The organism is Streptosporangium album (genome assembly GCF_014203795.1).
In the GTDB taxonomy this organism is placed as follows: Bacteria; Actinomycetota; Actinomycetes; order Streptosporangiales; family Streptosporangiaceae; genus Streptosporangium; species Streptosporangium album.
Map to the genome: position 1 here is coordinate 4544688 of NZ_JACHJU010000001.1, position 57671 is coordinate 4602358.

Sequence of the window (57671 nt, forward strand, 5' to 3'; positions counted from 1 at the left end):
GCAACATGCTGCCCGCCAGGTTGGACGCCACCTCGGTGGTCCGCGCCCACACCCAGAACGTGGTGGCAGAACGCCCGTGCAGGGCGCCCTGCCACAGGTCCGCCGCGACGTGGGCCGCCTCGACCTTCGAGTACGACGTGCTGCGGTCGGGGATCACGTGGTCCTCGGAGTCGAACACCGGAGTCCGGGCGATGCCGGCCTGGAGGTCGTAGAACGCGAACTTGCCCAGGAAGCCGTCGACGCCCTGTCCCGGATAGTTCGACGCGTCATTGCCCGACAGCTGGGAGAAGGTGGCCCACTGCTCGGGATCGGGTCCCCACAACAGATAGTTGCGGTCCTTCAGGGTGCTGCCGACCATCTTGGAATGCACCGGGATGTCGGGGGCAATGCTGTGGATCACCTCGGCCATCCACGCGTGCCACGACGCGAAGGCCCTGGTGTTGAAGGTGGTCCAGTCGTAGCACTGCACTGTCGGCTCGACCGCCCGTACGCCGGGGGCCGGCACCTCGTCGAAGGTTCGGTACGCGGTGCCGTACACCTTGTTGAGCTCGGCGATGTCGCGGTAATGCGCGGTGAGGTATTGCGCCCATCCGCGCTTGGTCGACGCGCTCGTCGTGTCGACGTAGCGGGGTTCGTTGCTGAGGATCAGGCTGTGCAGCGCCGGCGACTTCGCGATTTTGGGGATGATCGTGCGCAGGAACGCCTCGATCACTTCCCGCGCCAACGGGTGGTGGACGTCGTACCCGTTCTCGGCCAGCACGAGTTCGGGATGCTTCGCCGTCAAGAAGGCCGGGAAGTACTGCGGTGCCAGCAGCAGGCTCATGGCGATGTTCGCCTCGGCCGCCGCCTCGAGCCAGCGGACCGGGCCCCGGTCGATCGCGTACGTTGACACGGCGTACTCGCCGCTCGCGGCGACCGTCGCCGCATCGTCGAAGCCGGCGTTGCCGGCGATGTTCGCCGGATCCGCCCCATCGGCTCGCGTGATGGTCAGCTCGTCGATCCACAGTGCCCCGACCGGGCCCTCACCGATGATCGAGAAGCGGTAGGTCGACACGTTGCCGGGGGTGAGAGTGAACTCGACCTGCTGCCAGTCGTAGGTGCCTTCCGGCGGGTAGTACCGGGTGGCCCAGGTGGCGGTCGGGATCGACACCGCACGGGCGGTGACGTCCTGTCCCTTGATCCATGCCCGGACCCGGTAGGTGGCTCCGGGCTCGACCGTCAGCAACTGGAAGAACTGGCGGTAGCTGTTCGGCTTCTTCGGACCGGCGAACGACACTCGCAAGGCGGCGACGGAGTCGTGTGAGACCGACGCGTCGCGGGCGAATGTCACCGCCGCGTCCCCGACGCCCGTCGTGCCCCAACCCGGGATCGCGTCCGCCGGCACGATCGCGCCTTGCGGCCCCATTTCGAGGGCGCAGGTGTTGAAGCCGAGATCGGCCAGCTTGGGGATGTCGCTGATCACCTCGGCCCAGCCCATCGGGCCGCTGAACACGACCGGTTGGCCGCTTTGGGTGGTTTTGCCGTCGGAGACCGTGCCGGTGAACAGCCAGTCGTCGCGGCCGATCGGCCCGGTGACGTAGCGCGGCACTCGCATCCCCGTCGCCGTCCCGGCGACCAAGGATCGCAACCGGGTCAGGAGTCGTTCGGCCATGCCGGTCATGGCGACTGTGTTGTACGTGGCCCGCCACCTCTGGCCGGCTGTGACGTCGTCGCGGGTGTAGCCGACGAACTTCTCCAGGGTGGTTGCGTCGACGCGTTCGTAGTGGGTCGGGATCGCTCGGTCTTCGCACCGGGCCAACAGGTCTCGAGCCGTTTCGACCGATGCGGCGACCTTGGCGATCTCCTGCGCGATCGCCTCGGCGGACATTGTCACCCGGCCGGTCGCCGCCAGGTCGATGGTGGTGCCACCGGTCAGGTCCTTCACCGAGGCGGTGATCTCGAGCTCACCGGCCGTCGTCGCGGTGATCGGGATCGTGAGCTGGAGAGTGGTGTGAGCCGGGATGGTCGCGGGGGTGGTGTTGCCGTCGGGGCCGATCACCTCGACCCGGCGGTCGGCATCGTCCCAGTTCAGTACTAAGATCGCCGCCTTGACCTGGGCCCCCACCTCGACCTGGTCCTCGTCGAGGGTGATCCAGGCCTGGCACGCACCCGACTCGGGCAGCGCCGCGAGCCGGACGAACTCCTGCGCCGACTTGCCGGTGGCGATGCCGGGGCGCCACTGGATCCAGCCCCGCCGGTTCGCGCCGTCGTTGTCGTTGACGATCGCGTTGAACAGCACCGAGCCGCCGGGACCGGGAGCGCCGACGCCGGTCGAAGCCCACGGGAACGCTGCCAGGTAATGGGTCTGGGTGCCGTCGCGCCGAGCGGTCAGGGTGACGTCGCTGACCGGCGAGGTGACCGAACCGTCGCTGAAGCGGTAGACCTCGGGACCACTGTCGAGCAACGCGAGGCCGTACTCCGGACCGTACCCGCCGGTGCTGTCCCCGAAGGCGATCTGGAACCCGTCACCCTGCCACTGGTTGGTGCCGCCGATCGGCCGGTGGACGTTGTCGGTCACCGTCGCCGCGACGTACAGCCGTTCCGCGTCATAGCCGAGCGCGAGGTCGGCCGACAGGTCGTCCTCGCCGGCCCACCCGGTGATCGAAACCTGGTTGTCGCGGCTCGGCAGATGGGCGCCGAACGCGTCGGCGAGGGCTCCGGATCCGCTATCGACGGGCGTTGTGGTGAGTTTGGTGAGCGGGAGGTGCGCGCCCCGTCCGAGTAATGCCGTGAGCTGTTCGCGGGTCAGGAGGGTTGTCTGCGGATCGGCGGCGGCCCACTGGGCGGTGACCACCGGAAGCATGGCGGCGGTGGCGGAGATGCCGACGCCACGGAGGAAGGTACGGCGGGAGATTGTCACAGAGAGACCTCGAGATAGCAGGTGCGGATGGTTGATGCGGCGTTGTACGAAGCGGCGACCGACCCGGGCTCGTCGGCCAACGCGACGGTGACCGCATTGCCGGCGAGGGCCAGCGGCGTGCGCTGACCGGTCAGGTCCACCCGGTCCGCGCCGGCCGTGGGCGGCAGCGTCGCCAGGGTGACGGTGACGTTCGTGCCGGCCCAGCTGGCCGGGGTGTGGATGGCGATGATGATCTTGATGCCGCCGACCAGGAACCCTTCGATAGAACCGGAAGCCCAGTCCCGGGCCGTCGTCAGTCCGGCGTCGTTGGTGTGGTCGTCGTAGGTTTCGGGCACCACGCCGCCGAAGAGATCCGCGATGGTGCTGAGGCAGACGCCGTGGGAGGTGAGCGAACCGTCGGCCTTGCGGAGGTATCGACCGGCGTCGGTCGCCGGCGCCGAAGCGGGCGCCTGCCACGCGTACCAGAGAAGTTTGAACCCGTCGGGCAGCTGCGCGAGGCCGCGCGTGATCGCCCAGTGCAGGAGTCCGGGGTACACCAGGGCGGCCGCCGCCGGGCTGGTCGAGTAGCCGATCTCGGTCTGCCAGATCGGTAGCGACGACCCCAGCGCGGCGACGCACGCGACGCGCAGCGACTCCAGGTCGGACGGCTTGTAGTAGTGCACGTCGAGCACGTCGACGCTGGACCACGCGTTCGTCTCGTTCAGGAGCGCGGTGAACCGCGCGATCGCCGCCGGCGAGGGCCAGCCGCCGTAGACGACCTTGCCACCATGGTTGCGGATCGCCGTTGACGCCGGCTTGTGTATCTGGTCGATGTACTCGTACGGGCTGCCGTACCAGAACCCCGCCGACCAGTAGGCCTCGTTCCACACCTGGAAGTACTCGACGCCGTAGGTGCTGCGGAGGATCGTCACCACGTGGTCGACGAACGCGAGCCATCTCGCCGGATCCGCCGGCGGCGTCTTGTCCTTGGGCAGCACCAGGTCCTCGTCCTGGAGGACCTCGCCGGTGCTGATCCGGGTTCGGGTCACCCGGCGCGACCAACCCGATCCGGCGTCGGCCTGGGCCGCACCGACCGCGTACTGCACGTCCCAATGCGACCATCCGTACGCGGTCGTCCGCGCGGCCCACGGAGCGGAGTAGGCCAGCACCGGGAGCAGGGTTACGCCGTTCGCCGCGGCGGCGGCGAACCGGGTGCCGAATGCGTGGATGGCGCTGTCGTCGTACGTCCCCCGGGTCGATTCGACCGCGGCCCAGAGTATGTCGCTGCGATCCCATGACATCCCCGCCAGCGCGCCGATGCTGGGGCCGGCGGCGGCGTGGTTGGTCCCGAGCAGTGTCCCCAGCGGCATCGGTGTCACGGCCGCGCTCGCGGGTCGCGCCGGTCCGGGGAGCCCGAGTACGGCGGTGGCCATCCCGAGACCTGCGCCCGCGAGGACGGCACGCCGGGGCACGGCGTGAGGAACGTTCGAGTGGGGGGCTGCGGTCACGGGTTCTCCTTCGAACGGCGGCGACGTAGACACGATCAAGTCACGGGTAACTAACTCCATCTTCCGGATTAAGCGGAGATTAGAGATCTGAACCGCCTCTCGTCAACGGACGCCGCGCGGCTCGCTTCGCTCCGCAACCGTTGGCCGGCGCCTCGGCTGGCGGGCGGCAGAGCACGGCTGGGAAATACTCTCTCGAAGCTGTCGAAAAGCTCCGGGCCGTACGAAGCGAGGGTGAAAGGTCGCCAAACCAGTGGGTGCGGCGACGTTAGGCGGGGCTGCTTTGGCGGTAATGCGCGCGGAGGTCTGTTCGCCGAGTAGCACGTAGCGGCCGAGGCCGGCCAGATGCTGGTGGCGGCTCTTGGCCCGCCGTCTTCATTTCTCGGCCGCTACGCTAGTAGTACTTCGTTAGATTGTCGATCACCTAGCGTGATCATTTTGAGAAGTCACTTCGGGATCATGTTGTCGTGACACCTGACGAGATGGCGCCGGTGCGCCCGCGGCTTGAGAAGTTTGCAGATCAGATGCTGCGGAGGGTGCTTCGTCGCCGTGATCAACTCGCCACCGGCGAGTTGTATCTGCGGGGGCTGATGCTGGACGGGCGGCGCAAGTCGATGGATCCGATGGCGGAGCGTCTGGGAGTTGACACCCAGCGGTTACAGCAATTCATGGCCGACTCGACCTGGGACTACGAACCGGTCCGGGAAAACCTCACACATTGGGCGCTGGAACGGATCGGTCCGCAGGCGGTCGTCATCGACGATGTCGGCTTCCCCAAGGACGGCCCGAATTCTCCGGGAGTGGCCCGGATGTATTCCGGGACGCTGGGCAAGACCGGAAACTGCCAGATCGGCGTCAGCGCACATCTGGTCACCGATCATGCCTCGTCCGCGGTCAATTGGCGGCTGTTCATCCCCGAGTCGTGGGACCCGGCCAAGATCGAGGATCCGGTTCAGGCGGAAACGGTCCACAAGCGCCGCGACCGGTGCAAGATCCCTCAGGACGTCGGTCACCAGGAGAAGTGGCGACTGGCGTTAAACATGATCGACCAGATGTACGACGAGTGGGGAGTCGGCACCGATCTTCCGGTGGTCTTTGACTCCGGTTATGGCGATTGCACCGCTTTCCGGCTGGGACTGGAGGACCGCGGCCTGTCTTACGTGGCGGCCGTCTCCGATGATCTGTCGGCCTACCCCGGAGATGCGGTGCCTGAACTGCCGGAATACAGCGGCAAGGGGCGCCCGCCGAGACCACGCTATCCAGGCAAGCCATCGAATCTGCGCAATCTCGCATTGGCGGCAGGGCGGGCGAATCTGCGGCGGGTGACCTGGCGGCAAGGCACAAGGAAGACCAGCGGTAATCCAGGCGCGAAAATGCGATCACGCTTCATGGCTCTACCGGTTCTCTTGGCCAACAAAGACATCCCCCGCAACCCCGACGGCAGCCTGCCTGCGCGTTTGCTGCTGGTGGAATGGCCGGCAGGCGAATCCGAACCCACCGATTACTGGATCACCAATCTCCCCGCCGAGACTCCGCTGCGCGAACTCGTCCGGCTCGCCAAGATCCGCTGGCGGATCGAGCATGACTACCGGGAGCTCAATACCGGTCTTGGCCTCAAGCATTTTGAGGGGCGGAGCTTCTTCGGCTGGCACCGCCACGTCACCCTGGCCGCATTAGCGCAGGCATTCTGTACCGAACTACGGCTAGACCCAAAAGTCCCTGCGCCGGCCTGACCTTGTATGAGGTTCTCGGCGAACTCCAGGCTTTACTCGCCACCTGGACCGGCGCTTGCCACGTATGCCATCAAATGTACGCGCCCCATAACACTTCGTAACTTAACGAAGTACTACTAGTGACCAGGTCAAACTCGTACACCACCCATGACCTCGCTCGTACCGTTCGGCTGGGGCGACGGCGGCGGGCCGCGACGAGCACCTGCTGCGCGAGGCCGAGCTGTGGGCCGCTTCAGAGCAGCTGGTCGATGAACTCCAGGAGGGTGGTCAGGTCGGCGGATGCCTGACCACCCGCCGTCGTGCGGCCGACGAAGAGCTTCGGCGCGGAGTCGCCCGCCGTGTCCGGCGAGATCAGGTGCTGTGCCGCCGCGTTGCCGAGCGCGGGCAGGTTGGGGTCGATGCTCGTGAGGAACCCTGATCGGCGTTCCGGCGGGTCCATGGAGAAGTGGTCGTGGCCCACGAGCGCCACGTCCTCGGGGATCCGCATGCCGTGGGCGCGCAGGCCGACGTAGGCGCCGTAGGCGATGAAGTCGTTGGCGCAGAAGATCGCGTCGAACTCGGTGCCCGCCTCGATCAGCTGGTTGACCGCCTGGAGACCCCAGGCCTTGGACCAGTCGCCGTAGAGCGGCTCCACCGGCTGCCCCGCGGCGGCGAGGGTCTCCACGAAACCACGCGTGCGCAGCTCGGCGCCCCGCTCGCTGCCCTCCGCGATGTGCGCGATCTTCGTCCTGCCGAGCGACAGCAGGTGCTCGGCGGCGAGCCGCCCGGCACCGTGGTCGTCGGGCAGGAACGACGCGTCGGCGGGATTGTCGGACTCGCAGAAGGCGTAGGCGACGGGGCAGGACAACCTGTCAGAGATGGACGGGTAGAGACCCGACGGCCCGGAGCCGATGACCAGCACGGCGTCGACGTGGCGCGCTTCGAGCGCGCGGACGAACTGCGATCGCCGCTGGTCGCTCTCGGCGGCGTCGCACACGAGCGTGGCCAGGCCGCCCGCGGCCAGCCTGCGCTCCGCGCCGCGCAGCACCATGCTGCTGAAGATCTCCGAGGCGTCCTCGATGATGATCCCGACCAGCTCGCTCCGCCCTCGGGCGAAGGACTTGGCCAGCGCGTTGGGCTGGAAGTCGAGCCGCTCCACGGCGTCGAGGATGCGCCTGCGGGTCTCCTCGGAGGCGCGTCCGGTGTTGCTGAGCACCTTCGACACCAGCGACACCGAGACCCCGGCGGCTGCGGCGACATCCGCGAGAGTAGCGGCCTTGCGCGCCATGAGTTCCTTTCCATCTCGGTGATAACAGGTTAAATCAACGTTTCTCCGGATACTTGACAAAGTAGCAGGATCGGCAAGACCATGACGATGGTCAAACGGTTGACCACCGCCACGAAACTCGCCGGCACGCCACTGCTGACCGCGTGAGCGCCGCGGTCACGACACCGCCCGAGCGTGACCGCCGTTTGCCGCACCATGCCCGCAAAAAGGGGTTCGTCATGCTGCATCACAAAAATCGGCGATTCGCCGGTATCGCGATGGCCGGAATCATAGCTCTCACCGCCGGCGCGTGTTCGTCCGGCCAGCCTGACACCGAGGCAGACCCGAACGCCAAGGTGACGATCCACGTCGGCAACATGCCCACCAAGGACAACCCCGACAACCTCGCCCTGTTCAACAAGCAGGTCGCGGCCTTCCAGAAGCTCCATCCGAACGTCACCGTGGTCGGCGAGGAGACCAAGTTCGACCCGCAGACATTCGCCGCCCTCGTCGCCGGCGGCTCGATGCCGACCACGATGCAGGTGCCGTACACCAACATCCAGCAGCTCGCCCTCAACGGCCAGGTGCGCGACATCACCGACCTCGTCAAGGGCGACGTGATGCTCTCGAAGCTCAACCCGGCCGTCGCCAAGCAGACGCAGAACGCCGAAGGCCGCACCTTCGGCGTCGTCTCCGCCGCCTACACGATGGCCTTCATCTACAACAGGGCGCTGTACAAGAAGGCCGGCCTCGACCCCGATGCCCCGCCGAAGACCTGGGACGAGGTGCGCGAGAACGCCAAGGCGATCAGCAGGGCGAGCGACGCGGCAGGCTTCATGATCGCGACGACGACCAACTCCGGCGGCTGGATCCTCACCACGATGGCCTACGCCAACGGCAGCACCATCCAGAAGCGCGAAGGCGACACCGTCAAAGCCACGATCGACGCCGGCGGCGTGAAAGACGCGCTGACGTTCCTGCACGACGTGCGGTGGACCGACCAGGCCGCAGGCAAGAACTTCCTGATGAGCCAGGACGACATGCGCAACGCGATCGCCGCCGGGCGGATCGGGCAGACCGTGCTCGGCGCCGACCTCTACCGCGACCTCGTCGGCAACCGCGACATGCCCGGCGCCGACCTGGGCATCGCGCCGCTGCCGCAGTCGGCCGCCGGCATCGGCACCCTGGGCGGCGGCGACATCGCCGTCGCCAGCCCCAAGGCCAGCGCCGGTGAGGCGGCCGCCGCGATGGAGTGGGTGAAGTTCCGCTACCTGGGCCGCTTCCTCGACAAGCAGGCGGCGGTTGAGTGGGCCGAGACCTCCAAGGCGGGTGGCCTGCCCGTGGGCGCTCCCGAGGTGCCGCTGTTCTCGCCGGAGATCTACGACCGCTATCTGTCCTGGGTCTCCGGCTACGTCAACGTCGACCGGGCCAACTACAAGGCGTACTTCGCCAGCCTCGGCACGCTGCCGATTCTCGGCGAGCCGCCCGTGGCGGCGCAGGAGACCTACGCGCTCCTCGACGCCGTGACCCAGCAGGTGCTCACCAAGCAGGACGCCGACATCCCCGCGGCGCTCACCCAGCTCCAGACGGACGCGCAGGCGCTGATCGATGCCACGCAGTGACACCCTCCAGGGCGCGATGACCAGGTGGGTACGGCACGGTGGCGCGGGAAAGCTGTTGTTCACCGCCCCGCTGCTGATCGTGTTCGGTCTCTTCGCCTGGTGGCCGATCCTGCGGAGTCTGGTCCTCAGCTTCCAGCGCACCAACCTGGTCGCCGATCCCGCCTGGGTCGGGCTGCGCAACTTCAGCCGGGTGCTCGCCGACCCGCTGCTCGTCACCGCGGCCTGGAACACCGCGTGGTTCACGCTGCTGGCCCTGGTCATCGGCTTCCCCGTGCCGGTGCTGCTCGCCGTGTTCGTCGGGGAGCTCCGCCGTACCAGGACCATCGCCAGCGTGCTCGTCTACATCCCGATCATCATCCCCCCGGTGGTGGCGGTGCTGCTGTGGAAGCAGCTGTACGACCCGAGCGAGCACGGCCTGCTCAACACCGTGGCCGGCTGGGCCGGGCTGGGACCCTTTCCCTGGCTGCAGGGCGCCGAGACGGCGATGCCCAGCATCGTCGTCCAGGCGACCTGGGCGGGCTTCGGCACGACGACGATCATCTACGTCGCCGCGCTGATGTCGGTGCCGCCCGAGCTCTACGAGGCGGCCGAGCTCGACGGCGCCGGTGTGCTGCGGCGGGTCTGGCACATCACGCTGCCGCAGTTGCGCTCCGTCATCCTGCTCATGCTGATCCTCCAGGTGATCGGCACCTTCCAGGTGTTCACCGAGCCCTACGTCATGACCGGCGGCGGGCCGGACAACAGCACGATCACGCTGCTCATGCTGATCTTCAAATACGCGTTCGTCGTCGGCGACTTCGGCAAGGCGACGGCGCTGAGCCTGATGCTCGCCGTCTTCCTCACCGCCCTGTCCGCGGTGTACCTGCGGGCGACGAGGGGGTGGAAACGCTCATGAACGAGCGTGGCATCCTGTCCACCAGCGAGCGCCGCCGGCCGGTGACCCGCGTGGTGTTCACGGGGCTGATCGCCGCCGTGCTCGCCTGCCTCGCGATCGTCGCGGCAGGGCCGATCCTCTGGCTGGCCAAGTCGGCGGTGTCGACCTCGCAGGACATCCTGCGCGACCCGTTCGGCTGGTGGCCCAGCGGGATCCGGTGGGGCAACCTCGCCGAGGCCTGGAACGGCATGGACATCGGGCGCGCCCTGGCCAACACCGTCTACATCGCGGCGGGCAACTGGTTCTTCGGCCTTCTCGTCGCGTTGACCGGCGGTTACTCGCTGGCGATCCTGCGGCCGAGGTACGCCAAGGTGGTCTCGGCCGCGGTGATGGCGACCCTGTTCATCCCGGGTGTCGTCTCGCTCGTGTCGCTGTATCTGACCGTGATCGACGTGCCGGGCCTCGGGGCCAACCTGATCAACAGCTACTGGGCCGTGTGGCTGCCCGCCGCCGCGCACGCCTTCAACGTGCTGCTGGTGAAGAACTTCTTCGCCGAGTTGCCGAAGGAGGTCTTCGAGGCGGCCAAGGTCGACGGGGCCAACTCCTTCGACGTGTTCTGGCGCATCGTGCTGCCGATGTCGCGGCCGATCATCGCCGTCGTCTCCCTGCTCACGCTGGTATCGGCCTGGAAGGAGTTCCTCTGGCCGCTCCTCGTGCTGCCCTCACCCGATCTGCAACCGCTGTCCGTCGTGCTCTACAAGATCTCGGCCACCGCGGAGACCAGCACGCTCATCGCCGCCATGTTCATCGCGGTGATCCTTCCGCTGGTCTTCTTCCTCCTGTTCCGGAAGCAGTTCCTACGCAGCGCCGGTCGGGCCGGCGCCGTAAAGGGGTGACCCGATGAACCCACAGTTAACCCGTCGCGTGCTCGCTGCCCTGATCTCCGTGGTGCTGGTCTGGAGCGGCACCGCCGCTCTCGCCGACACTCGGCTCCCGTACTCCAACACCTTCGACGCGTGGAGCATCAGCAGGAACGGCTCCGCCGAGGTCGCCTTCACCGCCACCCCCCAGGGGCACACCGGCTCGGCGCTGCGGATCGTGAACCAGACGCCGAGCAGCCCGGACACCTTCGGGCAGATCGCCCAGACGGTGCCGGTCAAGCCGGGCACCCTCTACCGGTTCACCGCCTGGATCGCCTCGGAGGGCCTGTCGAAGACGGCCGCACTACAGGCGGTGCTCAGCCCCGACACCACCCAGCGCTACAACTTCCCGATGGGCGTCTACGACTGGCGCCAGGTCTCGTGGACCTACACGACCCTGGCCACGCAGACCAGCTTCGCGCTCCGCCTCGTGTCGCAGGACGTGACGCCTGGCGTGCGCCTGGACGACTTGACCATGACCGAGGACGGCAGCGGGCAGAACCTGCCGGCCAACGCCGGGTTCGAGCAGCACTCCACCTACTTCGGGGTCATGAACGACTCCCTGCTCTTCGATCCCGGAACGGCCTCGCTCGAGCTGTTCACCGACGCCCAGAACCCCGCTCCCGCAGGCTGGGCCGTACGGGATGTGCGCGGGACTCAGGTGGCGAGCGGGACGGCCACCTTCACCGGCGGGCGCGGCGTCGTGAACCTCGCCTCGCTGCCCAACGGCTACTACACGTTCGTGTCGGGCACGCTGAGCGCTAGCTTCGGCATCGTGCCGCCGATGCCCGCCGCCGCGGCCGGCTCGCCGTTCGGGGTCGGGCTGCACGGCTACGAGCAGGAGCTCATCGACGGCATCGCGCGCATCGGCTACACCCATTCGCGCAACGACGTGGCCTGGTCGGTCGTCGAGAAGCAGGCAGGCATCTACACCTTCGACCGGTACGCCAACGGGTTCGCCGCGTTGCACGCCGCCGGGATCGAGCCGCTGCCGATCTCCAGCTACCGCAACCCGCTCTACGACGGCAACCGCACGCCGAGCTCGCCCGAGGGCCTGGCCGCCTACGGACGCTTCACGGCCGCCGTCAACCAGCACTTCAAGGGCTACACCCAGGCGACCGAGGTCTACAACGAGTTCAACATCAACTTCAACGACGGCCTCTGCGGACGCACGCCCGCCTGCTACGCCCAGCTCCTCCAGGCCGCCGCCGACAAGGTGGATTCGCAGAACCCGCAGGCCCGGCTCGTGGGTCCGGCGATTTCCGGCGCCTCGGCCGACTATGTGCGCCAAGTGCTCGAACTGGGCGGCGCCGCCGTACTGGACGCCGTGTCCGTCCACCCGTACCGCCACCCCAGCCCGCCGGAGGGGATGGACGCCCAGATGGCGTCGCTGAGCCAGACCATCGACGAAGCGGCCGGCCGCTCGCTCCCGCTGTGGCTCACCGAGTACGGCTGGCCGACCCACACCGCGGGCGGCACGACCGACGCCATGCAGGCCGACTATCTGGTGCGCTCGGCGGTGCTCTCCCTGGCGGGCGGCGCCGACCGGCTCTACTGGTACGACGCCCGCGACGACGGCACCGACCCGAACAACCAGGAGCACAACTTCGGCGTGTTCGAGGTACGGCGCGCCACGGCCCGCTACGCCGCCGAGCCCAAGCCCGCCGCGGTCGCGCAGGCGGTGATGGCGGCCGAACTCGCCGGACGCACGCTCACCAAGCGCGACACGCTGGACGCGACGACCTACTCCTTCCGCTTCAAGAACGCCGCGAACGACCTCAACCGCGTCATGTGGGCGTCGAACGGCCCCAAGACCGTGACGCTCCGCACCAGCCAGGCGCTCACGCTCACCGACCAGTACGGCGTGCGGACCACGCTGACCCCGCACGCGGGCGCCGTCGAGGTGACGCTGACCGAGCACCCGATCTACGTCCGCGGCCAGGTGGACGCCGTCACGGTCGACCCCGCTCCCGCGATCACGCTGAAGACCTCGGCGACCGTCGCCGACGGTGAGAGCATCGAGGTCCGTGCGGTCGTCGACCGCACCGGCGAGAACTGCCGCGCGGTCCCCGCCAAGGTGGCGATCACGCTGGAAGGGCAGCGCCGCGACGTCAGGGTCAGGGGTTGCGGCACCGGCGAGGCCGTCTTCGACATCCCCACCCCCGCGGGCGGCAAGGCGAGCTGGCTCACCGGCTGGGCCTTCGCCGGGACCGAGACGGTGGCGCGCCTGGCGACGCCGACGATCCGGATCACCACCCCGGTCGTCGCCACCATCCGGGTCAACCTCGTCCGCGACGGCGGTTACCGAGCCGAGGGGGTCGTCTCCCTGTCGAACACCTCGCGCAAGACCCCGGTGACCCTCGACGGCCTGTCCTGGGTCCTCGGCAAGGAGTCGGGCACGATCGCCGACACCACCACGCTGCAGCCGGGCAAGAAGGCCGAGCACACCATCCCGCTCCCGTCATTGCGCGTGTGGGAGCAGGGCTACCTCGACGTGTCGATCGGCCTGCGGGGCCGTACCGGCCTGAAACTGCGGCAGTCCGTGGGCGCAGGTCCCATCGAGCCGGACGACGCCACCACGGTCGCGCCGATCGACCTGGCCACCGACGCGAAGTGGTTCCGCTACACCGCCGACTGGGGCGGAGCCGCCGACCTCAGCGGTCCCGTGAAGATCACCGAGACCGCGACGGGGCTGAGAGTCCAGGCCGCGGTCCAGGACGACGTGTTCACCCAGAAGAACCCGGCGGGCAACCTGTACAACGGCGACTCCATCCAGCTCTCGCTCTCGCCCGCGCTGCCCGGCGCCTCGACGGAACGGACCGAGATCGGCCTGGCGCTGACGCCGGGCGGTCCCGCCGCCTACACCTTCGCCGCCTTCGGCATCGCGATCACCGGCCCGACCCCCACGGAACGGCTCACGGTGACCAGGACGGGCACGACCACCGCCTACGACGTCGTCCTGCCCTGGCAGAGCCTGGGACTCAACGGGCCCCCGGCCGACGTGTTCGCCCTGTCCCTGCTGGTGAACGACGACGACGGCCCCGGCCGGAAGGGCTACCTGGAGTGGTCGTCCGGCATCGGCCACAGCAAGGACACCGGGCAGCACTTCCCCGTCCGGCTCACCAGCGGGCTCTGAAGGGTGACGATCATGAAGGCTTCTGTCGCCGCCCTGGCCGCCGTGGTGCTGGCCTGGGGTGGATTCACGGGTACGGCGTCCGCCGACACGGGCGATTCGCACACCTTCGCGTCGTGGACGCAGTACGCGACCGGAGGTACCGACATCACGGTCACGGCTGACACGCAGGCCCCGCACGGCGGCGCGGCCGCGGTGAAGGTGGTCAACGCCACGCCGAAGGCCTCGAACGCCTACGGCGGCATCCTGCAGACCGTCACCGTCGCACCGTCGACGACCTACCAGTTCAGCGCCTGGATGAAGGCGGGCGGCCTGCCTTCCGGCTCGGCCGCCCAGTTCGTGCTGAGCCCGGACTGGAGCGTGCGGCAGTGGTTCCCGGCAGGCAGCTACGACTGGACCCGGTTCACCTGGAGCTACACCACGACGGCCACGCAGAGCAGCCTCGCCCTGCGCCTGCTGCTCCAGGACGCGGGCTCCCTCTGGCTGGACGACCTGACGATCACCGCGCCGGGCTCGCCGGCCAACCTGGCCGCCAATCCCGGCTTCGAGCAGTACGCGACCACGCCGCCGGTCATCCCCGCCCAGCTCGGCATCGCCAACCCGGACCTTGTCTTCACCACCGGCCCCGCGTCGATCACCATGACGAGCAACCGGCCCAGCGTCGACTGGAAGGTGACCGACGCGGCCGGGCAGGCCGTGCGCGACGGCACCCTGGCGATCAGCGGGGGAGCGGGCACCCTGAACCTCCCCGATCTCGGCCACGGCTACTACGGCCTCGAACTGACGACCTCCGGGCTCACCAGGAAGACGTCGTTCGCCGTCCTCCCGCCGCAAAACGACAACGCGCAGAACGCCGGTAGCCCCTTCGGCATCGCCTGGCACGCCGCGGCGCTCAACCTGGACCAGTTGCCGACCATGGACGAACTCGGCGCCTCCTACGTGCGCTTCGACGTCTCGTGGAGCTCGGTGGAGAAGGCCAAGGGGATCTACGCGATTCCCTCGCTCATCCGTGAGAGGTTCGACAAGATCGTGTCGATGGGCCTACGGCCGCTGGTCATCCTCAACTACCGAAACACCTTCTACGACGGGGGCAAGACTCCCAGCACTCCGGAGGGCATCGCGGCCTTCGCCGCGTACGCGCGATTCATCGCCCAGCAGTTCGGCACCGCCGCGGACTACGAGGTGTACAACGAGTACAACGGCACCGGCTTCAACGACGGCGCCTGCGGTACGACGGCCGACTGCTACCTGCAACTGCTCAAGCCCACCTCCGCGGCGATCCACGCCGCGGTACCGGGCGCCGTGGTCGCCGGTCCCGTGCTCGCCGGGGTCGACCTCGCATGGCTGAAGCGGCTGTTTGAGCTCGGCGGCCTCGACCACGTCGACGCCGTCAGCGTCCACACCTACGCGCGCAACGCGGCGCCGGAGGGCGTCACCGCACCCCAGCTGGCCTCGCTGCACACGCTGATCCGGCAGTACAACAACGGGCAGGACAAGCCCCTGTGGCTCAGCGAGACCGGGTGGAACACCGCGAACCCGGGGGTGAGCGAGCAGCAGCAGGCCGACTACCTGGTCAGGGACCTGGCTCTCAACCTCCAGACGGGCGTCACCCGCGAGTACTGGTATGACTTCCTCGACGACTGCGCGAACGCCGACGACAAGGAATGCAGGTACGGCCTGCTGCGCGACATCAACAGCGGCCAGTCCGTCGCGGCGCCCAAACCGGCCTACGTGACCTACGCCGTGCTCACCCGCCAGCTCGCCGGATACCGGCCGACCAGGCTGGAGACCCTCGCCTCCGGCGCGTACTCCGCGCTCTTCACGAACTCCTCCGGCGCGACGATCCGGGTGCTCTGGGCGACCAAACCGCAGGCGGTGAACGTGACCGCGGCCGGTGCCGTGACCGTGACCGATCGCTGGGGGGTGTCGAACACCACGAACGGCTCCGTGGAGCTCGCTCTCACGGAGCACCCGGTCTACCTCTCCGGCGCCGTCACGGCCGTCACCAGCCCCGGCGTGCCCACCGGCGGGCAGGACCCGCCGCCGGTCCGGGCGAAGCCGTGCGGGCCTGCCCCTGCCGTCTATCGTGCAGGCTACCCCGCAGTGGCGGCCGCGGGAGAGTCCGTCGACGTCACGGTCAAGGTCGACTGCCGCCCGCAGCGCAACGCCGAGCCCGTGACCGTCACGTTCGCCACCCCCGACCGCGCCCACAGGGTGCTCGTTCCGTCCGTGTCGCGGAAGCTGAGCACAGCGACGCTGAGCATCCCGGCGCCGGACACGACAGGAAGCTCACCGTACACCATCGACGTGCTGGTCAACGGCGATGTGGTCGCTCGACTCACAGGCGACGTGCCGGTGGTGGACAATCGTGTGTCCGTCGAGGTGCGACCCACCTTCACAGCAGGTGCCCCGGGGGCGCAGGTCGTCATCGGTAACGCGAGCACGTCGACGACACTCACCGCGACACGCGTCACCGCGCGCATCGGAGAACGCGCGGTCGCCTCCAGCAAGCGCCTGGACATCGCGCCGGGCCGGTCCGCCACGGTTCCGCTCGACGTGACCGGCCTGCCCGAGTGGACGAGGCTGCCGATGAGTGCCGAGGTCAGGTTCGGCGACGGCATCACCCGGACGGTGAACGGGAACACCGCCCTGGCTCCCGCACTGCCCGACGAAACCGCGGACCCACCCGTCGCGGACCTGGCCACGTCGGGAACCATCGTCAACGTGGCAGGCGACGGCATCTCCGGCGCAGCCGACCTCTCCGGCCGGATGTGGGCGAGCCACACAGACGACACCATCACCATCCACGCGATCGTCACCGACGACGCGCACACCACGACCGCCGATGTGGCGAGTCTCTGGACCACGGACTCGATCCAGTTCGCCTTCGCCACGAAAGAACGGTTCGAGTTCGGCGCCGCCCGGCTGACAGATGGCACGGCCGCCGTGTACGGCTACGCCGGTCGAAGCGGAAGGATCACGGACGCCACGGCCGTGATCACCCGGGATGAGGCGGCGAAGAAGACGGCCTACGCGGTCACCCTGCCCAAGGAACTGATCGGCGTGTCCGCCACGGACACCGTCGTCGACTTCTCCTTCCTGGTCAACGACAACGACGGGCACGGCCGGACGGGCTACATCGAGTGGGCTTCAGGCATCGGAAAGTCCAAGGACGTCGGACAGTACCTCCCAGTCGTCCTGGCCGAGTAGCGGCGCCACCAAAAGTCCCACTATGTCCAGATGTGTCGCGCGATAGCGTGCGGACATGCTCGATCCTGAGGCCCCTACCAGGTGGGTGGCTACTGGCTCGAGGCTCGGCCGTGAGAGAAACGATCGAGGAACACAGGCCCTCGCTTAGCGCGGAGGCCCGGGTAGATCTGCGCTGTGCCCCGAGCAGGGCACGGCGTACATCTACACCTTCTCTACCTGCGGTTTCTCGTGGAACGTTGACACTCGCAGTACACCCTTCAGGTAGGGATTACCCTTGCCGGTCTTGCCGCCCCGGCTCCTGGGCCCCGATTGGATGGTGCGGGGACACAGCTTGGCCGCGGATCTTGTTCTTCTTGCCGTCCTCGACGTGACCCTTGTCGATGACGGCCTCGTGCCGGGTGGCGTCCCAGAACAGTCCGTCCACCTTGGAGAAGTCGTCCCACCAGTCTGGGGCCCTGACCGTTCTGTTGTGCTCGGCCAACCAGGACCCCGCGGTCTTTCTGGCGTCGGCGACGGTGAGCAGCACTTTTCGCACGATGCCGGATTCCTTCGCTTGATTGCGACAAATGATGGCCAAAATGACCGTATCGGACATCCGATTCGGAAGATGGCGCTTCCGATGACTCCCGTCACGCCGGCCACGTCCCGCGAGTCCCCCCGCGGCCGGTGGCCGCCGGGGGGGGACGTCAGCTTCCGGACCTGAGGGGCCGGAAGAAGGCGCGCAGCTCGTTGGCGACCTGTTCGGGTTCCTCATGAGCCATGAAGTGTCCTCCGCGTTCCGGGGTGCTCCAGTGGCGCAGGTCGGTGCAGATGCGTTCGGTGAGGCTCCTGGGGATGTTCGCGTAGGCCGGTTCGTTGCTCAGCGTCACCGCGCTGGGCACCGTGATGTTCGGGACCGGTCTGTTCTGGGGGTAGTCGTAGTACTGCCGGAAGGATGAGCCGATGGTGCCGGTGGCCCAGTAGAGGGTCGCGACCGTCAGCAGGGTGTCCTTGTCCCAGCGGGTCTCCAGGTCGCCGCCGCAGTCGCTCCAGTCGCGATACTTGTCGATGATCCATGCGACGAGTCCCGCCGGGGAGTCCGCCAGGGCGGCGGCGATCGTGTCCGGCCGGGTGCACATGATCTCGCTGTAGCCCCGGTCCGTGGCGTCGTACGCGCTGAGGGCTTCGAGGTACGCCTCCTCCTCGGCGGTCGGCGGCTGCTCCCGGAAGTCGGTCGTGATCACCGCGGAGGTGACGTGGACGCCGGCGACCTCGCCCGGGTAGAGGGCGCCGAGCCACTGCGTCACCCCGCCCCCGATGTCACCGCCGAAGGCCCCGAAGCGCCGGTAGCCGAGGGTCCGGGTCATGAGCGTGTGCCAGGTCTCGGCGACGCCCCTGCGGGTGAACGGCCCCTGCGGCAGCTCGGAGTACAGGAAACCGGGCAGCGAGGGAATGACCACGTCGAACGCGTCGGCGGGGTCACCGCCGTGGCCGGCCGGGTCGGCCAGCCGCTCGGCGACTCGCAGCATCTCCACGAAGCTGCTCGGCCAGCCGTGGGTCAGGATCAGCGGCAACGGCGCGGGCGCGCCTTCGGCGCGTCTGCCGCGTAGGTGCACGAAGTGCACCTGCCGTCCGGCGATCTCGGCGATGTGATGCGGGTAGGCGTTGAGCGCCGTCTCGGCCGCGCGCCAGTCGAATCCGTCCGCCCAGTAGGTGACGAGCTCGCGCAGGTAGCCGGGATCGGCCCCGGCGGCCCAGGAGGTGGTGTCGGACGCCGCCGTGAAGAGGGTGCGGGCGAGGCGCGTACGCAGGTCGTTCAGGACATCATCGGATACGGAGATCTGAAAAGGCTTGGCTGTCATTGTTCCTTCGTTCAGGAGCGCTCGACGGGCGGGCGCTCCTGAGTGCCGGTCAGACAGACGCGGCGGCCAGGAGTGCCCGGACAGGGTGGTTCGTGGTCATCGGGCTCACCTCCTCGCGTTACGTGACTTGGAAGACTATATCCCTATCGATTTCACAGATCATGACTTTACGGCCGTTCCGGGGTGGCCTGCGGCCTCATCTCGGCGAATCCCCCTGCTCGGCAGGCCGTCGTCTCGAGGAAATTCGAGTGCGCGCGCCGTACGCCGGACGTTTCCATGGAGATCAACGCTACGGCCGGAAGGGGAGGGCGACGCTGGTCCTCATCGACCGGCCGCACCTGGATCCCAACCCGTTCGACGCCGACCCGGCCGACCCGCCGGACTGGGGGACGGCATGTACGAGGGCATGTCCTATGTCTATCTGGACCCGTCCGGCGCGCCGCGGTGCTGGGGAGACGGTGAGGTGCAGGTCTTCTGCGACTACCGGCAGAGAGCCGCGACCGCCCGGATCTCCCGGCACGAGGTCCTGGCCGGTCTCACCGCCGTTCCGGCCCCCGCCGACCTCAACCCCCTCGTCTGGCGGCGGAATGGACAGAAGAGACGCACACGGTCAGAAGGACGGCAGGCCGATGGGTGAGCCGGCCCCGCTTCCGCGGGCGTTCAGAGCTCCGGGAGGGGGCGGTCGGCCTTGGTCAGCTCGCTGAACAGGTTCTCCCACAGCGGCGTGACGGTGGCGGGGGCGTAGTCCCGCGCGGTGCGCACCGCGGCGGTGCCCAGGCGCAGGCGCAGTTCACGGTCGGCGATGAGCCGCATCAGCGACCCGGCCAGCGCGTCGACGTCCTGGGGCGGGACGAGCAGGCCGTCGACCTCGTCGGTGATGACGTCGCGCGGGCCGGTCGGGCAGTCGAAGGCGACGACCGGCAGGGCGTGGGACATCGCCTCGATCATGACCATCGGCAGTCCCTCGAACCGGGAGCTGAGCACGTACACCGACGCCTGGGCCAGTTCCTCGTCCAGCCGGTCGGTCCGTCCCATCAGCGTGATGTTGTCACCCATCCTGCGTTCCTTGACGAGCGCCCGCAGGTGCGCCTTCTTCGGGCCGGTGCCGTAGATCCGCAGCCGCCAGTCCGGATAGCGGCGCACGACCTGCTCGAACGCGGGGATGAGCAGGTCGAACCCCTTCTGCGAGACCAGCCGCCCGGCGGCGATCACCAGCCTGTTCTCCTGGCGCGAGGGGGTCTGGTCGAGGGTGTGGATCGCGTTGGGGATCCGCACGACCGGGGTGCCGGGCAGCAGGGCCTGATAGTCCCGGCGGTCGGTCCCGGTGAGCACCGCGACCGCGTCCAGCCGGCCGTAGTGGCGGGCGATCTCCCGGCGGACGGTGTCGGGGTGGGTGGTCAGGTTCATGTGCTCCTGCGCGATCCGCACCACGCTCACCGGAGTACGGCGGGCGGAGATGAGGTTCAGCGCGGGACGGGTGGTGACCAGGACGCCGTCCCGCACCCCGGAGACGTAGTCGATGACGGCCTTCTCCACGCGCTCGGTGAAGTAGGACGCCGCGAACTCGCCCTGCGGCACGATCTGCCCGCGGACCTTCCGCCAGACCCGGCGTCCCACCGAGTCGGGCCGGGCGCCGTCGCGCTGGTCGACGAGCGGGACGATCTCGACACGCGGGTCGATGGGGAACTGGGGTGTGTCGCGGCGCCGTACCACGCTGGTGATCTCGACGTCGTATCCCGCGGAGACCATCGCGTTGGCCTGGTTGACCACCGTGCGGATCGTCCCGCCCATGCCGTAGGCGTGCAGGAGCATGTAGCGGATCCTCACGGGCGCCGGTCCGCAGGCTCGGGCAGGTAGCCCCAGGTCCGGCAGATCGGCCGCAGCACCTCCGGTATCTCCTCCGGGGCGGGGAGGGCGCGCCCCCGCTGCACGGTGCCCGACTGGATCTTGTCCTTCCAGTCGCCGAGCCCTTTCCGCAGGACGGCCTGCTCACCGTAGGAGAGCATCCCCGGCTCCCAGGGGATGTTCAGGAAGTCGCAGATGCGGCGCGTCTGGTCCTCGGGAGACTCGGTCAGGTCCTCGTAGCGCAGGGTCAGGCCGCCCAGCGCGCGTCGTGCCCTCTGGGTCGCCTTCATGTAGCGCAGGGCGTCCAGCGCGGCCTCCTCGGCGTTCCTTCTGTCCGGGTCGGCCTCGTGCCACGACTTCGCGATGGAGGCCGGGTGGCGCAGGAGGAAGACGAACCGGGCGTCGGGCCAGCAGGCGGCGATCCGCTGGAAGGCGAAGGCGTTGGCCGGGGTCTTGTCCACGACGTGCTTCTTGCCGCTGCGCACCAGCTCCCGATGCAGCACCCGATCCCACAGCAGATGCTCCAGGTCGGCCTGGTTGTGTCCGAGGGCGTCCATCGCCTTCTCCGCGAGCGGGGTGCCGAATCCCACGGCCAGCCGCCGTACGTGCAGCTCATGGGGGGCGTGCAACATCGAATGGGCGTTGAGCACCGCCCGCAGCAGGGTGGAGCCCGACCTGACAGGGGACAGGACGAAGACCGGAGCGACCAACAGCCGATCAGCGCCCGGATCGGCGGGAGGCCGGACCAGATCGTCGGGCGCGACGGAGGGCGCGGCCGATGTGTGTCCCGCTTTTCCTACCCGCTTGACCTGAAATCCGGCGAACTCGCTGAGAGCTTCGTTGACCCTGTACTTCCAGTTCATGCCCCATGACGCTATCCAGCTTTCCTGGCATTTTCCTGAGCGTGATCTCCCTGGTGGGGGCTCCCTGCCGGTCCGGCGGCTCTCCGGGCGACCCGGTGACTCCGCAGGTGGAGCCGCTTCTCCGGCCGATGGCCGGGCCCGGCGGCCGAGGCGGCCACCGGACCGTTCACGGTGCCGCCGACCTGCGCAACGCCGTCCTGGTGGTGTCCTCGGGGTAGGGCGACAGCCGTACGGCCTCCCGGACGCTCATCCGGCCCGCGGCCACCTCCTCGCAGAGCCCGGCGACGGTGGCGATCTCGTCGCGCTGGGCGACGACGGACCCGCGGTCCATCGGGTCCCCGTGCCCGGGGACGACGACGGCGCCCTCACCGGCGAGCCCCAGCACCCCGTCGACGGCGGCCGGCCATTCGAGCGGGTAGGCGTCGCCGTAGGCCGGTGGCGCACCGTTCTCCACCAGGTCCCCGGCGAACACCACGCCCGCGTCCGGCACATGGATCACCAGGTCGTTGCCGGAGTGACCGCGGCCGAAGTAGGTCATGACGACGCGCCGCCCGCCGACGGCCGGCTCCGCCCGGTCGGCCACGAGGTGGTCCGGCAGCACGATCTCCGTACTGGCGATGTCGTCGGCGATGTCCGCGCGCCCCTCCTCCCGGTAGCGCCGCGCCCAGGCGTCGCGCGTCCCGGCCCCGTCCTCGACCAGGTCGGACCGGCAGCCCTCATGAGCCCAGACGGGGCACTCCAGGAACGGTCGCGTGCCGAAGCTGTGATCGAAGTGCGAGTGGGTGATCGCCACCGTCCACGGATCCCGGGTGATCCGCCGCACCTCCGCGGCGAGCTCCGCCCCCTGCCGTTCGTCCCCGCGCGTGTCGACCACCAGGCAGCCACCGTCGCCGAGGACCAGCCCCACCGACAGGTCAAGCTCGGCGTATCGCCGGACCAGCACCCGATCGGCCACTTCCACCCATCGACCTTCCATGGACGGCATTCTCCACGGGTCGCCGGCGTGCCGTCGAACGGCAGGCCGGTGGGTTCCCGCTCATGACCGGCCGCAGTGCCGGCAGCGGCCGTGTCTGCGCAGGTGGTAGGCGAGGGCGGCGGCGGCCAGGGGAAGCCGGATCCGCCGAGCGCCCAGTGCAGGCCGAGCAGACCGTAGAGCACCGACCACAGTGCCGCGGCATAGCCGGCCCAGGCGGGCAGACGGGACCTCATCGAGGGTTTGGGGTCAGCAGGACGGCCACGCTGGACCGGGTCACGACGGGCACCGGAAGCGCCGTGCTCTACCCCCGCAGGTACGTCACGACCGCGAGGACGCGGCGGTGATCGTCCTCGGCCGGGGGCAGGTCGAGCTTGGTGAAGATGCTGCCGATGTGCTTGCCCACGGCGGCTTCGGACACCACCAGGCTTCTGGCGACGGCCGCGTTGGACCGGCCCTCGGCCATCAGCGCGAGGACCTCCCGTTCGCGGGGGGAGAGCCGTTCCAGCGGGTCACGGCGGCGGCGCAGTAACTGCCTGACCACCTCGGGGTCCACGACCGTCCCGCCGCCGGCGACGTTGAGCAGCGCGTCGACGAACTCCTCCACGTCGCCCACCCGGTCCTTGAGCAGGTAGCCCACTCCGGTGCCGTCACCGGAGTCCAGGAGTTCGCTCGCGTAGGTCTGCTCGACGTACTGGCTCAGCACGAGGACCGGCAGGCGCGGGTCCGCCGAGCGGAGCGCCACCGCGGCCCGCAGCCCCTCGTCGGTGAAGCCGGGCGGCATCCGCACGTCGGTGACCACGATGTCCGGGGCATGCGCGCCCACCGCCTCGACGAGCCCTCCGGCGTCGCCCACAGCCGCCACCACCCGGTGCCCGAACCGGTTGAGCAGCCCGGCCAGCCCCTCGCGGAGCAGCACGCCGTCCTCGGCGATGACTATTTCGAGGGGTCGATCGACGTGCAAGGGATCTCCATGCGTAGCAGGGTCGGCCCGCCATGCGGGCTGGAAAGCATCAGTCTGCCGTTCACCACCGAGACCCGGTCGGCCAGCCCCGCCAGGCCGGTGCCCTCCGACACGTCCGCGCCGCCCGCGCCGTCGTCGCGGATCTCCACGACCAGCCGGGCACCGTCCAGGCGCCCGGTGACCCAGGCCCGGCGGGCGTCGCTGTGCTTGGCCACGTTCGTCAGTGCCTCGGAGACGACGAAGTAGGCGACGGACTCCACCACCTCGGGCAGCCGTACGGGAAGTTCGACGGAGACCTCCACGGGCACAGGCGAGCGGTCGGCGAGGTCGGCGACGGCCGCCGACAGTCCCCGGTCGGTGAGGATCTGCGGGTGGATCCCCCTGATGAGGTCGCGGATCTCGGCCAGCGCGAGCTTCGCCTGTCCGTGCGCCTTGTCGACGAGTTCGGCCATCTCCGACCCTTCCGTCAGCTTGGCCAGGCCGAGTGTCATGGCCAGCGCGACCAGCCGCTGCTGGGCGCCGTCGTGCAGGTCCCGCTCGATCCGACGCCGTTCGACCTCGAAGGCCTCCACCAGCCGGGTCCTGGACCGGGTGAGCTCGTCGAGCCGCTGCCCCATCTCGGTCTCCCGGGGGGCGAGGAGCAGCCGGGCCAGCATGCCGTGGGCCGTGGCGAGCAGCGTCAGCGGGTAGAGGGCCAGGGCAAGCCAGATCAGCCCGACCGCGAGCGCCACGAAGGCCTCCAACTCCGTGTTGACCAGCCAGAACTTCAGCACTCTGAACTCACCCGCCTGGGCCCGCAGGACCGGTGTCAGGATCATCGACGACGGCATGCCGAGGCCGAAGACCACCGCCAGCAACTCGATCGGCCAGAGCACGGTGACCAGCAGGACCACATAGGCCAGCTCCCGCCAGGTGGCCTGCTCCTGCAGGCGGAGGCTGATCCACTCGCGCAGCCCCGGCAGGTCGGGCATGCGGTGCGGGGTGGCGGCCGGCTCCGGGTCGATGATCCGCAGCCGCCGGCGTTCCAGCGCGGCCACCGGTATCCCGCTGAACCCCAGCGCCAGCAGCAGCGGGATGCCCACCAGCAGCACCGCGAGGATGGTGCTCGTGAACAGGGCCAGGAGGAACACCACCAGGACGACCTCACCGAGGAGCACGCCGGTGACCAGATAGGCCAGCGAGCGCCACGGCCAGGAGGTCAGCAGCAGGTCCCGCCGGGTGAGGGCCCGCCAGGCCGCCGATGACTGCATCCCCCGACGGTACGGCCTACACCGGCATGCTCCCCAACGGGCTGGGACTACTCCTGGAGTATGGCCAGGCATACCCGGAAGACTAGGTTCCGGGGTCCTGCGCGCGGCACCCGTGCGACGATCTCATTGAGGCCATGAACGAGACAGTGGTGGCCCCGGACCTGCGGGCATTCATGTCGGTGGCGCTGCGCAAGCAGGGCGTGGTGGGTGCGGTCGCGCCGAGCTCCCCCGCCCTGGCGAGGGCCCTCACGGCGGTGGTGCCGACGCGCGGCACGCCGGTGGTGGTCGAGCTCGGCCCGGGGACCGGCTCGATCAGCGAGGTCATCCGGGAGCGGCTGCCCCCGGGTTCCCGGCACCTCGCCGTCGAGATCGAGCCGGTCCTGGCCGCTCACCTGCGCCGGACCAAACCCTGGATGGAGACCATCCAGGGCGACGCCGCCGACCTCGGCGCGCTCCTGGCCGGTGCCGGGGTGGAGCGGGCGGACGCGGTGGTCAGCACATTGCCGTGGTCGCTGTTCCCCGGAGGGCAGCAGGAACGGATCCTCGGCGAGATCGGCCGGATCCTCGACCCCGCCGGTGCCTTCACCACCGTGACCTATCTGCACGCCGTACCGCTCGCCGGAGCCAGGGCCCTGCGGCGGCGGCTGCGGGCGACCTTCGACGAGGTGCTGACCACCGGGCCGGTCTGGCGGAACCTGCCACCGGGGATGACGTATGTGTGCCGGAGGCCAGTAGCCCGTGTCTGACCTGCTCGGACAGCTCTCTCCGCCGCTGCTGCTGGCCGTCGCCGGGCTGCTGATCGGTGTCGTCCTGGTCATCATCTGGGTGACCCGCGTCAGGCCGAAGGCCGGCGGCGGGGCTCAGTCGAGGACGCGGCCGACCATCCGGGCGTACATCCGGCCGGGGCTGGGCGTCGACGGCGGGTTGAGGAAGCCCGGGAGCATCGGGAGGTCCACGGCGAAGGGCTGCAGGCGCTCGTAGAGGGTGTCGGCGCCGGTGGGACGCCGGTCGGGGTCCTTCTCCAGGAGATCCTCGATCAGGCGGTTCAGCTCCGGCGGGACATCGGGGACGGCGGGCGGTCGCTCCTTCACCTGGCGTTCGAAGACGGCGTACTCGGTGGGTCCGGTGAAGAGCTGCCTGCCCGTCAGCATCTCGTGGATCACACAGCCGAGGGCGTAGAGGTCGCTGCGGGGGCCGGAGAGGCCGCGCTGGATCTGCTCGGGAGCCATGTAGGCCGGGGTGCCGAGGATCTGCCCGACCCGGGTGAACCGGGTCGAGTCCGCCTCGCGGAGCATGGCCAGGCCGAAGTCCAGGACCTTGACGCTGCCGTCGGGGCAGAGCATCAGATTGGTCGGTTTGAGGTCGCGGTGGTAGATGGAGAGCGCGTGGGCGGCCGACAGCACGGCACACGCCTGAGCGGCGATCGCGGCCGCCCAGGGGACCGGGAGCGGGCCGTGCTCGCTGACCAGGTCGGCCACGGTGACGCCTTCGATGAACTGCATCACCTGGAAGAGCCGCTGGTCGAAGGTGCCGAAGTCGTAGAGGACCGGCGCTCCGGGGTGCTCCAGCTTCGCCAGGATGCGGGCCTCGCGCAGGAAACGCCGGTTCAGCTCCTCGTCCGGCCCGCTGAGCAGGCGCAGGAACTTGACGGCCACCTTGCGGTCGAGGTGCTTGTCGTGGCCGCCGTAGACAGCGCCCATGCCGCCCTGGGCGAGGGGGAGGTCGTCGAGCACGTATCGGTCACCGATGACCATCCGGCCCTCCCCTGGACGTGTAGCGAATCACACCCCTTGGTCGCACGGCCGGAGGTGGCCGTCAACCAGTCCGTCAAAGCCTAGCCGGATCAGCGTTTCCCCCAGTGCCGTCGTCTCTCGCACCCGGTCCTCCAGTGCGAACAGCTCACGGAAGGCCACGCCGTACCGTCGCTGGTCGGCGAGGGGGAGCATCGGCACCCGGGCCCGCCGCACGTCCAGGCGGCTGGAACTGGGGTGGACGCGGGCCGCGTCGGCGGAGCGGAGGAAGCCGGCCAGGAAGTCGGCGTCGAGCCGGTGCGGGTCGACGCGGTAGAGGGTGAGCTGCGGGCCGAGCGCCGCGCCGCTCCGCGTGATCACCCGGACCGTGCCCAGGGCGGTGGTCACGACGTCGCCGGGCCTGATCATGACCAGTGCGGGGTCGAGGGTGGTCCTTCCGGAGGGGGGCGTGCCCAGGGCGGTGTCGTCGGCGGTCAGGACCGGGAGCGGTCCCTCGTCGGCCGACATCTTGGGCGGGGCCTGCAGGATGGTGATCAGGCCCGCCTTGGCCAGCTCACCGACGGTGGTGGTCGGCAGGTCCTGCCGCTCGTTGAGCAGCTCAAGCGCCGGAGGGGCTTCCGGCAGCATGGCCGAGGTGTCACGGAAACGGTCCAGCGCGTCGGCGAAGTCGCGCAGGAAGTCCGGGCCGCCCAGCTGCGGGCGGTGCCGGGCGGGGGTGAGGTCCACCTCGTCGTCGAGCAGGTCGATGATCCGCACGGTCCGGCTGTCGCCCGACAGCTCGACCTCCGGATTTCGGGCGTAGGCGTGCCAGGCGGGTTCCACGGCCGACAGGTCCTCGCTCGCGTCCACCATCAGGAGCTGGGACGCGGGGCGCCCTCCGTCGGGGCGGCGCAGGATCCACAGGTCGGGACCGCCCAGGCCCAGCGTGACCACGGCCCGGAGCGCCCCGCTGCGCAGCAGGTTGCCCCGGATGCGCTTGCCCGGCCGGCGGCCGGCGGCCGCCGCCGGCATCAGGATCACCACCAGGCCGCCCGGTCTCACGTGGGCCAGGCAGTGCTGGACCCAGGCCAGCTCGGACTCTCCGCGTGGCGGCAGGCCGTACTCCCATCGGGGGTCGCCGGTCAGCTCCTCGTAGCCCCAGGCCCGCTCGTTGAACGGCGGGTCGCAGACGACGGCGTCGGCGAGCTCGCCGGTCAGGCCGTCCTCACGCAGCGAGTCGCCGGCCACGATCCGCGCCTTGGCCCCGCGCAGCAGCAGCCGGACCGCCGCGAGCAGCGCGTTCGTCTCGTTGCTCTCCTGGCCGAGCGAGGCGCCGGCGTGCAGGAGGAGGGTTCCGACGCCGCAGGCGGGGTCGAGGACCATCCCGGTGCCCTGACCGGCCAGCCGGGACATGAGGGCGGCGACGTCGTCCCGGGTCACCGAGAGCTGGCGGGAGTGGGCCTCGACGTAGCGCTCGCAGAGGAACTCGAAGGTGTCCAGCGGGCCCCGTTCGGCGGCCAGTTCGGCCACCAGCCTGACGAGCGCGAGGTCGTCCAGCCGCAGGTCGGGGGAGCCGGGAAGATCCGTCGTCGCGGCGGTCAGGCCGGTGAGAGACTGTGTGCCGTGTTTCCGCCACACCTCCGGCTCCCTGTGCAGGAACAACAGGAACGCGCCGACCCTGCCCACCAGGTCGCCCAGGCGCAGGTCGTCGACCGAGGTCCGCAGCCGCTGCCAGACCAGGTCGCCGAGGGAGACCTCGAACGACTTGCCGTTGCGGCGCAACCACGCGGCGATCTCGGGCAGGGAGAACAGCGGGCTGGAGGCCGTGCCCCCCACGGGCTGGGGAAAGTCATCGTGGCGGCGGCGCCAGTTGCTCACCGCGGCCCGGCCGACGGAGGCGAGCCGGGCGATGTCGCCCGCGTTCACCGTGATGTCCTGGCTCTCCTCCATACTTGGCCACAGTAGTTCACTGTGCCTTAACGGTCTACAACACCTTTGCTTGTGAAGTGCTTCAACCAATGCTTTACTGCCTTCATGGCACTGAACGAAGGATTGGCCCTGCGCTACGCGGCCCGCTCCGACGTAGGAGTCCGCCGCGAGGCGAACGAGGACTCGGGCTACGCGAGCGCTCGCCTGCTCGCCATAGCCGACGGCATGGGCGGTCATGCGGGCGGGGAGGTCGCCAGCTCACTTGCCGTCACCGCCATGGCGTCCCTGGACGCCGGTCTTCCGGACAGCGGTGTCGACCTGGTCGCCGCCCTGAAGGGCGCGGCCACGGACGTCAACCACACGCTGCACGACATGAGCGAGCAGGACCCCACGTTACGGGGGATGGGCACCACCCTGACCGCCATGTTGTGGGACGGCGCCACCTTCGCCCTCGCCCACGTCGGAGACTCCCGCGCCTACATGCTGCGCGGCGGCGCCCTCTACCAGATCACCCATGACCACACCCTGGTCCAGTCGCTGGTGGACGAGGGCCGCATCACCCTGGAGCAGGCCGCCGAGCATCCGCGCCGGTCCATGGTGCTGCGGGTCCTTGAGGGCACCGGTGACGGCGAGCTGGACCTCTCCCTGCGCGAGGCCCAGCCGGGCGACCGCTACCTCCTGTGCTCCGACGGCCTGACCGGCGTGGTCGGCCCGGAGACCCTGTTCAACACGCTGACCGAGATCGCCGACCCCGGCGAGGCCGCCCGGTGGCTCATCGACCTGGCCAACCGGGGCGGTGGCCCCGACAACATCACCTGCATCGTGGCCGACTTCGGAGCCCACCCCGTCTCCGCCGAGCGGATCGTCGTGGGCGCCGCGGCCGAGAGGAAGCTGACGCCCTGAGGCCGCCTCGCCGAGCGGGAGGCGGCGTGATCACCAGGTCATGCCGGTGATCCGCTCGTACGCCTCGATGTAGCGGGCCTGGGTGACCGCCACGACCTCGGCGGGCACCTCCGGGGCGGGCTCCTTCTTGTCCCAGCCCGTGCCGGTCGCCCAGTCGCGGACATACTGTTTGTCGAACGAGAACTGCGCGTGACCGGGCTCCCACCGGTCGGCGGGCCAGAACCGCGAGGAGTCGGAGGTCAGCACCTCGTCGCCGAGCACGAGCGTGCCGTCGCCGGCCCGGCCCAGCTCGATCTTGGTGTCGGCGATGATCACACCCCGCTCCGCGGCGAGCTCGGATCCCCGCCGGTAGACCTCCAACGTGATCCGCCTCAGCTCCTCGGCGACCTCCGGGCCCTCCAGGGAGACCACGTCGTCGAAGGCGATGGGTTCGTCGTGCTGCCCGAGCGGCGCCTTGGTACTCGGGGTGAAGATCGGCTCGGGGAGCCTGGACCCGTCCACCAGACCGGGTGGCAGCGGCACGCCCGAGACCGCCCCCTGCGCGCGGTAGTCCTTCAGCCCGCTGCCGGTCAGGTAGCCGCGCGCGACGCACTCGACCTGCACCATCTCCAGTTTCCGGCACCGTACGGCGCGGCCCTCGAACTCGGCGGGCACATCGGTGGCGGAGATGACGTGGTTGGGCACGATGTCGGCGAGCTGGTCGAACCACCACAGGGACAGCTGGGTGAGGATCTTCCCCTTGTCGGGGATGGGTGTGGGCAGGATGACGTCGTAGACCGACACGCGGTCGGAGGCCACGAGGATGATGTCCCCCCGGTCCTCGTATACGTCGCGGACCTTCCCGGAGTGGAGAAGCTTCACCGTGCTCCCTGCTCTTGCGCGATCTCGTCGGCCGTGGGAGGCCGTTGATCGCTGATCAAAACGTACGTGCCGCACGCGGAGGCCATCCCGGCAGGTGCGGACCGGTTGTGCGTAGACGAGGGAAAGTATAAGGAGGTGAGGATCGTCTCCACAGGCGCGGGGCCACTTCCTCGATCCCACCCGGGAGGCCACCGGGTCGCCTTCGGATCGCGGGGGACGCGGTTCGGCCGCCGGCTCGGCTCCGTCTCGCCGCGGTAGGTCCACGCCGTCTTCGGGCTCACCCGGATCCCGGAGACGGGGCGGTCGCCTGTTCGAGGTGCGTGGTGGACTTCAACGCGTGAGAGCAAGGGAGCGGATCTGGTCGAGTATGGACGGCCAGAGGGCTCTGGGCAGGTCGTGACCCATGCCGGGATAGGTGACCAGCTGTGCGCCGGGGATGGCGGCCGCCGTGGCCTGGCCGGCCTTGAGCCGGATGACCGGGTCGTCCTCACCGTGCAGGACGAGGGTGGGGATCCGCACCTTGGCCAGTGCCCTGCGCCGGTCCCCGGAGACGATGACCGCGGCGCGCTGGCGCGCGTCGCCCTCGGGGGTGCCGGGGTTGCGCTCATAGGATCGGCGGCCGATGTCGCTCACCTCCTGCTCGTCAAAGGGGCAACGCGGAGAGCCGATGAGCTTCTTCATCGCCACCGCCTCTTGCGCCGCCTGGTCTGGGCTGGTCACCGGCATGCTCGAGATTTTCATGATCGCTTTTAAGGTGGCCATCTTGGGTATGGTGCCGATCCGGGCCCCCGGGGTGGACATGATCGAGGTGAGGGTGCGCGCCCGGGAGGGGTGCCGGATGGCGATGATCTGAGCGATCATCCCGCCCAGCGAGGTGCCGACCAGGTGCGCGGACTCCCACCCCAGCGCGTCCAGCACCGCGACGGCATCCTCGGCCATGTCCTCCAACCGGTACGGCGCCGAAGACGGGCGGGTCATGCATCACCACCGAGGCGGGACGGTCCGCCGGCTCGTTCTACAAGCACTTCGCGAGCAAGCAGGAAGTGCTCCAGGCGCTGCTGGCCGACTGGCTCGCTCAGGCGGGCCGGGGACTGTCAGTCCATGAGGCGGGCGACGACCTGTCACAGCAGCCCGCCCTGCGCGCCCGGGTGGCCACGTACTGGCACACCTACCGGGCGCACCTCCCCGAGATCCAGGCGCTGGGCCAGATCGCCGGTGGCGGCGAACCCATCGGCCGGACCCTCGGGGACGACGAGGCGATCGACACCCTCACCGGGCTGCTCCGGCACGGCCTCACCGGTCCCCGGTCGTAACGGCTCACGGCGCCGCCCGCGACGGCGTGACCCGGCCGGTCGCGCCGCCCTCGAAGCGTCGCGTCATGTCCCGGCGGGTCAACCGCTCCGGCACCTCCGCTACGGCTCCGGCGACAGGCGGTCGGCGGCCTGCTCGATGGCCGTGCTCACCCGGTCGGCCAGCAGGCCGACCGCGCCGACCGCCCTGGTCACCGGGTCGTCCTCAGCGCCGCCGAGTGCCTTCTGACGCAGGTAGGCCGTCTTCACCTCGGCCCACCGCCCGGCCTGCCCGGCTGTCATGGTGCCCCGCAGCTCGGCCAGCTTGAGCAGGTTGGCCTCGGCGCCGGAGGTGAGGGTCCGGGCCTCGCCGAGATAGTGATCGTCGATCACCGCCTCCAGTTCGGCCTCGTTCATGACCGGGACGATCCTGGCGGCGAGCTTGTTCATGTTCCGGTAGGAGCCCTGGAGCTGGAACGGAGGTTCGGTCCTGGACGCGTCGGACTGGGCGGCCGAGGCGATGTAGGCCCGGTTGCCGGCCAGCACCACCCGCTGGACGCGGAGCAGGTGGCGCAGGACCGGGAGGATCTCGTCGAGCTCCGCGGCGGAGTACGGGTGGGAGAGCCGGTCGGCCCGGGCGGTGGGATCGCCCTGCGCCAGCCGTACCAGGAGACGGACGTCACCGCGGTCCCGCGTGGACAGCGGGGCGAGGAACGGGTTGGAGGTGAGCGCGTTCTCGACGTAGCTCAGCGCGAACAGCTCCTCCTTGCCGGACAGCACCTCGCCGAGATTCCACACGTCGGCACGGTTGGCCAGCATGTCGGGGATGCGGAACCGCGTGCCGGACTCGGTGTACGGGTTGCCCGCCATGCAGACCGCGAAGCGCTTGCCGCGCAGGTCGTAGGTGCGGGTCTCACCCTCCCAGACACCCTCCATCCGCCGCTGGCCGTCGCACAGCGAGATGAACTTCTGCAGCAGCTCGGGGGAGGTGTGCTGGATGTCGTCGAGGTAGAGCAGCACGTTGTTGCCCATCTCCAGGGCGAACGAGATCTTCTCGACCTCCTGACGTGCCGTCGCGTCGGGTGCCCGCGCCGGGTCCACCGAGGTGACCAGATGCCCCAGGGCGGGGCCGCTGACCTTCACGAACATCAGGCCGAGCCGGCTGGCGACATACTCCATGAGAGTGGTCTTGCCGTAGCCGGGCGGCGAGACGAGCAGCAGCATGCCCATCTGGTCGGTCCGCTTGGCGTCACCGGCCGCGCCGATCTGCTTGGCCAGGTTGTCGCCGATGAGCGGGAGATAGACCTCGTCGAGGAGCTCGTTGCGCACGAAGGCGCTCAGCACCTTCGGCCGATACTCCTCCAGACGCAGGCGTGCCCGCTCGGCGGCGACCAGGTCGTTGCGCCGCCGCTGGTAGGCGCGGTAGGCGGGGACACGGTGCTCACGGAAGTGCCGGGTCCGGCCGAGGAACTCGTCCAGGCGCAGCTCCAGCGCGCGCCCGGTGATCCGCGGGTGCGTGCCGAGCAGCCCCTCGACCGTGGTGGTCAGGGCCGCGGGGGAGTCGTACCGGGCCACCTCGCACAGCCGTACGGCCACCGCCTCCGGCAGCTCGGCCGGTGACTCGAACGCCCCCAGCCACGCCTCGGCCAGCCGGTGACGCCCGGCGAGGTCGTCCCCGAGCGCACGCAGGTCGTCGTCGAACTCCTGGCCTGACGCCCCCAGCGCCCGGTCGAACCGCTCCAGCAGCGACCGTGCCCCCGCGCTCGTCACGAACCCCGGCGGCTCACCGGCCAGCTCCTCGAAGAGGTACTCCCCGGCGAGCGCGGGGACGTCCTCGCCGCCCTGCCCGCCCGCGCTCTGGGAGGCGCCGGGCGCCGGGGCCGCCCGGCCGTCCCCGGCGGCCACGCCTCCCGCCGTGTCGCCCGCGGCGCCGCCGAGACCGGCCATGAAGGTCGCGATGGCCGAGCCGAGCGCGCGGCGCGTCTCCTCCACAGCGCCGACCCGGCCGAACAGGGAGCGTGCCCGCGCCAGCGAGACCGCCCGGGTGCTCCAGGTCACCCGGGAGGGCTCGTCCACGCCGAAGGCCCAGAAGAGCTGGGCCGCCGCCCTCGCCGCAGGGGGGTAGCGCAGCAGGCCGGCGTCCGTGTGCAGCCGCAGCAGGGCCGCCAGGATCGCGGTCGCGTCGTGGTCGTGCACGCCTCGCTCGTAGCCCTCGTCGTAACGGGCCTGCGCCACCGTGCGGACGATCTCCAGCAGGCCGCCGCCGGCGTCCGCCGCCGCGCGCAGCGTGTCGAGCGTGACGGCCGACTCGCCCGCGCTCAGCGTGCCGGACTCGGCGCCGGCCAGGATGGCGGCGGCCAGGTGCTCGCCCCGGTAGACCTCGGCCGTCTCGGAGACCAGCGACTGGTTCCAGAACGGAAGGGTCTCGGCGAACGTCTCGTCGCGCACCGGCGAGCGGTAGTCGGTGCCGGTTATGGCGAACGCCGGCCGGCCCTCGTGCGGCACCAGCGTGAGCTCGGTGGCCTGGGTGTTGACGGCGAACCGGTGCGGTCCCAGGCGGATCGTCTCGCCGCCGTCGGCGTACAGGTCGAGCCGGTCGCGCAGGGCGCGGCCCGCCTCCTGGCGGGCGGACTTGATCCGGCCTTCGAGCTCCTCGGCCCGGACCGCCTCGCCCAGCGCGCGCAGCTCCCCGGTCACGCCGTGCAGCTTGACGATCATCGGATCGGAGCCGAAGTAGGTGTTGACCTCGTCGAGCGATCCGAGCCCGGCCGCCCGGCGGCGCACACCGGCCAGGATCCGGGTGGCGGATTCGGCCAGCCGGTCGGCCTTGCGGGCGCGCTCGTCCAGCAGCGCCTGCCGCCGCGCGGAGAACACCTCGTAGACGTCCTCCCGCTTGGCCGCCAGCCGGGCCAGGAAGTCGTCGAACTCGGCGAAGCGCGACTCCAGGCCCTCCAACTGGAGCATCAGCCGGCCGAGCTGCTCGTCGCAGCGCTCGGGGGTGCCGGCCATCGCCAGCGCCCCGGTGATCGCCTGTCCCAGCAGCGCGAACTCGGCCGCGAACGCCGCCCGGCCCTCGCTCGACAGCAGCTCCCCGCGGCGGGCGTCCAGCGCGGCGCGGGCCCGGTTGATCCCGCCGAGCACCTCGCCGACCCGTTCCAGGATCGCGGTCCGCACGGTCGCGTCGGCGATGTCGAGCGTGCCGACCACCTCGACCACGACCTCCAGGCCCTGCGACTGCCCGGTCAGCCGCTCACCGATCGGCCCGGCCTCGGCCACCGTCGTGATGGCCCCGGCGTCGGAGACCAGCCGCTCGACCTCCGCGTGGTAGCCGGCGAAGGCGTCCTCGCCCCGCAGGAAGCCGGCCGCGCGCTGCGCGGTGGCGTCGAGTTCGGTGTCGAGTTCCGCGCGCAGCCCGTCGATCCGGCCGGTGTCCACGTAGCGCAGCTCGCGCAGGGTCACCAGACGTCCCTGGGCCCGCCGCAGCTCGGCGAGGTGGGTGATCCACTCCTGCGCGGAGCGGGGCTCCTGCGCGTGTGCCCGCCGTACCAGGGAGAGGATCTCACCGGCGGTGGTCTCCAGCGCGGTCGCGGCCTGCTCGGTGAGCGACTGGACCTTCTCGAACTCCTCCAGCACCTGCTCGGCGGAGGCCCGCACGTCGGCGAGCGGACCTCGCAGGCCGTGCTCGCCCAGCCAGTGGTAGTGGTCGAAGGCCCGGGCGCAGGCAGCGATCAGCGCCTCGAAGACGGGGACCGACGGCGCCATCTCCTCGATCATCCGGGCCACCGAGAGGCAGTCGGAGATCCCGCGCACCAGTTCGGCGTTGCCGATCCGTTCCAGCGGCCCGGTACCCGCCGGCTGGGCGGCGGCGTGCAGGTCCGACACGTATGGCGTCTGCCAGACCTGCATCGGGTGGACCCGGGTGGGCTCGTCCGAGATCGCCTTGAAGACGATCAGCGTGCCGTCGTCGAACAGCGAGTAGCCGTGGCAGGACAGGGGGGTGGAGACCTCCTTGCGGATCACGTTGTACGGCAGCAGCAGCGACCGGCCCTCGGCGTGGGCGTGGAAGACGTAGAGCACGTCCTCGCCGTTGCCGGAGCGGATGACCCGCTCGAACTCCAGGTCGGAGACGTCGGTGTCGAAGGTCTTGCTGACCCCGGTGGACAGGTGGTAGCCGCCGGGGAAGATGATCCCCTGGTCCTCGGGGAGACGCTGGCAGGCCTGGCCGATGCCGTCGAGGCGGACCACGCCCTTGGTCTGGGTGTTGAAGACCAGGTGACGCCACTCGGTCTCGTTGTAGGGACGGACGCGCAGCAGGATCAGCGGGCCGACCCTGGCGTGGCAGACGTCGGCGTCGGCGAGGCTCTGCAGCGGTTCGGCGACCGGCTCACGGTAGACGCCCTCACCGGTCTCGGTGTTGTTCTCGATCTTGATGGTGAGGTCGCCGCCGACGGTCTCGACGAACACCTCACCCTGGATCGAGATGTGCGGGTGGCGGCCGAGCACGTGGTCGTCGCGGGTGGCCGGGATCCACTCGAAGTCATGCGAGGGTGGGAAGACGTGGTCGCGTTCGCCCCGGTCGTCGATGTAGGTGAGGGCGCCGTCCACCCCCACCTGCCAGCGCAGCACGCGGATGTCCTGCGGTCCCGTCTGGAAGACGGCCAGCATCCTGCCCTCGATCCGGCGGAGCTGGAGCAGCCGTGTCTCCCGGTAGTAGCGGTAGAGCTCGGCGAAGTCCCGTTCGAACTGCGGATGCCGGAACAGCGGTGCGGGATCGAACCGGAAGGCGTCACCGTCCAGGCCGCCCCCGGCGCCCGCCGTTCCCCGCACGAAGGTGTGCATGGAGAAGACGTCCCCGACGGTCGTCTCGGGCTTCAACCCCATGAACACGTTGTAGCCGAACAGGATGAGCCCCTGCCGGTGGTCGTGTCCGTCTCCCGCCCCCTCGCGCGGGCCGGCCGTCCCGCCGAGCGCCACGATGTCACGGGGGACACAGTTGTTCTCGGTGCGGATCCGCTCGGTGCCGATCAGGCGGAGCTCGGTCCCGCCGAAGACCTCAAGGCGCCGGGCGTTGAGGGTCTCGGACTGCCGGGCCAGCTCGGCCGCCCGCTCGGCGAGCCGGGCGCGGAGCACCTCGTAGGTGCCCGCGTCCAGCCCTGAGTGGCCGCCCGGAGCGTCGACGACCTCTGTCACGGGCGTCACTGCTTGCCGGAGCCGAGAGCGGCGGCCGGAGCCTCGGCGGGTTCAGGCGTGCCGCCCAGCAGGTCACGCAGCCTGTCGGCGTCGGCGCCGCCCGAATTGATCAGTTTCACCAGCAGCGCGGAGAGGGAGAGGTTGCGCACGTCGGCGGTGTCGAGCGAGCCGGCCATCCTGCCCAGGTCGGCCGGCAGGCTCTGCGAACCGTCCAGGTACGGCCCGGCCAGCACCTGGGCGACGTCGGAGTGCTGCACGAAGCCGTCCACGACCTTGCCCATGCCGATGGAGCCCACCACCCGGTCGAGGAACACGCTGTCGCCGCCGACGATGTCGATGTTGGCCTTGGACAGGCCCGCCGACAGCACCTCGGCCTGCGCCTCGGCGACCTTGAGCTGGACGTTCACCCCGGCGAGGCGGATCTCCCTCTCCGCCTCCAGCCGCAGGCGGTACTCCTCGTGGCCGCGGCTCGCCTCGTCCAGAGCGGCTAGCGCCGCCGCCTTCTCGGTCAGACCCTCGGCCTCGGCCTTGAGCTTCTCCCGCACCCCCATGGCGGAGGCCAGAGCCTTGGCCTGGTCGCCCTCGGCGACGGCCAGGGCCTTCTCCCGCTCGACCTGGGCCTCGGCGCGGCCGACCTTCTCGATCGCGGCGGCGTCCCGCTCGCGCACCTGCACCTCGGCCAGACCGGCCGCCGCCGCCTCGGCCTGGACGCCCTCGGCCAGGCGGATCTTGGCGCGGGCGTCGAGTTCGGCGGCCTGTTGCCGCGACTCGGCCAGCACCAGCACCTCGCGCGCCCTGTGCCGGGACGCCGCCTCCGACGCCTCGGCCGCCTTGATGTCCTTGACCAGGCTCTCCTGCGCCTCGGCCTCGGCCTGGATGATCACGGCCTGGCGGGTCCGCTCGGCTTCCTCGACGACCCGCAGGCGCTTGATGTTCTCCTCCTGCTCGGCGACCGTCTTCTCCACCGCGATCCGCTCCCGCATCACCTCGGCGATGGAGCGCTTCTCGCCTTCGAGCTCCTTGTCCTTGGAGATGCGCGACAGCTCGGTCTCGCGCTCGCGGGAGATGACCTCCAGCATGCGGTCCTTCTCGATCCGCTCGGACTCGATGGCGATGACCCGCTCGCGGTTCTTGGCCGCCACGGCGATCTCGCGGGCCTGGTTCTCCTGCTGGATCCCGAGCTGCTCGTCGGTGCGCAGGCCGGCGGCCTGCGCCTTGAGCCGCTCCTCGGCCTGGACCTTGGAGATCTCCGCCTCCTCGCGGGCCCGCATGGTCTCGACCTCGCGCCTCTGCTTGATCTCCGCGTCGGCCTGGCGGCGCTCCAGCTCCAGGATGGCCTCCCGCGCGTCCACGTTCTGGCGGGTGATCTCCTTCTCCTCGTGCCGCTGGAACTCGTTGGTCCGCACGTGCTCGATGGCGGTCAGCTCGGTGATCTTCCTGATGCCCTGCGCGTCGAGGATGTTGTTCTTGTCGAGAGAGGTCAGCGAGGTCTGCTCCAGGTAGTCGATGGCCGCGTCCTCAAGGCTGTAGCCGTTCAGATCGGTGCCGATGACCTGGATGATCTGGTCGCGGAACTGGTCGCGCTGGGTGTAGAGGTCGACGAAGTCGAGCTGCTTGCCGACCGTCTTGAGAGCCTCGGAGAACTTGGCGTTGAACAGCTCCTGCAGCGTCTCCTTGTCACTGGCACGCGCGGTGCCGATGGCCTGGGCGACCTTGACCACGTCCTCGACGGTCTTGTTCACCCGGACGAAGAAGGTGATCCGGATGTCGGCCCGGATGTTGTCCCGGCAGATCAGGCCCTCGCGGCCGGTCCGCGCGATCTCGATGGTCTTCACCGAGATGTCCATGACCTCGGCCCGGTGGAACACGGGCAGCACGACCGCGCCGGTGAAGGTGACGTCCACCTTGTTGACCTTGGAGATGATCAGTGCCTTGCCCTGCTCGACCTTGTTGAACAGTCTGCTGATCATGATCAGCAGACTGACGACGACGAGAAGGATGACGGCGAGAAGAATGCCCAGCCCTGTGGAGATGACGTCCATGTGGTCCCTCGGCTAGATAGGACGGTGGGGATCGAGTTCCGCGTCGTACGGCATCACCCAGAAGAACTCGCCCGCTGCGTCGTAGGCGAATATCAGGGCGGTGCTGCCGGCGTCGAAAGCGTCGTCGCCGACCTGACGGACTTGCACGAGAGCGGAGGAACCGTCCGCGGCGGTGACCTCGGCCTGCCCGAAGTCCCTGCCGACCCGGCCGGTACGGATGACACACGTCCGGCCCACGAAGTCGGTGCGGGAGGGGAGCCGTTCCTTGGAGGAGGCGCGGCGCAGCGGCAGCAGGATCAGGCGGGTGCCGGCCCAGGCGCAGACGAGTGCCGCCGCCAGCACGCCGATCAGCACGAGGGTGCCGCTGAACAGCACCCCGCCGACCAGGCTGACGAACCAGGCGATGACCACCATCAGTGACACGGCCACCGCGATCGGCGCCCCGCCCAGCCCGAGACCGCTGAGGAATCCCGCCGACTCGTCGATGTCGCCGTCGAACCCGATGCCGCTGGCCACCGCGAACAGCCAGTAACCGACGACCACCACAAGGAGGAATGTGAAAAGGACTGTCGGGAAAGCTAAAACCGCATCGACGAACTGACCCATTGGCGTATGAGATCCCCTGTTGACGTGCCCAGCGACGCTCCCCGAGCGTATGTGAATGACTATACAAACTTAAAGATTAGATAAAGGGGATAGTTCCCGAAAAGGAAGAAAAGTTGCCGCATACGCGAGAAGGCCGAGGTGCCGGAGCGATACTCCGGTTCCTCGGCCGCGGGGAGCTGCGGGGGAGGGTCAGGCGGGCCGGGTGATCATGTAGGCCAGGCCGACGAGGATCACGACGGGGATGAGCCACACGATCGCCTCGATGGCGAATTCCTTGTACATGCGGGACGCCCTTCCGGAGCGATGGTCGCCAAGGAGTACGGAGAATCCGACGATAGCGGCCGACCAGCGCCGTGACCAGGACCCCGCACCGGACTCTCCGGCGCGGCCCGGGAGTGTGCCTACGAGGGGACGGCCGAACCGACCACCACGGGGGTGTCCGTGCCGGGTCCCTCGACGACGTCCGCCACCACGCAGGTGATGTTGTCGGGACCGCCCGCCTCGCACGCCAGCCCGATGAGCTGCCGGGTGACCTCGCCGAGATCGTCGACCTCGGCGAGCACGTGGCGGAGCTGGTCGGCCTCGACCACCCCCGACAGGCCGTCGGAGCAGAGCAGATAGCGGTCACCGACCTCGGCGTCGCGCAGGGAGAGGTCGGGGTCGATGGCGTCGCCGCCGTCCAGAACCTGGAGCAGGATCGACCGGTGCGGGTGCCGGGCGGCCTCCTCGGCGGTGATCCGGCCGTCGTCCATCAGCGTCTGGACCAGGGTGTGGTCGTAGGTGATCTGGTAGAGATCACCGTTGCGGAGCAGGTAGGCGCGGGAGTCGCCGATGTGGGCGAGGGCGACCCGCGGCCCGTCCCAGAGCATCAGGGTCAGGGTGGTGCCCATGCCGGTGAGGCTCGGGTCCTCCTCGACCAGCTCGCGCAGGCGCTGGTTGGCCTTGCGGACCCCGGCCTCGGCCGAGGCGACCAGATCGTCGGGTTCCTCATGGTCCAGGGCGGCGACCGTGGCGATCGCCGCCGAGCTGGCGACCTCGCCACCGACATGGCCGCCCATCCCGTCGGCTACGGCGAGTAGCCGGGCGCCGGCGTAGGCCGCGTCCTCATTGCCCTGGCGGACCCGGCCGACATCGGAGCCTGCCGCATAGCGGAGCGTGATCATCTTCACACCACTGCAAGGTCGAGTTGCACGAGTAGGTCGCTTTCGGGCAGTTGGGGCGGGCATAGGGCGAACCGAGTTGTTCCACAATCCACTGAACGCCATGGTGACGCAAGCGACCCGGGGAAGTGTTGCCACATCTGTTGACAGGTGTGGCTGCGCGTAAGCTGTTTCAGCGCCCCGCGGACCGACGGGGGGCTCCCCACCTTACGCACGGCTAGGAGACCAGGAAATGACCGCGATCCTCCAGGAGGCGGCTCGGCGCCGCACGTTCGCGGTGATCAGCCACCCCGACGCCGGTAAATCGACCATGACCGAGGCGCTGGCACTGCACGCCTCCGCGATCAGCGAGGCCGGCGCGGTGCACGGCAAGGCGGGCCGCCGCGGTGTGACCTCCGACTGGATGGACATGGAGAAGGCCCGTGGCATCTCCATCACCTCCGCCGCCCTCAGGTTCGAATACCGAGGGCACATGTTCAACCTGGTCGACACCCCCGGCCACGCCGACTTCTCCGAGGACACCTACCGGGTCCTGGCCGCGGTCGACTGCGCGGTCATGCTACTCGACGCGGCCAAGGGCATGGAGCCGCAGACCCTGAAGCTGTTCGAGGTCTGCCGGCACCGCCGGATCCCGGTCATCACCTTCGTCAACAAGTGGGACCGGCCCGGCCGCGAGGCGCTGGAGCTGCTGGACGAGATCCAGGAGAAGACCGGCCTGCGGCCCACCCCGATCACCTGGCCGATCGGCACCGGCGGCTTCTTCCACGGCGTGGTGGACCGGGTCGCCGACCGTGCGGTCCGCTACACCCGCACCCCCGGCGGGGCCACCAAGGCCATCGAGACGGAGCTCAGCCCGGAGAAGGCCCTCGCCGAGATCGGAGAGGACTGGGAGCGGGCCAGAGACGAGGTCGACCTGCTCTCGGCGATCGGCTCCGACCACGACCAGAAGGCGTTCGAGGCGCACGAGTCCACTCCGGTGCTGTTCGGTGCCGCTCTGAACAACTTCGGCGTCGGCCGGCTGCTGGACGCCATGGTCGACATCGCCCCCGCGCCGGCGCCCCGTGCCGACGTCAGGGACGACCCGCGCCCGCTGGATCGGCCGTTCTCCGGGTTGGTCTTCAAGGTGCAGGCCAACATGGACCCCTCGCACCGTGACCGGATCGCCTTCGTCAGGATCTGCTCGGGCCGGTTCGAGCGGGGCATGGTGCTCACCCACGCGGCGACCGGGCGTCCCTTCGCCACCAAGTACGCCCAGTCGGTCTTCGGCCAGGAGCGTGCGACGATCGAGGAGGCGTTCCCCGGAGACGTGGTCGGCCTGGTGAACGCCACGGCCCTGCGCCCCGGTGACACTCTTTACGACGGCCAGGCGGTCGAGTTCCCGAGAATCCCGAGCTTCGCGCCCGAGCACTTCTGGACGGCCCGCTGCCGTGACTCCAGCCGGGCCAAGCAGTTCCGCAAGGGCATCGAGCAGATGGAGGCCGAGGGCGTCGTCCAGGTCCTCCGCTCCGACATCCGCGGCGACCAGTCGCCGGTGCTGGCGGCGGTCGGCCCGATGCAGTTCGACGTGGTCAAGCACCGGCTGGCCGGCGAGTTCAACACCGAGATCGCGATGGACCGGCTCGACTTCAGCCTGGCCCGGATCACCGACGCCGAGTCCGCACCGGTCCTGGCCCGCCAGCGCGGGGTGGAGGTCTTCACCAGGGCGATCGACGGGGAACTGCTGGCGCTGTTCACCGACGAGTGGCGGATGCGCGGTGTGCTGCGCGACCACCCTGACCTGGTGCTCAAGGCCCTGCTCGCCGACACCCGCGGCTGACCGTCCGGTACGGCCCGCGCGGGACCGCCCGGGGCGGGCCGTACATGGTGAGATATGTCGTTATGAGCACAATTAAGTGGGGAATCCTGGCGACCGGCGGGATCGCCGCCACGTTCACCGAGGACCTGAAGCTCCTGCCGGACGCCGAGGTGGTCGCGGTCGGGTCCAGATCCGTCGAGTCCGCCCGGGCGTTCGCCGACCGGCACGGCATCCCCCGCGCCCACGGAAGCTGGGCCGAGCTGGCCGCCGATCCCGATGTGGACATCGTCTACATCGCCAACACCCAGAACGCCCACTACGACGCCGTGCTGACCTGCCTGAACGCGGGCAAGGCCGTCCTGTGCGAGAAGGCCTTCACGCTCAACCGGGCCCAGGCCGCCAAACTGGTGGACCTCGCGCGAGAGCGCGGGCTGTTCCTCATGGAGGCCATGTGGACACGCTGCCTCCCGGCCGTCCGGAAGATCGTGGAGCTGGTCGAGGGGGGAGCGATCGGCCCGGTCGGCACCGTCCACGCCGATTTCGGGATCTCCGCCGACGTCGGGCCCGACCACCGGCTCCGCGATCCCGCCCTGGGCGGCGGCGCCCTGCTCGACCTGGGCGTCTACCCGGTCTCGTTCGCCCACCTCATGCTCGGCGAACCCGCCAAGGTGCAGTCCTGGGGCCGGCTGACCCCCGAGGGAGTGGACGAGAACACCGGTATGCTGTTCGGCTACGACAACGGCGCGGTCGCGCTGCTCTCCTGCGGCATCACCACCAACGGCCCGGTCGTCGCATCGGTCTCCGGCCCGCTCGGCCGGATCGAGGTGCCGGGCCCCTTCTTCCGGCCCGACACCTTCACCCTGCACCGCAGGGACGCCGAGCCGGAGACCTTCCACGTCCCCTACGAGGGGGTCGGCATGCTGCACGAGGCCGCCGAGGCCATGCGCTGCCTGCGCGAGGGCCTGCTGGAGAGCCCGCTCGTGCCCTGGCAGGCGACGCTCGACGTGATGGGTCTGCTGGACGAGGTCCGTGCGCAGGTGGGGGTGCGCTTCCCCGGCGAGTGAGGTCGTGCGGGGCGCGGAGGTGAGGGTGTTTCCGCTGCCCTTTGAGGTGTTTCCCGGGTGGGCCCGAGGGGTTTTCGCTGTCCGCGCTGTGGGTGTTCCGGGCTGTGGGTGTTCCGGGTTTTCGGTGTTCGCGCTGCGGTGGGTGGGTGTTCCGGCCGGCCGTCGCAGTCACCGTCCGGTGTTTCAGGCCTCCGGCCTGGCGGGCGCGGTGGTTGCGCTTTTTTATAAGCCGGCCGGAACACCCACCCACCTCCGCGCCACTCCGTCTCGCCGTACGGCGTGCGGACCGTAGCCGCTCCCTTTCCGGCCGCCCAGTGGGCTCGCTGACGCTGAAGCAATCCGCGCCGGGGCCGTTCAGGATGACTCGCCGTAGCTTGCAGCCTCGCTCTCCCGCCACTTCAGGGTCGCTCGCCGTAGATCGATGTTGCACGGTGCCGACCTTCCGCAGTCCTCTCTGCCCGCCGTACCCGTCGATGAGGGAGACGATCCTCGGACCGGCATAGCTGATCTGGTCGCCAGCGGCCACATCGGTACCGATGTCGCGGACTGGCTGGCGGCATGGTTCGACCACCTTGCCCCCTACCTGCCAGACCAGCCGCGGCTCCGCCTCCTGCATGGCGACGCCGGTCGCACCAACCTGCCGGCCGATTCCGAGACCGGGAAGTTGACCGCCCTCATCGACTGGGGAGACGCATCCTGGGCCGATCCCGCGACGGACTTCGCGAAGCTGCCCCTCCGGGCAGTCACATATGCGCTGCGGGGCTACCTGGCTGCTGGACGCCTACACGGCGGCGAACGTCACCCCCAATGCCATCTACGAACTGGTGACAGGCGGCGCGCTGGCCGGCGTGATGGTCCCGTTGCTGGTCAGAGTGGCCGCCGATAGCGACATCGACAGTGATCTGTTCACCCGGCGGCTCCAACTGCCCTACGCCGTTATCGCGGTGACGGTCATCACCGGGGTGCTGCCCAGGATGAGCAGGTCCGCGGCCGACCATGATCTCGCCCGGATCACCGCCGATCTGTCCCAGAGTCTCCGGCTGACCGGCGTCGTGCTGGTGCCGGTGGCCGCCGGGCTCATCGTGCTCGGCCCGCAACTCGCAACCGTGCTGTTCGCCCATGGCAATGCCTCACCCGCCGCGGCCCAGCTGACCGGCTCCGTGCTCGCCGCCTACGGATTCGCGCTGGTCCCCTTTGCCGCCTACCAGGTCATGTTGCGAGTTTTCTACGCCCTCGGCGACCCCCGCACTCCGGCGCTGCTCAGCGTCGGGGTCTCGGCCGTCACGATAGTCACCTGCCTGGCCGTTACCCGGCTCACATCGGGGCCGGACCTGGTCATCGCGCTCGCCGCGTGCTCCGCCATCGCCTATACCGCCGGACTTCTCGTCACCGCCCAGGTGCTCCGTCGCCGGATCGGCCGGGTCGACGGACATCGGCTCCTCAGCACGCACACCCGGATGCTGATCGCCGCGACTCTCGCCGGGCTCGCCGCCGCCGGTACGGTAGGCGCCCTCAGCGCGGCCGCCGGGACGGACTGGGCAGGCTCACTCGTCACCGTCTGCGCTGCGACCCTCGCTGGAGGGGGGCTCTACGCACTCGCCGCACGCGGGCTCCGCATCACCGAGTTCACGTCACTGACCGCAGCCTTGCGGATCGGCAACACCTGACGACAGCGATCGGATACGCCGACCTCCACCCGAGGATGGACGGTAGCGACCCGACCCGGCCGCCCCTCACCCTTGAGATGCCCGCGCTTCCTACGGCGCCCGACCTTGCGCTCCTTTCAGAGGTGAGGCTTCAGCTGCGGCGATCAGCGCTGCGCCGGTCTGTCACGGATTGCTTCAGCGTCAGTGGGTCCGCTGGGCGGTCCGGAAGCGAGCGGCTACGGCGTGCAGGCCGTACGGCGAGGCAGGCGTGGCGCGGAGGTGGGTGGGTGTTCCGGCCGGCGTATCAAAGGACCGCGACCGTCGCGCCCGCCAGGCCGGAGGCCTGAAACACCGGAGCGCAACTGAGACGGCCGGCCGGAACACCCACCCACCGCAGCGCGAACACCGGCAAGCCAGAACGCCCACAGCACGGACCGGAGGCCAACCGGAACACCCACCCACCGCAGCGCGCACCAGGAACAGCCCCGAAAACGACTCAGACGCGGCCCCATCCCAGGCCAGGTGCGGCCCGGGTCTCTCAGGGAGCGGAGGTGAAGACCAGAGAGGCGTTGTGGCCGCCGAATCCGAACGAGTTGGTCAGCGCCGTCGTCAGCCGGCCGCGCCGCGGCCGGCCGGTGACGATGTCGAGTTTGACCTCCGGGTCGAGGTCGTCCAGGTTGCGGGTGGCAGGGATGACTCCGTCGCGGATCGCGAGAATCGCGGAGATCGCCCCCAGTGACCCGGCTGCGCCGCACAGGTGGCCGGTCATCGACTTGGTCGCGGTGACGGCCGGATGCGTTCCGATCGCCTCGGCGATCGAGCATGCCTCGGTCAGGTCCCCGGCCGGGGTGGAGGTGGCGTGGGCGTGCACGTGCTCGACGTCGAGCGCGTCCAGGCCGGCGGAGACCAGCGCCATTCGCAGGGCGCGCACCTGCCCGTCCGTGTGACCCCCGGTGATGTGATGGGCGTCGGACGTGATGCCCGCACCGGCCAGCGTCGCGTGGACACGGGCACCACGGGCCGCTGCGAAGTCGGCACGCTCCAGGACGACCAGAGCGGCTCCCTCACCGAGGACGAACCCGTCCCGCGCCGTGTCGAAGGGCCGAGAGGCCTCCTGCGGCGCGTCGTTGCGGGTGGAGAGTGCCCTGGCCTGGGCGAAGCCGGCGAGGGTGAGCGGGTGGACGCACGCCTCGGCGCCGCCCGCGATGACGACGTCGGCCCGGCCGAGACGGATGAGGTCCAGGCCCATCGCGATAGCCTCGGCCCCCGAGGCGCAGGCGCTCACCGGAGTGTGGGCGCCACCGCGGGCGCCGAACTCGATGCTGACCACGGCGGCGGGCCCGTTGGGCATCAGCATCGGAACGGTGTACGGCGAGACCTTCCGCGCCCCGGAGGCCTCCAGGACGTCATTCTGAGCCAGAGTGCTCAGCACCCCGCCGACCCCGGTGCCGATGACCACCGCCAGCCGCTCGGGTTCCGTCTCCGGGGTTCCGGCGTCGGCCCATGCCTCGTGTGCCGCGATCAGGGCGATCTGCTGGCAGCGGTCCAGCCGTCGGGCCTTCACCCGGCCGAGCACCTCAGCGGGCTCCACCTGTAGCCGGCCCGCGATCCGCACCGGCAGGTCGGCCGCCCACTCTTCCTCGATGGGGCCGATCCCGGACCGCCCGGCCAGCAGGGCGGCCCATGTGGAGGCCACATCACCGCCCAACGGTGTCGTGGCGCCCAGTCCCGTGACCACCGCATCAGTTCTATCGGCCACCATCAGCCGCCCCCTTTGAAAGATACTTCTCTCCGAGAAACCACAGCAGGATGCTCCTGCCCCGATCCACACTGTCAGGGCGGCAGCCGGTCTGGCAGGTACGGTGGCCGACGAAGATGGCGGGCCAAAATTTGTCGGAAACCCACATGATCACGGCAGCCAGCACCACCGTACCCGGCGCTTCCCACCACCTCTACGCCACTCGGCCCTCCGGCCTGGCCGTACCCGAAGCTTCCCCTCTTTTACAGTGCTCGGCCCTGAGGTTCCCTTACGGTGCTCGGCCCTGAAGTGGTGGGAGAGGGAGGCTTCAGCGGCGGCGACCGGCTCTGAACGGCCCCGCGCGGATTGCTTCAGCGTCAGAGGGTCCGCTGGGCGGCCCGGAAGCGAGCGACTACGGTTCGCACGCCGTACGGCGAGACGGAGTGGCGCGGAGGTGGGTGGGTGTTCCGGCCGGCTTGTAAAAAAGCGCAACCACCGCGCCCGCCAGGCCGGAGGCCTGAAACACCGGACGGTGACTGCGACGGCCGGCCGGAACACCCACCCACCGCAGCGCGAACACCGAAACCCCGGAACACCCGCAGCGCGAACACCGAAACCCCGGAACACCCGCAGCGCGGACACCGAAACCCCGGAACACCCGCAGCGCGGACACCGAAACCCCGGAACACCCGCAGCGCGAACAGCGAAAACCCGGAGTCCCCAGCCCGGAACACCGCTGCGCGAACAGCGACAGACCTCCAGTCCGAACCACCCGGGAAACGCCGCAAGGACACGGGGACAAGGGCTCAGACGCGGGCCCAGTCGTGACGCTTCAGGAAGAAACGCTCACCGGCGGCGTACTCGGCGAAGGCCTCCTGAACAGCACCGAGGTCGGAGACGTGCGTGCGGAGCATCAGGTCCCGGACACTGTCCTTGTACTCCAGTTCGTAGCCCGTGATCTCAGGAGACACCTGGACGAAGTGCTCGCCGAAGACGACCAGCGCGGTGAACGGGTTCTGCGGCGACAGGGCGGCCAGCGCGTCGGCCACCAGCCGCAGGTCCGGGTCGACCACGATCATCCCGTCGCCCGTGTGCATCTGCATGCCGGGGTAGACGCCCAGGGGTGCCAGGTTGTGCACCAGCCCCCGCTGCGGGTCGCAGCAGACCAGACCGCACTCGCGGGCCACGGCGAAGACCTCGCCCGACACCTCGTCGGCCCGCTCCGGCTCCACGGTCACCAGGGCGTACGCCGGAAAGGCCTGCGCGACCCCGGCCAGCCGCCCGGCGAACTCCGCCACTCCAGGATGCGGCCCGGCGGCAGGCTCTCCCCGGCGGAGCGCCCGGAAGACGCTCTCCGCCCGTTCCCTGGTGATCGGCTCGGGCTCGTGCCAGACGGCCAGTTCTACGCTCACAGTCCCATCGTCCTACAGCCGGAAGGCACACGGGTCGCAGCCGAGATGCTCCGGGAGAAATCCAAGTTCCCGGGCCGGCGAACGCGGTGTCGATCACACAGGGGGCTTGTCGGCGGCGCGGACCTGGGACAGCTCAACAGTGCAGAAGGCGCAGCGGCTGGCCTTGACGGGGATGTCGCTGAGGCACTCCGGGCACTCCTTCTCGGCGGCGGCCTTGTCCCGGTCGAAGAAGGCGACGACCCGGGTCATCGGCATCACGACCAGCCAGTAGACGACCGCGGCGATGATCAGGAAGCTCAGTACGTGGTTGACGAAGTCGCCGTACATGAATTCGGCGCCGTTGACCTTCGCGGCCGCCGGATGGCCCGCTCGTCGACAGCTTCATCCCGCCTCCCAGAGGGCCGGAACGGCCGCGCCGATCACCGGCGGGCAGGGGTTTGGGAGGCCGGCGCCCGCGGGTATTCCCACTGTCGCGTCAGCGCCGTGCCACCCGAGTGGACACTGTCGGCCAATGGGACCGAGTTCACAGTGACAAGGGTGGGAATGTGTGCATGATCAGGAGAGCATGGGGCATGTTTCTCCACCGCTGAAGGGCGGTGTAATGATCGAGATTTGGCCGGGTGACCCCTACCCCCTTGGGGCCACCTATGACGGCGCGGGGACCAACTTCGCGCTCTTTACCGAGGCCGCGGAGCGGGTCGAGCTGTGCCTGTTCGACGAGGACAACCAGGAGACCAGGGTCCCGTTCACCGAGTGCGAGGGCTACGTATGGCACGGTTACCTGCCGCGCGTCGGTCCCGGGCAACGGTACGGCTACCGCGTGCACGGTCCGTACGACCCGGAGCGCGGGCTCCGGTGCAACCCCGCCAAGCTTCTGCTCGACCCGTACGCCAAGGCGGTGGAGGGGGACGTGAAGTGGGACGAGGCGGTGTACGGTTACCGTTTCGGGGAGCCGGACAGCCGTAACGACGCCGACTCGGCCGACTTCGTCCCCCGCTCCATCGTGATCAATCCCTTCTTCGGGTGGGGACACGACCGGCCGCCGGCCACGCCGTACCACAACACGGTGATCTACGAGGCACACGTCAAGGGCCTGACCGTCAACCATCCGAAGATCCCTGAGCGGATCCGCGGGACCTACGCCGCACTCGGCCATCCGGAGATCATCGATCATCTGACCGCGCTCGGGGTGACGGCGGTCGAGCTCATGCCGGTCCACCAGTTCGTCACCGACCACGTCCTGGCCGAGCGGGGGCTGACCAACTACTGGGGTTACAACAGCATCGGGTTCTTCGCCCCGCACAACGCCTATTCGAGCACCGGCCAGCGCGGTGGGCAGGTGCTGGAGTTCAAGGCCATGGTGAAGGCGCTGCACGAGGCGAACATCGAGGTCATCCTCGATGTGGTCTACAACCACACGGCAGAGGGCAACCACCTGGGTCCGACGCTGAGCATGCGCGGGATCGACAACCCCAACTACTACCGGCTGGTCGACAGCGACAAGCGCTACCACATGGACACCACCGGGACCGGCAACAGCCTGTTCATGCGCTCCCCGCACGTACTCCAGATGATCATGGACTCGCTCCGCTACTGGGTCATCGAGATGCACGTGGACGGGTTCCGGTTCGACCTGGCGGCGACGCTCGCACGGGAACTGCACGAGGTGGACCGGCTGAGCGCCTTCTTCGACCTGGTCCAGCAGGACCCCGTGCTGTCGCAGGTCAAGCTGATCGCCGAGCCGTGGGACGTCGGTCCGGGAGGCTACCAGGTGGGCAACTTCCCCGCCCGGTGGACCGAGTGGAACGGCATGTACCGCGACACCATCCGCGACCTGTGGCGCGGTGAGCCCGCCTCCCTCCCCGAGTTCGCCTCGCGGCTGACCGGCTCCAGCGACCTCTACCAGGACGACAGCCGCCGCCCCGCCGCCTCGATCAACTTCGTCACCTGCCACGACGGGTTCTCCCTGCAGGACCTCGTCTCCTACAACGGCAAGCACAACGAGGCCAACGGCGAACACAACCGGGACGGCACCGACGACAACCGGTCCTGGAACTGCGGCGCGGAGGGACCGGCCTCGCTCGCGATCGAGTCGTTGCGCGAGCAGCAGAAGCGCAACTTCCTGACCACGCTGTTCCTGTCCCAGGGCGTGCCGATGATCTCTCACGGCGACGAGCTGGGGCGCACCCAGCAGGGCAACAACAACGTCTACTGCCAGGACAACGAGCTGAGCTGGGTGGACTGGTCCGACATCCGGGAGAACTGGCTGCTGCTGGAGTTCACCCGGCGGCTGGCCAAGCTCCGCGCCGACCATCCGGTCTTCCGGCGGCGGCGGTTCTTCTACGGCAGGCCGGTGCGGGGCTCGGAGGACAACCTCAGCGACATCGCCTGGCTCACCCCGCAGGGGGAGAAGATGACCGACGCCGACTGGAACGTGGGCTACGCCAAGTCGCTGGCGGTCTTCCTGAACGGCGACGCCATCACCGAGCCGGACCGGCGGGGGCGGCAGATCACCGACGACTCGTTCCTGATGCTGTTCAACGCCCACCACGACGTCATCAAATTCACGATTCCCAAGGACTACGGCGACATGTGGCTGACGGAGATCGACACGGCGATGCCGATCACAGTGGACACCCGGCTCTGCCGGGCGGGCGAGGACGTGCCGGTGGTCGGCAGGTCGGTGCGGGTGTTGCGGCGTGTCTGAACCGTTCACGGTGCCGTACACGGTGCCGATCTCGACCTACCGGGTCCAGCTGACCCCCGACTTCGGGTTCGCCGAGGTGGCCGCGCTCGCCCCCTACCTGCGGGATCTGGGGGTCAGCCACGTCTACCTGTCGCCGATCCTGCAGGCCGAGCCGGAGTCGCGGCACGGCTACGACGTGACCGACCACTCCCGGATCCGGGCGGAGTTCGGCGGGATCGAGGGCCTGCGGGCGCTCTCGGCGACGCTGTCCGAGCACGGGCTGGGCGTCATCGCCGACATCGTGCCCAACCACATGACGGTCCCGGTGCCCGAGTCGGGCAACGCCGCGCTGTGGTCGGTGCTCAAGGACGGGCAGGCGTCGCCGTACGCGTCGTGGTTCGACATCGACTGGACCGGCGGCAAGGTGAACATGCCGGTGATCGGCGACGACACCGAGCCGGTGGCCGACGGTGACGTGCTGCGCTACCACGACCACGCGTTCCCCTTCCCCGACACCCACTACCGGCTGGTCGACTGGCGTCAGGGTCCCGGCTACCGGCGTTTCTTCGACGTGTCCTCGCTGATCGGGCTGCGCGTGGAGGACCCGGAGGTGTTCGACGCCACCCACGAGGTCATCCTGGGGCTGGTCGAGGAGGGGGTCGTCGACGGCCTGCGGGTGGACCACCCCGACGGGCTGGCCGAGCCCCGCGGCTACCTGTCCCGGCTCCGTGCGGTCTCGGGCGTGTGGACCGTGGCGGAGAAGATCCTGATCGGCTCCGAAAGGCTGCCCGCCGACTGGGACTGCGACGGCACCACCGGCTACGAGGTGCTCAACCGGATCACCAGGCTGTTCGTGGACCCCGCCGGGAGCAAGCCGCTGGTGGAGCTGTTCGTCACCCACACCGGGATGCCGCACGACTACGCCACGGTCGTCCGGCGGTCCAAGCGGGAGGTCATCGACCTGTTCTTCGCCGCCGAGGTCGACCGGCTGCACGCCGCGGTCGGCGGTGACCGCGAGACACTGGTGGAGCTGCTCATCGCGATGCCGGTCTACCGTGCCTACGTGGTGCCGGGAGAGCCGGTGCCCGAGGTGTCGGCCTCGATCGTCGAGGCGGCCGGGCAGGTCGCCGCCGCCCGGCTGCCCGAGGGCGCCCCGGTCGCGGAGACCGTCGACCGGGTGCTGCGCGGCCCGGCCGACGCGGTCGTCCGCTTCCAGCAGCTCTGCGGGCCGGTGATGGCCAAGGGGGTGGAGGACACCGCCCTCTACCGGTGGTACCCGCTGGCGTGCCTGAACGAGGTGGGCGGGGAGCCCGGCCACTTCGGCGGGACCGTCGACGAGTTCCACGCGTTCGCCCGGGAGATGTCGCCGACCACGATGACGACCCTGTCCACGCACGACACCAAACGCTCCGAGGATGTGCGCGCCCGGCTCGCCGTGCTGTCGGAGCTGCCGGAGGAGTGGGCCGCGGCGGTCGGGGAGTGGTCCGCCAAGGTCTCCTTCGATCCGGCACTCGACTACCTGGCCTGGCAGAACCTGATGGCCGCCTGGCCGATCGGCCCCGACAGGTTCTTCGGCTACCTGTTCAAGGCGGCCCGCGAGGCCAAGACCTCGATCTCCTGGGCCGCTCCCGACCCCGCCTATGAGGTGGGTCTGCGCGGCTTCGTCACCCGGGCGATCGACGAGTGCGGCGCCTCGGTGGCGGAGTTCGCCGCCGGGATCGAGCCGTACGCCCGCTCCAACTCGCTGGGCCAGAAGCTCGTCCAGCTCATGCTGCCGGGCGTGCCCGACCTCTACTGGGGCAACGAGATCACCGACTTCTCCCTCGTGGACCCGGACAACCGCCGGCCGGTGGACTTCCCGCTGCGCCGGCAGCTGTTCGCCGGGGAGGGCGGTTTCCCCTGGGACGAGGCCAAGCTGGCCGTCACCACCCAGGCGCTGAACCTGCGGCGGCGGCTGGATCCGGCGTCGCCGTACGTCCCGCTGGAGGCGGGTGAGCACGTGGTCGCCTTCGCCCGCGGGGAGCGGGCGGTGGCGGTGGCCACCCGGCTGCCCGTCGGGCTGGCGCGGCGCGGCGGCTGGGGGAGCGAGGCGATCATGCTGCCGCACGGCACATGGCACGACCTGCTGACCGGCGTCGAGTACACCGGTCGCATCCCGCTGGCCCACCTGTTGTCCACCTACCCTGTCGCGCTCCTGGAAGGTGAGTAGCCCGTGTTCGAGGTCTGGGCGCCGCTGGCGACCGCGGTCGACGTGGAGATCGGCGAGATCCGCTACCCGATGGACGCCCGGATGGGCGGCTGGTGGTCGGCGGAGGTGCCGGGAGCCGGTCACGGGACCGACTACCGGTTCCGGCTGGACGGCGGCGAGCCGCTGCCGGACCCCCGGACCCGGTGGCAGCCCGAGGGGATCTTCGGTCCGAGCCGGGTCTACGATCACGACCGGTTCGAGTGGAACGACGAGCTGTGGCGGGGACGGAACCTGCCCGGCTCGGTGATCTACGAGCTGCATGTCGGCGCCTTCACCCCCGGCGGGACCTTCGACTCGGCGGCCGGCAAGCTCGACCACCTCGTCTCGCTGGGCGTCGACTTCGTCGAGGTCATGCCGGTGCCGCCGGTCCCGGGGGAGCGCAACTGGGGCTACGACGGGGTCGACCTGTGGGCCGTCACCGACAACTACGGCGGCCCCGACGCGCTCAAGCGCTTCGTGGAGGCCTGCCACCTGCGGGGCATCGGCGTGATCCTCGACGTCGTCTACAACCACCTCGGACCGTCCGGCAACTTCCTGGCCCCGTTCGGCCCCTACTTCCACTCCAGCGCCTCCTCCTTCTGGGGCCAGGCGGTCAACCTGGACGGCCCCGGCTCCGACGAGGTGCGCCGTTACTTCATCGGCAACGCGCTGCAGTGGCTGCGTGACTACCACATCGACGGCCTGCGGCTGGACGCCGTGCACGCGCTGCACGACAACCGGGCCGTCCACCTGCTGGAGGAGCTCGCCGGTGAGGTGGACGCGCTGTCGGCGGCCGCGGGCAGGCCACTGACGCTCATCGCCGAGTCCGATCTCAACGACCCCCGGCTGATGACGCCGCGCGAGGCCGGTGGGTACGGCCTGGCCGCGGCCTGGAACGACGACGTCCACCATGCCCTGCACGTGGCGGTGACCGGTGAGCGGCACGGCTACTACGACGACTTCGCCGGCGCGCTGCCCAAGGTGCTCGCCTCGGCCTACCTCCACGACGGGACCTACTCGGCGTTCCGCGGCCGTTCCCACGGCCGTCCGGCCTGTCATGTGCCCGGCTACCGCTTCGTCTGCTCCGCGCAGAACCACGACCAGATCGGCAACCGGGCAGAGGGCGACCGGATGGCGCCGGAGGCGCTGCGGCTGGCCGCCGGGCTGCTGCTGACCTCGCCTTTCACCCCCATGCTGTTCATGGGCGAGGAGTGGGGCGCGCGTACGCCGTTCCTGTTCTTCACCGACCACGTCGAACCGCAACTCCGCGAGGGCGAGGGCGACCGGCGGCGGCGGGAGTTCGTCGGCTTCGGCTACGACGACTGGGCCGAGAAGGCGCCGGATCCGGGGGAGGAGCTGACCTTCCTGCGTTCCAAGCTCGACTGGAGCGAACTGGACGACGAGGCGCACCGGGCCCATCTCGACTGGTACCGGGCACTGATCGCGCTCCGTCGCGCGCAGCCGGATCTGTCGGACCCGAGGCTGGATCGGGTCCGGGTCGAGCACGGCGAGACCTGGCTGGTCATCCACCGGGGAGCGCTCCGCGTCGCGGCCAACCTCAGCCCGATCCCGCTGAAAATACGGCTCGCTCCCGGCCGCATCCTTCTCGCCTCCGACCCGGGTGTCCATTTCGGCGACGTTCCCGTCCCGCCCGGTGCGGCCTCACCGGGCGATCCGTCCGACTTCGGTGAGGGCCTGATCCTGCCCGCTCACTCCCTGGCGGTCATCAGGCCGGACGGGAGTGGGCTGTGACCTCCTCGGCCAGCGGCTGATGATCGGCCGCGTCATTGCGAAGGACTGATGCGTGCACGGGTTGAGGAGGCTGATCGAGGGTGTCGGCCAAGGGGCCTTCCCGTCATGAGGATGTCCGACAGGCGGTGCAGGCCGCGTGCCGTACGGGCCTTGACCGTGCCCAGGGGCACACTGAGCTGCTCGGCGATCTCACGCTGGGGCAGCTCGCCGTAGTAGGCCAGTTCGATGGCCTGGCGCTGCGGGGCGGGAAGCTCCGCCAGCGCCCGCTGGACCTCGTCGCGATCGGCCAGGCCGTCCCCGTGGCTCCGGCCGTCCACGCCGACGGGGTCGGCCACCACGTCCAGGGGCACCGTCTGGAGCGTCCGCACCCGTAGGTGGTCCACCGCCCGGTGGTGCGCGATGCCGATCAGCCATGCCGGGAGGCTTCGGCCCGGGTCGAAACGGTGACAACACCGCCACACCTCGGCGAACACGATCTGCTGCAGGTCTTCGATCTCCTGGGGAGGGACGAACCGTCGCAGGTAGGAGCGGACCAGTGATCCGTGCTCACGGAAGCAGTCGGCCAGAGCCGCGTCCTCGCCCTTGGCGAGCCGGACGTTCAAGTCGCCTGTCATGGCAGATCCCCTTACCCGGGAAAGCTACTCAAAACTTATTCACCCTGTTCCCATTCGTACCCGCCCGTCATCGTGTCCGCAACCCTGGGTGAGTGGATCAACACGGTTTCGCCGACGAGGACGGCGGAACCGTCAAGGTAAAGATCAGTGCCCGCCGCTGCCGCCGGGAGCGGAGGAGAGGGTACGGCCCCGCGCCGGAGAGGTCAGCGCAGCGCGGCGCTGACCTGGGTGAGGGCCTCGCGGAAGGAGGTGACGCGTGAGACCGAGGGCGGGAGCCCGTCCAACCAGCCCGGGCCGCCGACGATGACACGGCTGGCGGGACGGAGCAGCGGGAGCGAGGCCAACGGCGTGGGATCGCCGGTCGCACGCTGCTGGGACCAGACGAACACCACCGCCGGGCCGAGGCGGCGCATCGCGTCGGCCAGGGCGGGATAGGGGGTCCGCGCGCCGAGCACCCGGGTCTCCACATGGTGCCCGACGGTCAGCTCGGCGGCCAGCGCGTAGATCGGCAGGCTGTGCTGTTCCTCTTCGGCGCAGGCCAGCAGCACCGGTCGCTCGTTGACCGGCCGGTGCGGGCGCTCGACGAGCCGGGTCAGCGCGGCCAGCACCCGCTCGGAGAACAGATGCTCGATCTCGACGCTCGCGCCGGTCTCGGCCTGGCGCCTGCAGATCATCTCAAGGGCCGGAAAGATCAGGCTCTCCCAGGTCCACAGGACCCCGTGCCTGTCGAGTGACGCGCCGATCCAGTCCGACACGGTCTGGCTGTCCAAGGCGACCGTCGCCCGCCCCAGCATCGCCACGGTCGGGATCTCGCGCCGCGCCACCGGTGCGGCGCCCGGGAGCACGGCCTGGCCGGGGTCGCCGAGCAGGATGGCGGGCTGTCCGTCCCGGACGCGGTCCCCTGCGAGCGCGGCGTCGGACCGCAACACCTCCCGCGCCGCGTCGGCGGCCGGAACCCCGGTCCTGATGAGCCGGCTCATCTCCTCAAGACGCCGCAGGTCGCCCGTGTCGTAGCGGCGGTGCCCTCCCGGGCTGCGGCGGCTCGGCCCGATCCCGTAGCGCAGATTCCAGGTGCGCAGCGTGGGAGCGGGCACACCGAGCCGCCGCGCGACGGCTCCTATGCCGTAACCCGGCTCCTCCTCGGTGGTCACCTGCCCCTGCTCGTCCATGCTCGCCTCACCCCGTGCCCGTTGATCGCCCTACCAGCCTGCCAGGCAATGCGGGTGGTTCCCCCATCCACCATTCTTTCGGACGACGGGCGGGATGGCGCGTGCTCACCACGGCATATCGGACGGGGCGCTGGCATATCGGACGGAACGATCTGCCCTCTTCGCGCGTCGCAAATGTGTGACCTCCTTCGACAGCATCGACGACGACCTGCTCGCCGCCCGTGAGCGGGTGCGACGGCTGGAACAACTGACCAGGCAGCGCCAGACGGTGACCGTACAGCTCGACGAGGCCGGGCGGCTCATCGGTGATCTGGAGAGCATGCTCGCCAAGGAGGAGCGCGACGTCTCCCGGCTGGAGGGCGGCGGATTCGCGGCGTTCCTGTCCGGACTCGCCGGGTCCAAAGAGGAGAGGCTCGTCAGGGAGCGGGCCGAGGCCCAGGCCCTGCGGCAGCGCCTGGACGGGCAGCGGACCCGTCTCGCATGGCTCCAGGCCGACCGGACCGCCGTGGAGAGGGACCTGGCCGAGATCGGCCCGGCCCATGAGCAGTTCGCCGAGCTGCTCGCCCGCAAGGAACGCCTGCTGATCGAGTCGGCCGACCCCAGAGGGCGTGAGCTCGCCGAGATCGGCCGGCTGCTGGCCGACACCCACGCCGACCTCCGCGAGCACGAGGAGGCCCACCGGGCCGGGGTCGCCTCCTCGCACGCGGTCGGCCAGGTCCTGCGCTGCCTCGGCCACGCCCGTGGCGCCTCCACCTGGGACATGCTGGGCGGTGGCGGATTCGCGGACATGCTGGAGCACGGCCACATGCGCAACGCGGACGAGGCGGCCTGGCACGCCCAGCGCGCCCTGGACACCTTCTCCCGTGAGCTCGCCGACGTCGGGGTGCAAGCCTCCCCACAGCTGCCCAAGGTGGACACCCGCTGGTTCGCCGACATGTTCTTCGACAACATCATCACCGACGCGATCAAGCATCAGCGGATCGCCCGCACCGGCCAGGCCG

At 69.8% G+C, this 57671-nt stretch carries 40 protein-coding genes and 2 pseudogenes (2 of these 42 cut by a window edge); 18 read left to right on the top strand and 24 right to left on the bottom strand.

What is annotated here, in order from left to right:
* Nucleotides 1-2899 carry the 5' portion of a beta-galactosidase gene (locus FHR32_RS21765; protein WP_184755972.1) on the bottom strand. The gene continues 734 nt to the left of window position 1, outside the view, so 2899 of the gene's 3633 nt are visible here — the first part of the coding sequence; the start codon lies at nt 2897-2899; its stop codon lies beyond the left edge, outside the window.
* Complete coding sequence (locus FHR32_RS21770) at nt 2896-4386, bottom strand: hypothetical protein (protein ID WP_184755973.1); 1491 nt, start codon at nt 4384-4386, stop codon at nt 2896-2898. Before FHR32_RS21770 ends, FHR32_RS21765 begins: the two co-directional genes overlap by 4 nt.
* Before the next feature lie 464 nt (nt 4387-4850).
* Here FHR32_RS21770 and FHR32_RS21775 point away from each other — a divergent pair, with 464 nt between their 5' ends.
* Nucleotides 4851-6116: an IS701 family transposase gene (locus FHR32_RS21775; RefSeq protein WP_221465336.1), complete on the top strand. Its 1266-nt coding sequence runs from the start codon at nt 4851-4853 to the stop codon at nt 6114-6116.
* 232 nt (nt 6117-6348) lie between these two features.
* Here the strand turns inward: FHR32_RS21775 and FHR32_RS21780 are convergent, their stop codons facing one another.
* On the bottom strand, nt 6349-7383 hold the full coding sequence (locus FHR32_RS21780) for a LacI family DNA-binding transcriptional regulator (protein WP_184755974.1): 1035 nt from the start codon (nt 7381-7383) through the stop codon (nt 6349-6351).
* A 29-nt stretch (nt 7384-7412) separates the two neighbouring features.
* Entirely contained in the window at nt 7413-7730 is a 318-nt protein-coding gene (locus FHR32_RS21785; RefSeq protein WP_184755975.1) for a hypothetical protein, read from the bottom strand.
* On the opposite strand from FHR32_RS21785, the gene FHR32_RS21790 reads away from it, so the two are divergent.
* Genes FHR32_RS21790 through FHR32_RS21810 form a run of 5 tightly spaced genes read left to right on the top strand, consistent with a single transcriptional unit; the run spans nt 7719 to nt 17121 of the window.
* Nucleotides 7719-8984, top strand: coding sequence for an extracellular solute-binding protein (locus tag FHR32_RS21790; RefSeq protein ID WP_184755976.1), 1266 nt, complete (start codon nt 7719-7721; stop codon nt 8982-8984). The two genes, FHR32_RS21785 and FHR32_RS21790, sit on opposite strands and share 12 nt — an antisense overlap.
* Nucleotides 8971-9879 (top strand): carbohydrate ABC transporter permease, encoded by a 909-nt coding sequence (locus FHR32_RS21795; RefSeq protein ID WP_184755977.1) that lies wholly within the window; start codon nt 8971-8973, stop codon nt 9877-9879. The genes FHR32_RS21790 and FHR32_RS21795 overlap by 14 nt, the downstream gene beginning before the upstream one ends.
* Nucleotides 9876-10754: a carbohydrate ABC transporter permease gene (locus tag FHR32_RS21800; protein ID WP_184755978.1), complete on the top strand. Its 879-nt coding sequence runs from the start codon at nt 9876-9878 to the stop codon at nt 10752-10754. The genes FHR32_RS21795 and FHR32_RS21800 overlap by 4 nt, the downstream gene beginning before the upstream one ends.
* A 4-nt stretch (nt 10755-10758) precedes the next feature.
* On the top strand, nt 10759-13914 hold the full coding sequence (locus FHR32_RS21805) for a glycosyl hydrolase (protein WP_184755979.1): 3156 nt from the start codon (nt 10759-10761) through the stop codon (nt 13912-13914).
* 12 nt (nt 13915-13926) lie between these two features.
* Nucleotides 13927-17121, top strand: coding sequence for a glycosyl hydrolase (locus tag FHR32_RS21810; RefSeq protein WP_184755980.1), 3195 nt, complete (start codon nt 13927-13929; stop codon nt 17119-17121).
* Nucleotides 17122-17389: 268 nt separating this feature from the next.
* On the opposite strand, the gene FHR32_RS21815 is transcribed toward FHR32_RS21810, so the two are convergent.
* Both FHR32_RS21815 and FHR32_RS21820 read right to left on the bottom strand, forming a co-directional pair.
* Nucleotides 17390-17656 (bottom strand): hypothetical protein, encoded by a 267-nt coding sequence (locus tag FHR32_RS21815; protein WP_184755981.1) that lies wholly within the window; start codon nt 17654-17656, stop codon nt 17390-17392.
* A 151-nt stretch (nt 17657-17807) separates the two neighbouring features.
* On the bottom strand, nt 17808-18962 hold the full coding sequence (locus FHR32_RS21820) for an epoxide hydrolase family protein (protein WP_184755982.1): 1155 nt from the start codon (nt 18960-18962) through the stop codon (nt 17808-17810).
* Between the two features lie 394 nt (nt 18963-19356).
* On the opposite strand from FHR32_RS21820, the gene FHR32_RS21825 reads away from it, so the two are divergent.
* A complete protein-coding gene (locus FHR32_RS21825; RefSeq protein ID WP_184755983.1) occupies nt 19357-19599 on the top strand; it encodes a hypothetical protein in 243 nt (80 codons plus the stop codon).
* A gap of 23 nt (nt 19600-19622) precedes the next feature.
* Here the strand turns inward: FHR32_RS21825 and FHR32_RS21830 are convergent, their stop codons facing one another.
* From FHR32_RS21830 to FHR32_RS21850, 5 genes are all read right to left on the bottom strand, one after another.
* Nucleotides 19623-20789, bottom strand: a complete 1167-nt coding sequence (locus FHR32_RS21830) for a glycosyltransferase family 4 protein (protein WP_184755984.1) — start codon at nt 20787-20789, stop codon at nt 19623-19625.
* On the bottom strand, nt 20786-21670 hold the full coding sequence (locus FHR32_RS21835; RefSeq protein ID WP_184755985.1) for a sulfotransferase family protein: 885 nt from the start codon (nt 21668-21670) through the stop codon (nt 20786-20788). Before FHR32_RS21835 ends, FHR32_RS21830 begins: the two co-directional genes overlap by 4 nt.
* Nucleotides 21671-21836: 166 nt before the next feature.
* Nucleotides 21837-22646 (bottom strand): MBL fold metallo-hydrolase, encoded by an 810-nt coding sequence (locus FHR32_RS21840; protein WP_246466264.1) that lies wholly within the window; start codon nt 22644-22646, stop codon nt 21837-21839.
* A gap of 301 nt (nt 22647-22947) precedes the next feature.
* A complete protein-coding gene (locus FHR32_RS21845; protein ID WP_184755987.1) occupies nt 22948-23607 on the bottom strand; it encodes a response regulator in 660 nt (219 codons plus the stop codon).
* Entirely contained in the window at nt 23580-24857 is a 1278-nt protein-coding gene (locus FHR32_RS21850; RefSeq protein ID WP_184755988.1) for a sensor histidine kinase, read from the bottom strand. The genes FHR32_RS21845 and FHR32_RS21850 overlap by 28 nt, the downstream gene beginning before the upstream one ends.
* Before the next feature lie 134 nt (nt 24858-24991).
* Here FHR32_RS21850 and FHR32_RS21855 point away from each other — a divergent pair, with 134 nt between their 5' ends.
* Complete coding sequence (locus tag FHR32_RS21855) at nt 24992-25603, top strand: class I SAM-dependent methyltransferase (RefSeq protein ID WP_184755989.1); 612 nt, start codon at nt 24992-24994, stop codon at nt 25601-25603.
* A 114-nt stretch (nt 25604-25717) separates the two neighbouring features.
* Here FHR32_RS21855 and FHR32_RS21860 read toward each other — a convergent pair whose 3' ends face one another.
* Together FHR32_RS21860 and FHR32_RS21865 are read right to left on the bottom strand one after the other, a co-directional pair.
* The gene (locus FHR32_RS21860) at nt 25718-26611 is read right to left on the bottom strand and encodes a serine/threonine-protein kinase (protein ID WP_184755990.1); all 894 of its coding nucleotides are present in this window, start codon (nt 26609-26611) and stop codon (nt 25718-25720) included.
* A gap of 27 nt (nt 26612-26638) precedes the next feature.
* Nucleotides 26639-28537, bottom strand: a complete 1899-nt coding sequence (locus FHR32_RS21865; protein WP_184755991.1) for an N-6 DNA methylase — start codon at nt 28535-28537, stop codon at nt 26639-26641.
* Nucleotides 28538-28621: 84 nt separating this feature from the next.
* Between FHR32_RS21865 and FHR32_RS21870 the strand changes: the two genes are divergently transcribed.
* Nucleotides 28622-29419, top strand: coding sequence for a PP2C family protein-serine/threonine phosphatase (locus FHR32_RS21870; RefSeq protein WP_184755992.1), 798 nt, complete (start codon nt 28622-28624; stop codon nt 29417-29419).
* A gap of 30 nt (nt 29420-29449) precedes the next feature.
* Here the strand turns inward: FHR32_RS21870 and FHR32_RS21875 are convergent, their stop codons facing one another.
* Together FHR32_RS21875 and FHR32_RS21880 are read right to left on the bottom strand one after the other, a co-directional pair.
* The gene (locus FHR32_RS21875) at nt 29450-30280 is read right to left on the bottom strand and encodes a phosphoribosylaminoimidazolesuccinocarboxamide synthase (RefSeq protein WP_184755993.1); all 831 of its coding nucleotides are present in this window, start codon (nt 30278-30280) and stop codon (nt 29450-29452) included.
* A 330-nt stretch (nt 30281-30610) separates the two neighbouring features.
* The gene (locus tag FHR32_RS21880; RefSeq protein ID WP_184755994.1) at nt 30611-31258 is read right to left on the bottom strand and encodes an alpha/beta fold hydrolase; all 648 of its coding nucleotides are present in this window, start codon (nt 31256-31258) and stop codon (nt 30611-30613) included.
* A gap of 65 nt (nt 31259-31323) precedes the next feature.
* On the opposite strand from FHR32_RS21880, the gene FHR32_RS21885 reads away from it, so the two are divergent.
* Entirely contained in the window at nt 31324-31593 is a 270-nt protein-coding gene (locus FHR32_RS21885) for a hypothetical protein (protein ID WP_246466266.1), read from the top strand.
* A 99-nt stretch (nt 31594-31692) separates the two neighbouring features.
* Here the strand turns inward: FHR32_RS21885 and FHR32_RS21890 are convergent, their stop codons facing one another.
* From FHR32_RS21890 to FHR32_RS21905, 4 genes are all read right to left on the bottom strand, one after another.
* Nucleotides 31693-36759: a DNA repair ATPase gene (locus FHR32_RS21890; RefSeq protein ID WP_184755995.1), complete on the bottom strand. Its 5067-nt coding sequence runs from the start codon at nt 36757-36759 to the stop codon at nt 31693-31695.
* Between the two features lie 5 nt (nt 36760-36764).
* Complete coding sequence (locus FHR32_RS21895) at nt 36765-38801, bottom strand: SPFH domain-containing protein (protein WP_184755996.1); 2037 nt, start codon at nt 38799-38801, stop codon at nt 36765-36767.
* A gap of 12 nt (nt 38802-38813) precedes the next feature.
* A complete protein-coding gene (locus FHR32_RS21900) occupies nt 38814-39347 on the bottom strand; it encodes a hypothetical protein (protein WP_312882571.1) in 534 nt (177 codons plus the stop codon).
* Nucleotides 39348-39808: 461 nt separating this feature from the next.
* Nucleotides 39809-40570 (bottom strand): PP2C family protein-serine/threonine phosphatase, encoded by a 762-nt coding sequence (locus FHR32_RS21905; protein ID WP_184755998.1) that lies wholly within the window; start codon nt 40568-40570, stop codon nt 39809-39811.
* A gap of 229 nt (nt 40571-40799) precedes the next feature.
* Here FHR32_RS21905 and FHR32_RS21910 point away from each other — a divergent pair, with 229 nt between their 5' ends.
* The 4 genes and pseudogenes from FHR32_RS21910 (at nt 40800) to murJ (ending at nt 45093) form a co-directional block, all read left to right on the top strand.
* Nucleotides 40800-42383 carry a peptide chain release factor 3 gene (locus tag FHR32_RS21910; protein ID WP_184755999.1) on the top strand — a complete coding sequence of 528 codons (1584 nt, stop codon included), beginning with the start codon at nt 40800-40802 and terminating at the stop codon, nt 42381-42383.
* Nucleotides 42384-42445: 62 nt separating this feature from the next.
* Nucleotides 42446-43426: a Gfo/Idh/MocA family protein gene (locus FHR32_RS21915; protein ID WP_246466268.1), complete on the top strand. Its 981-nt coding sequence runs from the start codon at nt 42446-42448 to the stop codon at nt 43424-43426.
* Between the two features lie 421 nt (nt 43427-43847).
* A pseudogene (locus FHR32_RS47325) lies at nt 43848-44162 on the top strand (phosphotransferase family protein); the annotation flags it as partial.
* Between the two features lie 13 nt (nt 44163-44175).
* Complete coding sequence (murJ, locus tag FHR32_RS21920) at nt 44176-45093, top strand: murein biosynthesis integral membrane protein MurJ (protein WP_184756001.1); 918 nt, start codon at nt 44176-44178, stop codon at nt 45091-45093.
* A 517-nt stretch (nt 45094-45610) separates the two neighbouring features.
* Here murJ and FHR32_RS21925 read toward each other — a convergent pair.
* From FHR32_RS21925 to FHR32_RS21935, 3 genes and pseudogenes are all read right to left on the bottom strand, one after another.
* A complete protein-coding gene (locus FHR32_RS21925; protein ID WP_184756002.1) occupies nt 45611-46834 on the bottom strand; it encodes a beta-ketoacyl-[acyl-carrier-protein] synthase family protein in 1224 nt (407 codons plus the stop codon).
* A 782-nt stretch (nt 46835-47616) separates the two neighbouring features.
* Nucleotides 47617-48222 carry a hypothetical protein gene (locus FHR32_RS21930; RefSeq protein WP_184756003.1) on the bottom strand — a complete coding sequence of 202 codons (606 nt, stop codon included), beginning with the start codon at nt 48220-48222 and terminating at the stop codon, nt 47617-47619.
* 93 nt (nt 48223-48315) lie between these two features.
* Nucleotides 48316-48561: pseudogene (locus FHR32_RS21935) on the bottom strand (MscL family protein); the annotation flags it as partial.
* Between the two features lie 262 nt (nt 48562-48823).
* Between FHR32_RS21935 and glgX the strand changes: the two are divergent.
* From glgX to treZ, 3 genes are read left to right on the top strand one after another with little or no spacing between them, the layout of a single operon-like run.
* On the top strand, nt 48824-50929 hold the full coding sequence (gene glgX, locus FHR32_RS21940) for a glycogen debranching protein GlgX (protein WP_184756005.1): 2106 nt from the start codon (nt 48824-48826) through the stop codon (nt 50927-50929).
* Complete coding sequence (gene treY, locus FHR32_RS21945; RefSeq protein WP_312882575.1) at nt 50922-53117, top strand: malto-oligosyltrehalose synthase; 2196 nt, start codon at nt 50922-50924, stop codon at nt 53115-53117. Before glgX ends, treY begins: the two co-directional genes overlap by 8 nt.
* Nucleotides 53118-53120: 3 nt before the next feature.
* Nucleotides 53121-54887, top strand: coding sequence for a malto-oligosyltrehalose trehalohydrolase (gene treZ / locus FHR32_RS21950; RefSeq protein WP_184756006.1), 1767 nt, complete (start codon nt 53121-53123; stop codon nt 54885-54887).
* A gap of 32 nt (nt 54888-54919) precedes the next feature.
* Here treZ and FHR32_RS21955 read toward each other — a convergent pair whose 3' ends face one another.
* On the bottom strand, nt 54920-55501 hold the full coding sequence (locus FHR32_RS21955; RefSeq protein WP_184756007.1) for an RNA polymerase sigma factor: 582 nt from the start codon (nt 55499-55501) through the stop codon (nt 54920-54922).
* Nucleotides 55502-55704: 203 nt separating this feature from the next.
* A complete protein-coding gene (locus FHR32_RS21960) occupies nt 55705-56670 on the bottom strand; it encodes a MerR family transcriptional regulator (RefSeq protein WP_184756008.1) in 966 nt (321 codons plus the stop codon).
* 178 nt (nt 56671-56848) lie between these two features.
* Here FHR32_RS21960 and FHR32_RS21965 point away from each other — a divergent pair, with 178 nt between their 5' ends.
* Nucleotides 56849-57671 carry the 5' portion of a hypothetical protein gene (locus tag FHR32_RS21965; RefSeq protein WP_184756009.1) on the top strand. Its footprint extends 119 nt past the window's final position, so only the first 823 of its 942 coding nucleotides appear in the window; the start codon lies at nt 56849-56851; its stop codon lies beyond the right edge, outside the window.

Coding starts and splice junctions, on each gene's coding strand:
- FHR32_RS21925 (WP_184756002.1), bottom strand. CDS start 46,834: ATGGTGGCCGATAGAACTGATGCGGTGGTCACGGGACTGGGCGCCACG.
- FHR32_RS21860 (WP_184755990.1), bottom strand. CDS start 26,611: ATGGTCATCGGTGACCGATACGTGCTCGACGACCTCCCCCTCGCCCAG.
- FHR32_RS21895 (WP_184755996.1), bottom strand. CDS start 38,801: ATGGACGTCATCTCCACAGGGCTGGGCATTCTTCTCGCCGTCATCCTT.
- FHR32_RS21870 (WP_184755992.1), top strand. CDS start 28,622: ATGGCACTGAACGAAGGATTGGCCCTGCGCTACGCGGCCCGCTCCGAC.
- FHR32_RS21840 (WP_246466264.1), bottom strand. CDS start 22,646: ATGGAAGGTCGATGGGTGGAAGTGGCCGATCGGGTGCTGGTCCGGCGA.
- FHR32_RS21810 (WP_184755980.1), top strand. CDS start 13,927: ATGAAGGCTTCTGTCGCCGCCCTGGCCGCCGTGGTGCTGGCCTGGGGT.
- FHR32_RS21855 (WP_184755989.1), top strand. CDS start 24,992: ATGAACGAGACAGTGGTGGCCCCGGACCTGCGGGCATTCATGTCGGTG.
- FHR32_RS21780 (WP_184755974.1), bottom strand. CDS start 7,383: ATGGCGCGCAAGGCCGCTACTCTCGCGGATGTCGCCGCAGCCGCCGGG.
- FHR32_RS21910 (WP_184755999.1), top strand. CDS start 40,800: ATGACCGCGATCCTCCAGGAGGCGGCTCGGCGCCGCACGTTCGCGGTG.
- FHR32_RS21800 (WP_184755978.1), top strand. CDS start 9,876: ATGAACGAGCGTGGCATCCTGTCCACCAGCGAGCGCCGCCGGCCGGTG.
- FHR32_RS21795 (WP_184755977.1), top strand. CDS start 8,971: ATGCCACGCAGTGACACCCTCCAGGGCGCGATGACCAGGTGGGTACGG.
- FHR32_RS21865 (WP_184755991.1), bottom strand. CDS start 28,537: ATGGAGGAGAGCCAGGACATCACGGTGAACGCGGGCGACATCGCCCGG.
- FHR32_RS21825 (WP_184755983.1), top strand. CDS start 19,357: ATGTACGAGGGCATGTCCTATGTCTATCTGGACCCGTCCGGCGCGCCG.
- murJ (WP_184756001.1), top strand. CDS start 44,176: ATGCGCTGCGGGGCTACCTGGCTGCTGGACGCCTACACGGCGGCGAAC.
- glgX (WP_184756005.1), top strand. CDS start 48,824: ATGATCGAGATTTGGCCGGGTGACCCCTACCCCCTTGGGGCCACCTAT.
- FHR32_RS21905 (WP_184755998.1), bottom strand. CDS start 40,570: ATGATCACGCTCCGCTATGCGGCAGGCTCCGATGTCGGCCGGGTCCGC.
- FHR32_RS21805 (WP_184755979.1), top strand. CDS start 10,759: ATGAACCCACAGTTAACCCGTCGCGTGCTCGCTGCCCTGATCTCCGTG.
- FHR32_RS21880 (WP_184755994.1), bottom strand. CDS start 31,258: ATGACCCGCCCGTCTTCGGCGCCGTACCGGTTGGAGGACATGGCCGAG.
- FHR32_RS21955 (WP_184756007.1), bottom strand. CDS start 55,501: ATGACAGGCGACTTGAACGTCCGGCTCGCCAAGGGCGAGGACGCGGCT.
- FHR32_RS21850 (WP_184755988.1), bottom strand. CDS start 24,857: ATGCAGTCATCGGCGGCCTGGCGGGCCCTCACCCGGCGGGACCTGCTG.
- FHR32_RS21960 (WP_184756008.1), bottom strand. CDS start 56,670: ATGGACGAGCAGGGGCAGGTGACCACCGAGGAGGAGCCGGGTTACGGC.
- FHR32_RS21835 (WP_184755985.1), bottom strand. CDS start 21,670: ATGAACTGGAAGTACAGGGTCAACGAAGCTCTCAGCGAGTTCGCCGGA.
- FHR32_RS21915 (WP_246466268.1), top strand. CDS start 42,446: ATGAGCACAATTAAGTGGGGAATCCTGGCGACCGGCGGGATCGCCGCC.
- FHR32_RS21820 (WP_184755982.1), bottom strand. CDS start 18,962: ATGACAGCCAAGCCTTTTCAGATCTCCGTATCCGATGATGTCCTGAAC.